Raw genomic sequence first — 57,671 nt, 5'->3', positions numbered from 1 at the left:
AGTTCTCGCACGCAAGTGGCGTCCGAAGGATTTCGCTTCGCTCGTCGGCCAGGAGCACGTTGTCAGGGCGCTCACGCACGCGCTCGACGGCGGGCGTTTGCATCACGCCTATCTGTTTACGGGCACGCGCGGCGTCGGCAAGACCACGTTGTCCCGGATCTTCGCCAAGGCGCTCAATTGCGAGACCGGCGTTACCTCGCAGCCGTGCGGCGTGTGCCGCGCCTGCCGTGAGATCGACGAGGGCCGTTTCGTCGACTATGTCGAGATGGACGCGGCGAGCAATCGCGGCGTCGACGAAATGGCCGCGCTGCTCGAGCGCGCCGTCTACGCGCCCGTCGATGCGCGCTTCAAGGTCTACATGATCGACGAAGTCCACATGCTGACGAACCACGCGTTCAACGCGATGTTGAAGACGCTGGAAGAGCCGCCGCCGCACGTCAAGTTCATTCTCGCCACCACCGATCCGCAAAAGATTCCCGTCACCGTCCTGTCGCGCTGCCTGCAGTTCAACCTGAAGCAGATGCCGGCCGGCCATATCGTGATGCATCTCGAGCGCATCCTCGGCGAGGAACAGGTCGCGTTCGAACCGCAGGCGCTGCGGCTGCTCGCGCGCGCCGCGCAGGGCAGCATGCGCGACGCGCTGTCGCTGACCGACCAGGCGATCGCCTATTCGGCCAACGAGGTGACCGAGGCGGCCGTGTCGGGCATGCTCGGCGCGCTCGACCAGACCTACATGGTCCGGCTGCTCGACGCGATCGCGTCGTCCGACGGCCCCGAGATCCTCGCGATCGCCGACGAGATGGCCTTGCGCAGCCTGTCGTTCTCGACCGCGCTGCAGGACCTGGCCGGCCTGCTGCACCGCATCGCCTGGGCGCAGTTCGCGCCGGCCTCGGTGCTCGACGAGTGGCCGGAGGCGGCCGACCTGCGCCGCTTCGCCGAGGCGCTGAGCCCGGAGCAGGTGCAGCTCTATTACCAGATCGCGACGGTCGGCCGGGGCGAACTCGGTCTCGCGCCCGACGAATACGCCGGCTTCACGATGACGCTGCTGCGGATGCTTGCGTTTGCGCCGGCGGCGGGCGGTGGCGCGCCGGTGCCGGGCGCGTCGCCCGCCGTGGCCTCGAGTGGCCGTCGTGCCGCCGCGCCGGTGGAAGCGGCGGGCGCCGCCACGCGCGCGAGCGGTGCGGTTGCTCGTGCGATGCCGGCGGCTGCCGCGCCTTCGAAGCCGGCGCCTGCTCCGGCGGTGCAGGCTGTGGTTGAGCCGGCGCCCGAGCCCGCTGCCGCGCAGCCGGCGGCGGAGCCGGTCGCGTCTCATGATGTCGTTGCATCGAACGTGTCGGCCGAAGCGCCGGCGCAGGTCGATGAAGCGAAGCCTGCCGAGTCGGTAGAGGCGCCCGTTGAGGTCGCCGCTGAACAACCGTCGAGCGAATCGGCACCGATCGTGGCGGACGAGCCTGTCGAGTCGCCGAGTGGATCACCCGACGTCGCGCCGGCAGCCGAGCCGACGCCGGTCGTCGAACCGGTGGTCGAGCCCGAGCCGGCGTCGCTCGCCGAAACGCCGCGCGCCATCGAAGCGGCCGACACGATGCTCGCCGACGAGGCAGCGCGGTCTCCGGCGATGGAATTGCCCGAAGCGGCACCGACGCCGCCCGAGCCGGCACCGGTCGTCGCGGCGCCGCGCCTGGAACCGGTCGAGCCCGCCGCGGCGCAGCCGGCTTTGGCCGAACCCGTTGCAGAACCTACCGAGCGCCCCGCCCCGGTACGCGGCGGGGGCGCCGCCGCCGCGCTCGACGTATTGCGCAACGCCGGCATGCGAGTCTCGTCCGATCGCGGCCGCGCCGCGCCGTCCGCGAAGCCGGCACCGGCGGCCAAGGCCGCCGCGCCGCGCGTGAACGTGCCGACGCCGCGCCCGCGCGCGGCGCAGTCGTCCCGTCCCGCCGCCGCGTCCGATCCGTCGGCGCCGCCGCCGTGGGACGACATGCCGCCCGACGATTACCTGCCGATCTCGGCCGACGACAACTACGGGCCGCCGCCCGACGACGGCTACGTTCCCGTCTTCGACAGCGGTCCCGACGACGTGCGCGTCGCGCCGCAGCCGGCGCCCGCGCCGGTCGATACGCGCCCGCTGCCGCCCGCCATCGCGCTCGACGCGATCGGCTACGCCGGCGAGTGGCCGCAACTGGCCGCGAGCCTGCCGCTCAAGGGCGTCGCGTACCAGCTCGCGTTCAACAGCGAACTGACCTCCGCCGAGGGCGGCGTGCTGAAGCTGGCCGTGCCGGTGCCGCAGTACGCGGACGCGGCCCAGGTCGTCAAGCTGAAGGCGGCGCTTGCCGAGGCGCTCGGCAAGCCGGTCGAGGTGACCGTCGAAGTCGGTCCCGCGCGCCGCACGGCGGCCGCGCTCGACGCGGTCGAGCGCGCGAAGCGCCAGCGCGAGGCCGAGCAGGAGATCGGCGCCGATCCGTTCGTCCAGCAACTGATTCGCGATTTCGGCGCGCGCATCGTCGAGGGCTCGGTGCGGCCCATCGCCAGCGACGCCGCAGCGGCCGGGCAGGGCGGCGCGCCGACGCTGCATTGAGCGCGCGCCGCGCGCATCCCATTCCCTAATTCCGGAACCGGCGCTAAGATCGCGCCGGTCTCACACGAACACCAAGGAGCACGTCCATGATGAAAGGCCAACTCGCCGGGCTGATGAAGCAGGCTCAGCAGATGCAGGAAAACATGAAGAAGATGCAGGAGCAGCTCGCCCTCATCGAAGTCGAAGGCCAGTCGGGCGCCGGGCTCGTGAAGGTCACGATGACCTGCAAGAACGAGGTGCGGCGCGTGGCGATCGACCCGAGCCTGCTCGCGGACGACAAGGACATGCTCGAGGACCTGGTCGCGGCGGCGTTCAACGACGCGGTGCGCAAGGCGGAAGCCACCTCGCAGGAAAAGATGAGCGGCATGACCTCCGGGCTGCCGCTGCCCCCTGGCTTCAAGCTGCCGTTCTGACGCGGCACCGAAGCTGATCCACGACTCGCACGCCGGTTCCGCATGAAGCAGCCGTCCGCCCTGTCCGCCCTCGTCGAAGCGCTGCGCGTGCTGCCCGGCGTCGGCCCGAAATCCGCGCAGCGGATGGCGTACCACCTGATGCAGCACGATCGGGAGGGCGCCGAGCGGCTCGGGCAGTCGCTGCTGTTCGCCACCGAGCATCTGCAGCACTGCGAGAAGTGCAACACCTTCACCGAGGCGCAGATCTGCGAGGTCTGCAGCGACGCCGAGCGCGATCCGAGCCTGCTCTGCGTGGTCGAGACGCCGGCCGACCAGATCATGCTCGAACAGACGCTGACCTACCGCGGCCTCTATTTCGTGCTGATGGGGCGGCTCAGCCCGCTCGACGGCATCGGTCCGAAGGAAATCCATTTCGACCGGCTCGTGCGGCGCGCCTCGGACGGCATCGTGAAGGAGGTCGTGCTCGCGACCAACTTCACGAACGAGGGCGAGGCGACCGCCCATTACCTCGGCCAGACCCTGAAGGCGCGCGGCCTGTCGGTCACGCGGCTCGCGCGCGGCGTGCCGGTGGGCGGCGAACTCGAATACGTCGACGCGGGCACCATCGCGCGCGCGATGCTCGACCGCCGCACCATGTGATCGCAACGCGGCCGCGTTCGCGAGCCGCTCCGGAGATACCCAGCAGATGAGCGCAAAACCGGGCCCGCTCGCGGGCGTCAAGGTGCTCGAATTCGGCACGCTGATCGCGGGGCCGTTCGCGGCGCGCCTGTTCGCCGAGTTCGGCGCCGAAGTGATCAAGATCGAGGACCCGAACGGCGGCGATCCGCTGCGCAAGTGGCGCAAGCTCTATCCGGAGGCGGGCGGCACTTCGCTCTGGTGGTCGGTACAGGCGCGCAACAAGAAGTCGGTCACGCTGAACCTGAAGACCGGCGAGGGCCGGCGCATCGCGCAGCAGCTCGCCGCCGGGGCCGACATCGTGATCGAGAATTTCCGGCCCGGCCTGCTCGAGAAGCTCGGCCTCGGCTACGACGTGCTATCGGCCGGCAATCCCGGTCTCATAATGGTGCGGCTGTCCGGCTACGGCCAGAGCGGCCCGTACCGCGACCGGCCCGGCTTCGGTGCGATCGCCGAGTCGATGGGCGGGCTGCGCCACATCACCGGCTATCCGGAACTGCCGCCGCCGCGCATCGGCATCTCGATCGGCGATTCGATCGCGGCGCTGCACGGCGTGATCGGCGCGATGATGGCGCTGCACCATCGCAACATGAACGGCGGCAAGGGGCAGGTGGTCGACGTCGCGCTCTACGAGGCCGTGTTCAACATGATGGAGAGCGTGGTGCCCGAGTACGGCGTGTACGGCATGGTGCGCGAGCGCACCGGCGCGTCGCTGCCCGGCATCGTGCCGTCGAACACCTACGCCTGCGTGGACGGCAGCATCGTGATCGGCGGCAACAGCGATCCGATCTTCAAGCGCCTGATGCAGGCGATCGAGCGGCCGGACCTGGCCGACGATCCCGCGCTCGCCCACAACGACGGCCGCGTGCCGCGCACCGCCGAGATCGACGCGGCGATCGCCGCCTGGCTCGCGCCGCGTACCATCGAGGCCGCGCTCGCGGTGCTGAACGCGGCCGACGTGCCGGCCGGACGCATCTACAGCGTGGCCGACATGTTCACCGATCCGCAGTTCGTGGCGCGCCAGATGATCGGGCGGTTCCGGCTGCCCGACGGGCAGGAGATCGCGCTGCCCGCGGTCACGCCGAAACTGTCGGACACGCCGGGCGATACGCGCTGGCTCGGCCCCGAACTCGGCGAGCATACCGACCAGGTGCTGGGTGCGCTCGGCTACGACGCGCAGGCGATCACGGCGCTGCGCGACAGGCGCGTGATCTGAGCCCCGGCGGCGGCGCCGAAGGCGCCCGGACTGTCGTTCGCGCCATCTTTCCTCGGTTACAATCGCCGGATGCGAATCCTACTCAGCAACGACGACGGTTATCTGGCGCCCGGCCTCGCCGCGCTCTACGAAGCGCTGCGGCCGTTTGCCGACGTGACCGTGATGGCGCCCGAGCAGAACTGCAGCGGGGCATCGAATTCCCTGACGCTCTCGCGGCCGCTGTCGCTGCACCGCTCGGCGGCGAGCGGCTTCCACTACGTGAACGGCACGCCGACCGATTCGGTCCACCTCGCGCTGACGGGCATGCTCGACGAGCGGCCCGACCTCGTCGTGTCGGGAATCAACAACGGCCAGAACATGGGCGACGACACGCTCTATTCCGGCACCGTCGCCGCCGCCACCGAAGGCATCATGTTCGGCATCCCGGCGATCGCGTTTTCGCTCGTCGACAAGGACTGGGTCGAACTCGAATCGGCCGCGCGCGTGGCCGCCGACATCGTCCGGCATTGCCTCGCGCAGCCGATGCCGGGCCAGCCGTTCCTGAACGTCAACATCCCGAACCTGCCCTACGCTTCGCTCAAGGGCTGGCAGGTCACGCGGCTCGGCAAGCGCCACCCGTCGCAACCGGTGATCCGCCAGACCAATCCGCGCGGCGAGCCGATCTACTGGATCGGCGCGTCGGGCGCCGCGCTCGACGCGAGCGACGGCACCGATTTCCATGCCACGGCGAACGGCTACGTGTCGATCACGCCGCTGCAGCTCGATCTCACCGATACGCAGAAACTGGCGGTAACGCGCGACTGGGCGCGTGCGCGGAGCGACGCTTCATGAGCGGCGAGCGCGCCAAGCGGTTCCCGCTTGCGCTCGAGGACCTGAAGCGCGCGCCGCGCAAGACCGCCGCCCGCGCCACCGAGCGCCATCCGGCTTCGCCCGCGCGGCCGACGCTCGGCGCCTCGGTCGCGGGCTCGCCGGCGCGGCCGGCGGGGTTCGCCCGCGCGGCCGCGCACGGCCCGGCCGGTGCCGCGAATCCCGCGGGCAAACCCGCACTGGCCGGCGCGCTCGCGCTGACGTCGGAACGGGTTCGCGAGCGCATGGTCGAACGCCTGCGTGCGAACGGTGTGACCGATACGCGCGTGCTCGGCGCGATGGCGGCCGTGCCGCGCCACCTGTTCGTCGATCCCGGGCTCGCCGCCCAGGCCTACGAGGACGCGGCGCTGCCGATCGGCCATCAGCAGACCATTTCGAAGCCGTCGGTGGTGGCGCGCATGATCGAACTCGCGCTGGCGGGCCGCTCGCCCGAGCGCGTGCTCGAGATCGGCACCGGCTGCGGCTATCAGGCGGCCGTGCTGAGCCATGTCGCGCGCGACGTCTATTCGATCGAGCGCGTCAAGCCATTGTTCGAGCGTGCGAAACGCAACCTCCGGCCGTTGCGCGTTCCGAACATCCGGCTGCATTACGGCGACGGCCGCCTCGGCCTGCCGTCGGCCGCGCCGTTCGATGCGATCGTGATCGCCGCGGCGGGGCTCGACGTGCCGCAGGCGCTCGTCGAGCAACTGGCCGTGGGTGGCCGCCTGATCGCGCCGGTCGGCGCGCAGAGCGGCGACTCGCAGGTGCTGACGCTCGTCGAGCGGGTCGGGCCGACGCAATGGCGGGAGTCCCGGCTTGATCGCGTTTTCTTTGTCCCTTTAAAATCCGGAGTGATTTGACACAGATGATTATGTTGCGCGCGATGCAAAACAATCGATCGACTATTCCGCTGACGTCCGGCCAGCGAATCGGCCAGCGCGCGATTTGTGCAGCCGCACTCCTGCTCGTCGCCGCCTGCGCGTCGCGACTCGACCAGGCGCCCGTCGTGGACCGCTCCGGCACGCTCGGCACCACCGCGTCGGGGCCCGCCGCGCCGGTGGCGCCGCCGGTACCGCTCGGCCCGCCGCCGCCCGGCTACTACCGCGTGAAACCGGGCGACACGCTGTATCGCATCGCCCTGGAGAACGGCCAGAACTACCGCGACATCGCCGCGTGGAACAATCTCGCGAACCCGAACCAGATCGAGGTCGATCAGCTGCTGCGCGTGGCGCCGCCGAACGGCGCGGTCGCCGCGGTGCCGCCGGGCGCCGTGCCGCCGTCGGGCAGCGCGGCCGTGCCGCCGCTGTCGAGCGGCCCCGCGATGCCGCCGATCTACGGCGCCAATGGCGCCAGCACCGGTGCGGCCACGGCGCCGCCCGCCGCGGTTCCGGCGCCGGGACCGGCCGCGGGCGACAACGCCGCCGGCCCGAGCAGCGTGACGTTCGCATGGCCGGTGCGCGGCCCGATCCTCAATTCGTTCGACGATTCGAAGAACAAGGGGCTCAATATCGGCGGAGCCGCCGGCACGCCCGTGAAGGCCGCCGCCGATGGTCGCGTGGTCTACGCCGGCAACGGTCTGCGCGGTTACGGCAACCTCATTATCGTCAAGCATGACGCAACCTATCTCACGGCGTATGCACACAACCGCGCTTTGATGGTAAAAGAGGGAGATTCCGTCACGAAAGGCCAGAAGATCGCCGAGATGGGCAATAGCGATTCCGACCGCGTGATGTTGCATTTCGAGGTCCGCCGGCAGGGTAAACCTGTCGATCCGCTGAAGTATCTGCCGCCTCAATAGACGAGACGACCATGCCGAAATCGAAGCGCCACGAGCCGCAAGCCGAGTCTGAGAAGATCAGTCGTGCCACGCAAGCATCGATGGGGCGCACTGGCGCTTCGAAGGACGACGATGACGATACCGCCGGGAACGAGCGCGAGTACGAAGCGCGCGAATCCGAGGCGGAGGAGTCCGATGGCGAGCGGGAAGGGCGCGGCGGCGGCGAGAGCGCGCCCGAGCCCGACGATTTCCGCGCGATGATGCAGGCGGAGCTGACCGCCGACACGATCCAGCACTACCTGAACCGCATCAGCGTCAAGCCGCTCCTGACCGTCGAGGAGGAGCAGCGTTATTCGCGGCTCGCGAAGGCGGGCGAGTTCGAGGCGCGGCAGGTGATGATCGAGCGCAATCTGCGGCTCGTGGTCAGTATCGCGAAGGGTTACCTGAACCGCGGCGTGCCGCTGCTCGACCTGATCGAGGAAGGCAACCTCGGCCTGATGCATGCGATCGAGAAGTTCGATCCCACGCGCGGCTTCCGTTTTTCGACTTACGCGACCTGGTGGATCCGCCAGAGCATCGAGCGCGCGATCATGAACCAGGCGCGCACCGTGCGGCTGCCGGTCCACGTGATCCGCGAACTGAACCAGGTGCTGCGCGCCAAGCGCCATCTGGAGAAGAACTCGATGTCGACGGGCGAGGCGGCCGAGCGCCGCGAAGCCGGCATCGACGACATCGCCTATCTCACCGGCAAGACGGCCGAGGAGGTCACCGACATCCTCGCGCTGAACGAGCACACGGCCTCGCTCGACGCGCCGCTCGACCTCGATCCGGCGAGCAGCCTGCTCGACCTGCTGCCCGACGACCAGAGCCAGTCGCCCGACGCCGAGGTTCAGCACCGCGAGCTCGAGACGCTGACGCGCGCCTGGCTGTCGCGTCTGTCCGACAAGCACCGCCACGTGATCGAGCGGCGCTTCGGGCTCAACAACATCGAACCCGCGACGCTCGAGGAACTGGCCGACGAGATGGGCCTGACCCGCGAGCGCGTCCGGCAGATCCAGCAGGAAGCGCTGGTCCGCCTGAAGCGGTTCTTCGCCTCCAATGGCGTTCGCAAGGACGCCGTTCTGTAACCGATTGATGACTCCGATTCTGGTATTTGACATCGAGACGATTCCCGATGTCGACGGCATTCGCCGTCTCGAAGATCTGCCGTCCGACCTGTCGGACGCGGAAGTGGCCGAACATGCGTTCGAAGCGCGTCGCGAGAAGACCGGCGGCGATTTCCTGCCGCACCATCTGCAGCGCGTGGCCGCGATATCCTGCGTGTTCCGCGACAAGAGCGGGTTCCGTGTGCGCTCGCTCGGCACCGCGCAGGACGGCGAGGCCGCGCTGATCCAGTCGTTCTACCGCACCATCGAGAAATACACGCCGCAGCTCGTGTCGTGGAACGGTGGTGGCTTCGACCTGCCGGTGCTCCACTATCGCGCGCTGGTGCATGGCATCGCGGCGCCGCGCTACTGGGACATGGGCGAGGACGACCGCGAGTTCAAGTGGAACAACTACCTGTCGCGCTATCACAGCCGGCATACCGACCTGATGGACCTGCTCGCGCTGTACCAGCCGCGCGCGAGCGCGCCGCTCGACGCGCTGGCCAAGCTGTGCGGCTTCCCGGGCAAGCTCGGGATGGACGGCGGTCAGGTCTGGGAGGCCTATCGCGACGGCCAGATCGACGACATCCGCCATTACTGCGAGACCGACGTCGTCAACACCTACCTGCTGTACTGCCGCTTCCAGATGATGCGCGGCGGGCTCACGCCGCCCGAGTACGCGGACGAGATACGGCTCGTGAAGGAAGCGCTCGCTGCCGAGCCGGCGCCGCACTGGGCCGAGTACCTGGCGGCGTTTCCGAAGCAGGCATGAAGCGCGTGTAGCCGGGCCGCCTGGCTCGCGCATTTGCTCACGCTTCGGCCACGTTTCGACCACGTTTCGACCGCGCCGGGGCGGCCTGGTCAGTCGCGCAGTTCGAGCAGGATCGGCTGGTGGTCGGAGGCGCGCGTCGCGCCGTCGATCTCGCAGCGCACGATCCGCTCGGCGAGCGAGTCGGTCACGAACACGAAATCACAGGTCATCGCGCCGTCCGTCCATTGCACCGTGTCGTAGACGCCCGCCGTGGGCGGCGGCGTCGTGCCCGGATGCGCATGCGTCCAGGCGTCGACGAAGGCCGGTGTGCCGTCGATCGGGGCCGTGATCCGGCGATAGGCGTCGTCGCGATACGCGCTGTTGAAGTCGCCGCAGACGATCGCGTCGAGCGCGCGCGCCGACCCCGCGAACGGCCCGTCCGGCGTTTCCGCCGGCGCCGGGCGGCGCGCGTGGCCAGCCGCCTCGCGATGCTGCTCGCGCAGCGCATCGACCTGCGCGAGGCGCTGCGCGGCCGAGTAGAACTCCAGATGCGTCGTGACGATCCGCAGCGGCCCGCCCGCGCCGGACAGGTTGACCTCGAGCGCGATGCGCGGCATCGACGGCGTGCCGGCTTCGGCCGGCCACGGCAGCGTATGCCGCAGCACGCGCCCGACCGGCAGCCGCGTCGCGATCGCGTTGCCGAACTGGCGTCGCGCGGTGCCGCCGGCGGCGGGCGGCAGGTCCGCCGCGATCGCCTCGATCACCGTGTAGTCCGGCAGCAGCGCGGCCAGTTCGGCGAACTGGTCCGGCCCGGGGCCGCCGGGCAGCGCTTCGAAGCCGCGCGTGAGTTCCTGCACGCAGAACACGTCGAAATCGGCGAGGGCGCGCGCCTCGGCGACCGTGCGCGACAGGTCGACCCGACCGTTCGCGTCCCGACCCCATTGAATGTTCCAGTCGATCAAGCGCATATCAATCTCCGATGACGAACGTCCATTCGTCTACAATCTCGCCTTCCCCCAAACGATCGTCAGGAAAAGCTGGTGTCCGAAGCCGTCCCCACTCCCGCGCGTAAATCCCGCAACGCGCCCGTCGCGCACGTCAGTGCGCCCATCGAGATCGAATCGCTCGACATGGATGCACGCGGCGTCGGCCGCCTCGTGAACGAGGACGGCGAGTCCGGCAAGGTGATCTTCGTCGAGGGCGCGCTGCCTGGCGAACGCGTCACCTATTCGAGCTATCGCCGCAAGCCCAGCTACGAGCAGGCCACCGTGGTCGACATCCTGCGCCCGAGCGTGATGCGCGCGCGGCCGAAGTGCGAATTCTTCGGCACCTGCGGCGGCTGCTCGATGCAGCATCTCGACGTGCGCGCCCAGGTGGCGATCAAGCAGCGCGTGCTCGAGGACAATCTATGGCATTTGTCGAAGCTGCGCGCGGAAACGATGTTCTCGCCGATCCACGGCCCGGCCTGGGGCTACCGCTACCGCGCGCGGCTGACCGTGCGCAACGTCGCGAAGAAGGGCGGCGTGCTGGTGGGGTTCCACGAGAAGAAGAGCAGCTACGTGGCCGACATGACGAGCTGCGAGGTGCTGCCGCCGCACGTTTCAGCCATGCTCGTGCCGCTGCGCGGGCTCGTCGAGGGGCTGTCGATCCGGGATCGGATGCCGCAGATCGAGCTGGCGGTCGGTTCGAGCGTGACGGCGCTCGTGCTGCGCGTGCTCGAACCGATCAACGCCGATGACGAAGCGCTGCTGCGCGCGTTCGCCGACACGCACCAGGTGCAGTTCTGGCTGCAGCCGAAGGGGCCGGACACGGTCTTCCCGTTCTATCCGCTCGATCAGTCGCTCGACTACACGCTGCCGGAATTCAATATCCGCATGCCGTTCAAGCCGACCGACTTCACCCAGGTCAATCACCAGATCAACCGCGTGCTGGTGGGCCGCGCGCTGCGCCTGCTCGCGCCGCAGCGCGGCGACCGCGTGCTCGACCTGTTCTGCGGGATCGGCAACTTCACGCTGCCGCTCGCGCGGCTGTCGCGCGAAGTGGTCGGTATCGAGGGCAGCGAGGCGCTGACCACGCGGGCGCTCGAGAACGCGAAGGAAAACGGCGTCGACGCGCACACCTCGTTCGCCTGCCGCAACCTGTTCGAGGTCACGGCCGACGACCTGCGCACGCTCGGCGCATTCGACAAGTTCCTCGTCGATCCGCCGCGCGAAGGCGCGCTCGCGGTGTCGAAGGCGCTCGCGGAGATCGCGCAGAGCGGCGACGGCCCGCTGCCGAAGCGGATCGTCTACGTTTCGTGCAATCCGGCCACGCTCGCGCGCGACGCCGGCCTGCTGGTCCATGAGGCCGGCTACCGGCTGCGCGGCGCGGGCGTGGTGAACATGTTCCCGAATACGTCGCACGTCGAATCGATTGCAGTGTTCGAGCGCGATTGAGCGGCCGGACCGCGACGCGCCGGTGCATCGACCGCGCATAAAAAAACCGGCCCGATGATCGGGCCGGTTTTTCGTGGCGAGTCCGGACGATGCCGCTGTCCGGACCGTCGCGTTCAGTTGCGGTTGCCGCCGAAGATGCCGAGCAGCGCGAGCAGGTTCGTGAACACGTTGTACAGATCGAGATAGATCGCGAGCGTGGCGGTGATGTAGTTCGTCTCGCCGCCGTTCACGACGCGCTGCACGTCGAACAGCATGTAGGCCGAGAAGATCACGATGGCGAGCACCGACACCGTCAGCATCAGCGCCGGCAGGTGCAGGAACATGTTCGCGACCATCGCCAGCAGCAGCACGATCACGCCGACGAACAGCCATTTGCCGAGGCCCGAGAAATCGCGCTTGCTGACCGTGGCGATGGTGGCCATTGCCGCGAAGATCACGCCGGTGCCGCCGAACGCGAGCATGATCAGCGACGGGCCGTTCGAGAAGCCGAGGATGAAGCTCAGCAGCCGCGACAGCATCAGGCCCATGAAGAACGTGAAGCCCAGTAGCACGAACACGCCGGCGCTGCTGTTCTTGGTGCGCTCGATCGCGAACATGAAGCCGAACGCGATCGCGAAGAACGCGAGCAGGCTCATCATCGGGCTCGTCGCCGCGAACAGCGAGAAACCGGTCGCGACCCCGACCCACGCACCGAGCACGGTCGGGATCATCGAGAGCGCGAGCAGCCAGTAGGTGTTCCGCAGCACGCGGTTGCGGGTTTCGGCCGTCAGCGTGCCGCCGCGGCCGAAGTTGTACGGATAGTCGTTCATGGTTTCTCCTGACATGGAACGTAACAGCGATCGGAAACCGGACGCATCGCGATGCGCTGCAGCAATCCGGACGCCGCACTGCATCAGATCGGTTTGCCGCCCCAAGGTTTCAAGAGGGGCCGACAATCGATCGACGGGCCGATGCAGGCACGACGCGCAATCGTCAGCATACCCGGTTTCCACCTTTCTGAGATGTAAGGGTTCAATCGCAATGATACACGGGAACGTGCTACAATAGCGGATTCATTTGAAAACGTAACTTCTTAATTTCTTGGAGTTTTTATGGCAATCGAGCGCACCCTGTCGATCATCAAGCCGGATGCAGTGGCAAAGAACGTGATCGGTCAGATCTACAGCCGTTTCGAAGGCGCTGGCCTGAAGGTCGTCGCGGCTCGTATGGCGCACCTGTCGCGCGGTGAAGCGGAGCAGTTCTACGCGGTTCACGCAGCGCGTCCGTTCTTCAAGGATCTGGTCGACTTCATGATCTCGGGCCCGGTGATGATCCAGGTTCTGGAAGGCGAGAACGCGATCCTGAAGAACCGCGACCTGATGGGCGCGACGGATCCGAAGAAGGCGGAAGCCGGCACGATTCGCGCCGACTTCGCCGACAGCATCGATGCCAACGCGGTTCACGGTTCGGACGCGCCGGAAACGGCAGCCGTCGAAATCGGTTTCTTCTTCGCAGGCCTGAACGTCTACTCGCGCTAAGCGGGTAGCGGGTCCGGCGCATGCGGCAAGGCAGGGCACCATGACGAGCGACACCACCGTCAATCTCCTCGACTTCGACGCCGAAGGCCTCGTCGCGTATTGCGGCAGCCTCGGCGAGAAGCCGTTTCGCGCCAAGCAGCTGCAGCGCTGGATCCATCAATACAATGCCGCCGATTTCGACGGCATGACCGATCTCGCCAAGTCGTTGCGGGAAAAGTTGAAGGGGCGTGCCGTGATCGGCATGCCCGAGATCGCGAGCGACCATGTCTCGTCGGACGGCACGCGCAAGTGGCTGATCGACGTCGGCAACGGCAACGCGGTCGAGACCGTCTTCATTCCGGAAGAGACGCGCGGCACGCTGTGCGTGTCGTCGCAGGCCGGATGCGCGGTCAACTGTCGATTCTGTTCGACCGGCAAGCAGGGTTTCTCGCGCAATCTGTCCACGGCTGAAATCATCGGACAGTTGCGGATGGCCGAATTCGCGTTGCGCGAATCGCTCGGGCGCGCGCCCGGGCCGAACGGCAAGGCCGAGCGCGTCGTCACGAACGTCGTGATGATGGGCATGGGCGAGCCGCTCCTCAATTACAACGCGGTGGTGCCGGCCATGCGGCTGATGCTCGACGACAACGCCTACGGGCTGTCGCGGCGCCGCGTGACGCTGTCGACCTCCGGCGTCGTGCCGATGATGGACCGCCTCGGCGCGGAACTGCCGGTTGCGCTGGCGGTGTCGCTGCACGCACCGAACGATGCGCTGCGCGACATGCTCGTGCCGCTCAACAAGAAGTACCCGCTGCGGGAGCTGATGGCCGCGTGCCAGCGCTATCTGACCGTCGCGCCGCGGGATTTCATTACATTCGAATACTGCATGCTCGACGGCGTCAACGACACCGACGCGCATGCGCGCGAACTGCTCGCGGTGACGCGCGACGTGCCGTGCAAGTTCAATTTGATTCCGTTCAATCCGTTCCCGGAGTCGGGACTGCTGCGCTCGAAGAACGAGCGCATCAAGCAGTTCTCGCAGATCCTGATCGAGGCCGGTGTCGTGACGACCGTGCGCAAGACGCGCGGCGACGACATCGATGCGGCCTGCGGTCAGCTCGCGGGCGCCGTGAAGGACCGCACGCGCCTCCAGCAGCGGACGGGAAGCGGGAAAATCATCGAAGTCCGGGCCGTCTGACGGGGAGGTCCGGGCTTGTGGCGGGTAGACGCGACAAGCGATCCGGGGCGGGTCGGGCCGCCCCTGTTTAACGGTTGCGCTGCGGCGCCGGGCCCTGTTCCGGCGCCGTTGCACAAGTGAAGAAGAATCGACGCGAGGATTAGGATGAGCGAGCCGCAACCGCCAAGAGGCGTAGAGACGAATGCCGAGCAAAAGCCGGCATCGGCGGGGTTGGAGTCGTTGGTGGCCGTGGGCGCGCGCCTCGCGCAGCTTCGGGAAGCGAAGGGTTGGTCGGTGGCCGACGTGTCGGCGCGCCTGAAGGTGGCGGCGCCGAAACTGCGCGCGCTGGAAGCCGGCGACATCAGCCAGATGCCGGGCTCGACGTTCGCGGTCGGCGTGGTGCGCAGCTACGCGAAGATGCTCGGCGTCGATCCGGAGCCGTTCGCGCAGGCGCTGCGGCGCGAGAAGGGCGTCCCCGAGGTCGATCTGTCGATGCCGGCCTCGTCCGGCACCGACCTGCCGCGCGGCCGCGTGTCGATCCCGCTCGGCGCGCCGACGCACCGCCGCTCGTGGCTGTGGGGCGTGCTGGCCGTGGTGGTGGCGGTGATCGCGGCCGCCATGTGGCATTCCGGCGGCGATTCGGCGAACTGGCTCGCGAAATTCAAGTCGAACGCCGGCATGGCGGGATCGGCTTCGCAGCCGGCCTCGAGCGCTGATTCGGCCGCCGCTTCCGATGGCGCGGCGATCGCGGTCGGCGGGTCGACCGTGACGGGCGACGTCGCCTCCGATGCGGCCACGAGTGCGGCGAGCGAGGCCGGTGCGTCGCCGGCGGCAACCACGGCGCCGGCTCAGCCGGCCCAGCCGGCATCGGTTGCCCCGGCGGCAACGGTACCGGTAGCGCCGGCGAGCGTCGTCGCGCCGGCCACGGCCTCGTCGGCCGACGGCGCGAGTGTGGTCGCGGCCGCCGGCCAGTCGGTGCTCGGCATCACGGTCAAGTCGGACTGCTGGGTCAGCGTCCGCGACAAGAGCGGCAAGGAACTCGTGTCGGCGCTCGTGAAGGCGGGCGAGACGCGCCAGATCGCGGGCGAGACGCCGTTGCGCGTGACGATCGGCAATCGGGCCGGGCTCGATTCGGTCACGTTCGACGGAAAAACCGTGGATCCGGCAAAATATTCGGCAGGTCGGGGTAACGTCGCGCGCTTCGCGCTGCCCTGACGGCAAGCGCCGTGGCTGACCGGGCACGGCGCTTTTTCAATTCGTGTGCCGCCCGCGGGCGGCGCTTCCGGCGCAAATGGATCCAACGATGCAATCCGAAGCTCAATCCCCACGCAGCAGTCAGATTTGTTCAACCGAACCGGTGTTCGGCGGCTCCCTGCCGCGCCGCCGTTCGCACGCGGTGGATGTCCGGTGGGGCGGGAACCTGGTGACGATCGGCGGCGACGCGCCCGTGCGCGTGCAGTCGATGACGAATACTGACACCGCCGATGCGATCGGCACCGCGATCCAGATCAAGGATCTGGCGAACGCGGGCTCCGAATTGGTGCGTATTACGGTTAATACTCCGGAGGCAGCCGCAGCGGTTCCCGCGATCCGCGAGCAGCTCGACCGGATGGGTGTCGCGGTGCCGCTCGTCGGCGATTTCCATTACAACGGCCATCTGCTGCTGCGCGATTACCCCGGTTGCGCGGAATCGTTGTCGAAGTACCGGATCAATCCGGGCAACGTCGGCCAGGGCGCGAAGCGCGACACGCAGTTCGCGCAGATGATCGAACTGGCCGCGAAGTACGACAAGCCGGTGCGGATCGGCGTGAACTGGGGCAGTCTCGACCAGGATCTGCTCGCGCGCATGATGGACGAGAACGCCGCGCGCAGTACGCCGTGGGAAGCGCAGAGCGTGATGTACGAGGCGCTGATCCAGTCGGCAATCGGCTCGGCCGAGCGTGCGGTGGACGTCGGCCTCGGGCGCGACCGCATCATCCTGTCGTGCAAGGTCAGCGGCGTGCAGGACCTGATCGCCGTCTACCGCGAGCTCGCACGCCGTTGCGGGTTCGCGCTGCACCTCGGCCTGACCGAGGCGGGCATGGGCTCGAAGGGCATCGTCGCCTCGACGGCGGCGCTCGGCGTGCTGCTGCAGGAAGGCATCGGCGACACGATCCGCATCTCGCTGACGCCGGAGCCGGGCGCGCCGCGCACCGGCGAGGTCGTGGTCGGCCAGGAAATCCTGCAGACGATGGGCCTGCGCTCGTTCGCGCCGATGGTGATCGCCTGCCCGGGCTGCGGGCGGACGACGAGCACGCTGTTCCAGGAGCTCGCGATGCAGATCCAGACCTATCTGCGCGAGCAGATGCCGCAATGGCGCAAGACTTACCCCGGCGTCGAGAAGATGAACGTCGCCGTGATGGGCTGCATCGTCAACGGCCCGGGCGAGTCGAAGCACGCGAACATCGGCATCAGCCTGCCGGGCTCGGGTGAAAACCCGGCCGCGCCGGTCTTCATCGACGGCGAGAAGGTCAGGACGCTGCGCGGCGAACGCATCGCCGAGGAATTCCAGCAGATCGTGAGCGACTACGTCGCCCGTAACTACGGCCAGGCAACGGCCGAGCAATAAATCAACCGAAATCCGATGACCGAAACCAAGCGAAAGCTCGAAAAGCTGACAGGCGTGAAGGGCATGAACGACATCCTCCCGCAGGATGCCGCACTGTGGGAATTCTTCGAGGCGACCGCCAAGTCGCTGCTGCGCGCCTACGGTTACCAGAACATCCGCACGCCGATCGTCGAGCATACGCAGCTGTTTACGCGCGGCATCGGTGAAGTGACCGACATCGTCGAGAAGGAGATGTACAGCTTCACCGACTCGCTGAACGGCGAGAACCTGACGATGCGCCCGGAGAACACCGCGGCCGTGGTGCGGGCGTCGATCGAGCACAACCTGCTGTACGACGGCCCGAAGCGGCTGTGGTACATCGGCCCGATGTTCCGTCACGAGCGTCCGCAGCGCGGCCGCTATCGCCAGTTCCACCAGGTCGGCGTCGAGGCGCTCGGTTTCGCCGGTCCCGACACGGACGCGGAAATCATCATGATGTGCCAGCGGCTGTGGGACGACCTCGGCCTGACCGGCATCAAGCTCGAGATCAACTCGCTCGGCCTCGCCGAGGAGCGCGCCGCGCACCGCGTCGAGCTGATCAAGTACCTCGAGCAGTTCGCCGACCAGCTCGACGAGGACGCGAAGCGCCGCCTGTATACGAACCCGCTGCGCGTGCTTGACACCAAGAACCCGGCGCTGCAGGAGATCGCCCAGAACGCGCCGAAGCTGATCGACTTCCTCGGCGAGACGTCGCGCGCGCACTTCGAGGGCCTGCAGCGCCTGCTGAAGGCCAACAACGTGCCGTTCACGATCAATCCGCGGCTCGTGCGCGGCCTCGATTACTACAACCTGACCGTGTTCGAATGGGTGACCGACAAGCTCGGCGCGCAGGGCACCGTGGCGGCCGGCGGCCGCTACGATCCGCTGATCGAGCAGCTCGGCGGCAAGCCGACGGCGGCCTGCGGCTGGGCGATGGGCATCGAGCGGATTCTCGAACTGCTGAAGGAAGAGCAGCTCGTGCCGGAGCAGGATGGCGTCGACGTCTACATCGTCCACCAGGGCGACGCGGCGCGCGAGCAGGCGTTCATCATCGGCGAACGTCTGCGCGACACCGGTCTCGACGTGATCTTCCACTGCAGCGCGAACGGCGCGACCGCCAGCTTCAAGTCGCAGATGAAGCGCGCGGACGCGAGCGGCGCCGCTTACGCCGTGATCCTCGGCGAGGACGAAGTGGCGAACGGCACGGTCGGCGTGAAGGCGCTGCGCGGTGCGGGTGCCGACGGCGAAAAGAGCGAGCAGCAGACCGTAACGGTCGAGAACTTGACCGAATTTCTAATCAATGCGATGGTTGCATCCGCCGAAGACGGCGACGACTGATTGCGGCGCCCGGCGCTCGACAACAAGCTGGACAGTAAGGAATCGCTAGCCGATGAGCTACCACGACGAACAAGAATCGATTGAAAGCGTAAAAGCATGGTGGGCCCGCTGGGGTGACCTGACGACCTGGATCCTGACCGCCGTGCTCGTCGTGGCAGCCGCCTGGAACGGCTGGAACTACTGGCAGCGCCATCAGGCGGCCCAGGCCTCGGGCCTGTACGAGGCCGTGCAGCAGGCCGTCAGCTCCGGCGACAAGGCGAAGATCGCCCGCGCCGCGTCGGACATGGAGGACAAGTACGGCCGCACCGCGTATGCGCAGATGACCGCGCTCGCGGCCGCGAAGGGGCTGTACATGGCCGGCGACACGGCCGGCGCGAAGGCGCAGCTGCAGTGGACGATCGACCACGCGCAGGACGACGCCTACAAGCAGATCGCGAAGCTGCGCCTGGCCTCGCTGCTGCTCGACGAGAAAGCCTACGACGCGGGCCTGGCGCTGCTGAACGGCACGCCGGACGACGGCTTCAAGGGCCTCGTCGCCGATCGCCGCGGCGACCTGCTCGCCGCGCAGGGCAAGCGCGGCGACGCGCGCACCGCCTACCAGCTCGCGCTCGATTCGCTGCCGAAGCAAGACGCGTCCGCGCGCCAGCTCGTGCAGTTCAAGCTCGACGCGCTCGGCAGCTGAGCCGCCACGCTTCCGTTCCCCAACCTTATTAGCTTCGCTCACCGATGAATTTGCTGAAACGTAACGCTGCTCCGATTGCCTGCGCGGTTGCCGTCCTCGCGCTGACGGCGTGCTCGTCCACCAAGGACGCGCGCCGCGTGCCGACGCCGCTCACCGAAATCAAGCCAGTGCTGAATGTGCAGCAGATGTGGAAGACGAGCGTCGGCAAGGGCGGTCGCTACTCGTTCTCGCCAGTCGCGGTCGGCGACGCGGTGTTCGTCGCCGCGGCGAACGGCTCGGTCGAGAAGATCGACGCGAAGACGGGCCAGACGATCTGGCATACGAAGCTGCATTCGGACCTGTCGGCCGGCGTCGGCAGCGACGGCAACCTGACCGCGGTCGGCGCGCTCAAGGGCGGCGTGTTCGTGCTCGGCGCCGACGGCAAGCAGCTCTGGAAGACCACGGTGCAGGGCGAGGTCTTCTCGCCGCCGCTGGTCGGCAACGGTCTCGTGATCGTGCGCACGATCGACGGCCAGGTGATCGCGTTCGCCGCGCAGACGGGCGAGCAGAAGTGGGTCTATCGCAGCCGCGCGGTGCCGCTGAACCTGCGCGTGTCGGCCGGCATGACGTTCGCCGGCGACGCTGCGGTGCTGGCCGGTTTCCCGGGCGGTGGCCTGGTCGCGATCAATCTTCAGACGGGTGAGCCGTACTGGCAGACGCCGGTGTCCTATCCGAAGGGCGTGACCGAAGTCGAGCGGATCAACGACGTGAGCGGGCCGCCGACGCTGGTCGGCGCGGAAACCTGCGCGGTCACGTTCCAGGGCCAGATCGGCTGCTTCGACGCGAACTCGGGCCGTCCGGTCTGGGAGAAGGCATTCTCGAGCCGCAGCGGCGTGGCGCAGGACGACACCGTGGTGGCGGGCGGCGACGACTGGTCGGTGGTCACGGCCTACGACGTCGCGAACGGCAACCAGCTCTGGCGCAACGACAAGCTGAAGAGCCGCGACGTCGGCGTGCCCTATCTGCTCGGCCACGCGGTCGTGATGGGCGACTACAAGGGTTTCGTCCACTTCCTGTCGCGCGATGACGGCTCGTTCGTCGCGCGCATGAAGACGGACGGCAGCGCGATCACGGCCGCGCCGGTGCTGGCCGGCGACACGCTCGTCGTGCAGACGCACGACGGCGAAGTGTACGGCTTCCGCCCGCGCTGACCGATCGGCAGGAATGGCGCGGCCCGGCACCGGTGGTGCGGGCCGCGCGTGTTTTTTTATGCGGCGCTTGCCGCCGGCGCCCCCGAGCGGGCGGGTCCGGCGCGCTGCCTTAGCGGAATGCCGCATTCACGAGGCGCGCGATGCGTGCGCCAGGCGCCCGTCGCGGCGCGGAATTCGTGCTAATTTTCATTCAACGCAGCCGCCCGTCGCAGCGAGATTTCGCGCGGCAGGCCTCCCGCTCCTGCGTAATACCGTAGACGACATCAGATGAAACCGGTCATTGCCCTCGTCGGGCGCCCCAATGTGGGGAAATCCACGCTGTTCAACCGGCTTACGCGCTCGCGCGACGCGCTGGTCGCGGACCTGCCGGGCTTGACCCGCGATCGCCACTATGGCGAGGGGCGCACCGGCGCGCGTCCGTACCTTGTCGTCGACACGGGCGGCTTCGAGCCGGTCGCGAAGGACGGCATCCTGCACGAGATGGCGCGCCAGACGCGCCAGGCCGTGGAAGAGGCCGACGTCGTGGTGTTCATCGTCGACGGCCGCAACGGCCTCGCGCCGCAGGACAAGTCGATCGCCGACTATCTGCGCAAGACCGGCCGGCCGATCTTCCTCGTCGTCAACAAGGCCGAGGGGATGAAGTACACGGCGGTCGCATCCGACTTCTACGAACTCGGCCTCGGCGATCCGCGCGCGATCTCGGCCGCGCACGGCGACGGCGTGACCGACATGATCAACGAGGCGCTCGAAGTCGCCTACGCGGGCCAGCCGGAGGAGACCGAGGACGCGGCGCAGTCGCGCGGCGTGAAGATCGCGATCGTCGGGCGTCCGAACGTCGGCAAGTCGACGCTCGTCAATACGCTGATCGGCGAGGACCGCGTGATCGCGTTCGACATGCCGGGCACCACGCGCGATTCGATCTACGTCGATTTCGAGCGCAACGGCAAGCCCTACACGTTGATCGACACGGCTGGCCTGCGCCGGCGCGGCAAGGTGTTCGAGGCGATCGAGAAATTCTCGGTGGTGAAGACGCTGCAGTCGATCTCGGACGCGAACGTGGTGATCCTGCTGCTCGACGCGCAGCAGGACATCTCCGACCAGGACGCGCACATCGCCGGCTTCGTGGTGGAGCAGGGCCGCGCGCTGGTGGTGGGCGTAAACAAGTGGGACGGGCTCGACTCGCACGCGCGCGAGCGCACCAAGGCCGACCTGACGCGCAAGCTCAAATTCCTCGAGTTCGCCAAGTTCCACTTCATCTCGGCCGCCGAGAAGACCGGTATCGGCCCGCTGCTGCGCTCGGTCGACGACGCCTACGCGGCCGCGATGAAGAAGCTGCCGACGCCGAAGCTCACGCGCGCGCTGATCGAGGCCGTCGAATTCCAGCAGCCGCGCCGCCGCGGCCCGGTGCGTCCGAAGCTGCGCTACGCGCACCAGGGCGGCCAGAATCCGCCGATTATCGTGATTCACGGCAATGCGCTCGACGCCGTGACGGAAACCTATAAACGCTACCTCGAGAACCGCTTCCGGGAAACTTTCGCGTTGACCGGCACTCCATTGCGAATAGAGTTCCGGTCCACGACGAATCCTTATACGGACAAGGGTCGCGGGGAATAAGCCGAACGGCCGGTCCCCGAAGCGGGGTGGCAAAATCGGCTATAGTGTAGCGATTGACGGCGGATCTCTTTTTCTTCGCCGACAATCTAGTTCAACCTGCAAAAAAAGATGGAGTACGCCATGAGCAACAAAGGGCAATTGTTACAAGACCCGTTTTTGAACGCACTGCGTAAGGAGCATGTGCCGGTGTCGATCTACCTCGTCAACGGCATCAAGCTGCAAGGGAACATCGAATCGTTCGACCAGTACGTCGTGTTGCTCCGTAACACGGTTACCCAGATGGTCTACAAGCACGCCATCTCGACGGTCGTGCCGGCCCGCCCGGTGAATTTCCACCCGGATGCGGAAGGCGCGTCCGCCTAACCCGATTGCCGCGGCTGGCGTCCGTCGCCGCCGGCGATCCACGCCAGCCGCCTTATCTTGACACCCGCCAATTTGACCAACGCCGCATTAGTCGGCATCGATTTCGGCAAGACCGATTTCGAAGCCAGCCTCGAAGAACTGAGCCTGCTTGCTTCCAGCGCGGGCGCCCATCCCGCAGTCACCCTCACCGGACGACGCTCGAGCCCCGACGCCGCGATGTTCATCGGCAGCGGCAAGGCCGAGGAGCTGCGTCTCGCGTGCGATGCGAACGACATCGACATCGTCATCTTCAATCATCCGCTCGCGCCAGCGCAGCAGCGCAATCTCGAGCGCACGCTGAACCGGCGCGTGGTCGATCGCACCAGCCTGATCCTCGACATCTTCGCGCAGCGTGCGCGCAGCCACGAAGGCAAGCTGCAGGTCGAGCTCGCGCAGCTGCAGTACCTGTCGACGCGGCTGATCCGCGCCTGGACCCACCTCGAGCGCCAGAAGGGCGGTATCGGCCTGCGCGGCCCCGGTGAAACGCAGCTCGAAACCGACCGCCGGCTGATCGGCGAGCGCATCAAGATGCTGAAGTCGCGGCTCGACAAGCTGCGCCGCCAGCACAATACGCAGCGTCGCCAGCGCGAACGCAACCGCACGATGTCGGTGTCGCTGGTGGGCTATACGAACGCGGGCAAATCGACGCTGTTCAACGCGCTGACGAAGGCGCAGGCCTATGCGGCCGACCAGCTGTTCGCGACGCTCGACACGACCTCGCGGCGCGTCTATCTCGGCGACGAGGTGGGCCAGATCGTGGTGTCCGACACGGTCGGCTTCATCCGCGAACTGCCTCACCAGTTGGTCGCCGCGTTCCGCGCGACGCTGGAGGAGACGATCCACGCGGATCTGTTGCTGCACGTGGTCGATGCGTCGAGCGCGGTGCGGCTCGAGCAGATCGAACAGGTCAACGACGTGTTGCACGAGATCGGCGCGGACGCGATCCGGCAGGTGCTCGTCTTCAACAAGATCGATGCGGTGCCCGAGCTCGCGGCCCGCGGCGACGCGGTCGAGCGTGACGAATATGGTAATATTTCGCGCGTCTTTTTGAGCGCGCGCAGCGGCCAGGGGCTCGACGCGCTGCGCGGCGCCATTGCCGAAATCGCGACCAGCGACCAGCCGCTCTCCGGCTCGATGTTGCTGCCCGAGCCGACGCGCGACGGCGGGCTGGCCGAACCGCACGACGACCACACGGTTTCCGAACACGGGCACTAGCCGGCCGCTGGCCGGACAGTCGACGCCCAATCTGGTGAACAAACTCAGGTGAACGATTACAACGAGCGGAGTACCTGGCTGCGCAAGCGCCCGATGCTGTCGATCAACGATCCTCGCTGGGGTCGCGGCGGCGGCAATGGCGACAAGCCCCGCGGCAACGAGCCGAAGCGCCCGCAGTCCGACGGTGACGGTCCGCCCGATCTCGATGAAATGTGGCGCAACTTCAACCGCCGTCTGTCCGGCCTGTTCGGCGGCAAGGGCGGTGGCGGCGGCAATCGCGGCATGCGCCCCGACAACGGGCGCGCGGCGCGGATCGGCGTGGGCATCGTCATCGGCGTGCTGGTCGCGGTGTACGCGGGTAGCGGCATCTTCATCGTGCCCGACGGCCAGACCGGCGTCGTGCTGCAGTTCGGCGAGTATCGCGGAACGGTGGATCAGGGCGTGCATTGGCGCCTGCCGTATCCGTTCGAATCGCACGAAGTGGTCGACACCTCGCAGCTGCACGCCACCGAGATCGGTCGCAACAACGTAGTGCGCGCGGCGAACGTGAAGGACGCCTCGATGCTCACGCGCGACGGCGACATCGTCGACGTGCGCTTCATCGTCCAGTACCGGATTCGTTCCGCCACCGACTATCTGTTCCGCACCGTCGATCCCGAACTCACCGTGCGTCAGTCCGCGCAGGCTGCGATTCGCCGCATCGTCGGCGCGCAGCCGGCGAGCGACGTGATCGGCTCGGACCGCGACGCGCTGCGCGACACGCTGGTGCAGGCGATCCAGCATGATCTCGACCGCGACCAGACCGGCCTCGTGGTGACGAGCGTCGTGATCCAGTCCGCGCAGCTGCCCGAGCAGGTGCAGGCCGCCACCGACGAAGTGGCGAAGGCGCGCCAGCAGGGCGAGGCCGCGAAGAACGCCGCACAGGCCTACGCCGACGATTTGCTGCCGCGCGCGCGCGGCGACGCGGCCAAGCTGATCGACGACGCGAAGGCCTACGCGGACCGCGTCGTCACCCAGGCGCAGGGCGACGCGGATCGCTACAAGCAGATCTACGCGCAATACGAGAAGGCGCCCGCCGTCGTGCGCGAGCGCATGTATCTCGACACCATGCAGGAAATCTATTCGAAGGCGACCAAGGTCTACGTCGGTAACAAGGCAGGCAACAGCCTCGTCTACCTGCCGCTCGACAAGATCGTCGAGCAGCAGCGCCAGCGCGCGGCCGATGCCGCCGCCGCGAGTTCGGCCGCACCGGCCGGCGCGGCGCCGGCGAACGGCGCCGACACGAACGGCGCGGCCGGCACGGCCGGCGGCAATGTACAGGCGTCCGGCGCGAATCCGGCCGCCGCGCCGGCGGGTCCGTCGGCCGCAGCGGCCGCGAGCCCGGCCAGCGCCGCCAGCGATGCGCCGGGCCGCGAGGCGCTGCGCTCGCGCGACGCGCTGCGCAGCCGGTCGCGCGAAGACGATCTGCAGTAACGGGGAACGCCAGACATGAATCGAATCGTTGCGCTCGTCATTGCGCTCGTCATCGTCGCGTTCGTCGCGTCGTCCACCGTGTTCGTCGTCGATCCGAGCCATGCCGCGATCGTCTCCGCGCGCGGCGACGGCGAGCCGACCGTGTTCGGTCCCGGCCTGCACGCCAAGCTGCCGCCGCCGCTGCAGACGGCCGTACTGGTCGATACGCGGATCCAGACGCTCGACTGGGCCGATCCGCAGAGCTGCACGACCTCCGACAAGCAGGACGTGCTGGTCAGCCCGACCGTGCGCTACCGGATCGCGGATCCGCTGAAGTACTACGGCAAGACCGACGGCGGTGTGCGTGACGCCGTCGATCCGCTGCTGACCTCGCTGAAGGGCGCGCTCGCGCAGTCGTTCGCGAGCCGCACGCTGGCCGCGGCGATCGGCGCGCAGCAGGCCATCGCCGACGACGCGAAGCGCACGCTTCAGGCAGCGGCCACGCCGTATGGCGTCGAGATCGTCGACGTCGCGCTGCTGCGCATCGACCTGCCGGCCGCCGCGACCGAGGCCGCCTATCGCCGCATGACGGTGGCCGAGCGCGAACGCGCCGACACCGAACGCGCCGAGGGCGCGGCCGCGGCCGAGCGCATCAAGGCCGAGGCGGCGCGCCAGCAGCAGCAGATTCTCGCGGACGCCTACCAGTCGGCGCAGTCGATCAAGGGCGAGGGCGATGCCAAGGCCGCGCAGATCGCCGGCGACGCGTTCGGCCGCGATCCGCAGTTCTACCAGTTCTACGCGAGCCTGCAGGCGTACCGGAACACGTTCCATGCCAACGACGTGATCGTCGTCGATCCGGACAGCGAGTTCTTCCGCTTCATGCGCGGCCCGACGGGCGGCACGGCCGCCGCGCCGGCGCCCGCTCCCCGCAAACACTGACGTACAAGGGGCGCCGCCGCGCGCGGCGCCGTCGATACCGCATGGATCTGGCCGGTTCGCTGTTGCTCGCTCTCGCGCTGATGCTGATCGTCGAAGGGGCGTTCCCGTTCGTGTTTCCGGTCGCCTGGCGCGACACGTTTCGTAGAATAGCGGAGCGGCCGCCGCATCATATCCGGATCGGCGGCCTGATCGTGATGGTGCTCGGCCTCGTGCTGCTCGTCTTCGCGACCTGATGCCGGCCGCCGATCCGGCCCGCGATCCGCGCCGGTCGGCTCCGTTTTATCTCGATTTGCCCGTGCCGGCACCTGCGTGGTGCCGGATGCCGTGCGGGTGTCCGAACCATCCGATTCCAATCCGGCGTGCGCCCCGCGCGCCGCTGTTTTCTGTCGTAGGACCGTAACGATGTCGACCTGGTTACTTCCCGAGAATATCGCCGACGTGCTGCCGTCGGAAGCGCGCAAGATCGAGGAGCTGCGCCGCAGGCTGCTCGACCGCTTCCGTTCGTATGGCTATGAGATGGTGATGCCGCCGCTGCTCGAGTATCTCGAGTCGCTGCTGACGAGCGGCGGCAACGACCTGCGCCTGCGCACCTTCAACCTCGTCGACCAGCTGTCGGGCCGCACGCTCGGCCTGCGCGCCGACATCACGCCGCAGGTGGCGCGCATCGACGCGCATCTGCTGAACCGCCAGGGCGTGACGCGGCTCTGCTACGCCGGCAACGTGCTGCACACGCGTCCGCGCGGCCTGCATGCGACGCGCGAGCAGATCCAGATCGGCGCCGAACTCTATGGCCACGCGGGCCTCGAGGCCGACCTCGAGGTGCAGCAGCTGATGCTCGACGCGCTGCGGCTCGCGGGGCTCGGCAAGGTGCGCCTCGATCTGTGCCACGCCGGCGTGCTCGGCGCGCTGTTCGCGCGCGACGCGGTGGCCGCCGCGCGCGGCGAGGCGCTCTACGACGCGCTCGCCAGCAAGGACGTGCCGCTGCTGAACGAATTGACCGACGACCTGGGGCCGGATACGCGCGCCGCGCTGCGCGCGCTGCCGCATCTGTACGGCGATGCCGCCGTGCTCGGCGAGGCGCGCCGCGTGCTGCCGGCGCTGCCCGAGATCACGCGCGCGCTCGACGATCTCGCGCAGCTCGCCGCGCATGCGCAGGGCGCCGACGTGTCGATCGACCTGGCGGATCTGCGCGGTTACGCCTATCACAGCGGCGCGATGTTCTCGGCCTACGTCGACGGCGTGCCGAACGCGGTCGCCAACGGCGGCCGCTACGATCACGTGGGCCAGGCCTACGGCCGCGCGCGGCCGGCCACCGGCTTCTCGCTCGACCTGCGCGAGATCGCGCGGATCTCGCCGGTCGAGGCGCGCGGCACCGCGATCCTCGCGCCTTGGCGCCGGGACGATGCGCTGCGCGTGGCGGTGGCGGCGCTGCGCGACGCGGGCGAGGTGGTGATCCAGGCGCTGCCGGGGCACGACCATGTGCTCGACGAATTCGCCTGCGATCGCGCGCTCGTCGAACAGGGCGGCGCATGGGTGGTCGAGACGCGCTGAAGCGCGTCGGCCGCGGGGCGGCGCGGATGCTTAGGGTGCCATATCGTTGACGCGAAACCGTTGACGCGAAACGGAAAAATTCGGAACCCGCGCCGAACCTATGTAGAATACGTTTTTAACCAGCTAACGAATCAACATGTCTGCCAGCGCAGTGAATGTGACTCCCGGGCGCAACGTCGTCGTCGTGGGAACCCAGTGGGGAGATGAAGGCAAGGGCAAGATCGTCGACTGGCTGACGGACCACGCGCAAGGCGTCGTTCGTTTCCAAGGCGGTCACAACGCCGGGCACACGCTCATCATCGGCGGCAAGAAAACCATCTTGCGCCTCATTCCTTCCGGCATCATGCGTGCAGGCGTGGCCTGCTACATCGGCAACGGCGTCGTGCTGTCGCCCGAAGCGCTGTTCAAGGAAATCGGCGAACTCGAAGACGCCGGGCTCGACGTCCAGTCGCGGCTGTTCATTTCCGAAGCCACCACGCTGATCCTCCCGTATCACGTCGCGATCGACCAGGCGCGCGAAGCCCGCCGCGGCGCCGGCAAGATCGGCACGACCGGTCGCGGCATCGGCCCGGCCTACGAGGACAAGGTCGGCCGCCGCGCGCTGCGCGTGCAGGACCTGTTCGACGCGAAGACCTTCGCCGACCGCCTGCGCGACAACCTCGATTTCCACAACTTCGTGCTGACCCAGTATCTCGGCGGCGCGGCCGTCGATTTCCAGGCTACGCTCGACACCATGCTCGGCTACGTCGACCGTCTCAAGCCGATGGTCACCGACGTCTCGCGGCGCCTGTACGACGCGAACAACGCCGGCCAGAACCTGCTGTTCGAAGGCGCGCAGGGCACGCTGCTCGACATCGACCACGGCACCTATCCGTTCGTCACGTCGAGCAACTGCGTGGCCGGCGCGGCCGCGGCCGGCGCCGGCGTCGGTCCGCAGAAGCTCAACTACATCCTCGGCATCACCAAGGCCTACTGCACGCGCGTCGGCGCGGGCCCGTTCCCGAGCGAACTGTACGACGCGGACAATCCCGCGCGGCAGAGCCCGGTCGGCGTCACGCTCGCCAACGTCGGCAAGGAATTCGGTTCCGTCACGGGCCGCCCGCGCCGCACCGGCTGGCTCGACGCCGCCGCGCTGCGCCGCTCGATCCAGATCAACGGCGTGTCGGGCCTCTGCATGACGAAGCTCGACGTGCTCGACGGCCTCGACGAAGTGCGGCTCTGCGTCGGCTACAAGATCGACGGCAAGGACGTGGACCTGCTGCCGCGCGGCGCGGCCGACGTCGCACGCTGCGAGCCCGTCTACGAAACGTTCGGCGGCTGGAAGGAAAGCACGGTCGGCATCAATACCTGGGACGCGCTGCCCGCCAACGCGCAGGCCTACCTGACGCGCGTGCAGGAAGTGGCCGGCGTGCCGATCGACATGGTCTCGACCGGCCCCGATCGCGACGAGACGATCCTGCTGCGCCATCCGTTCAAGGTCTGATCGCACGATGACGCAAGCCAATCACGGCGCGCCGATCGCGATGGCCGATCCGCGCAACGACGAACGAAACCTCTGGGTCGGCTGGGACGAGTATCACCGGCTCGTCGAACTGCTCGCGCTCGCGGTGCATGAATCGGGCTGGAAGTTCGACCAGATCCTGTGCCTCGCGCGCGGCGGCCTGCGCGTGGGCGATCAGCTGTCGCGGATCTACGATCTGCCGCTCGCGATCCTCGCGACGAGTTCGTACCGCGAGGCGGCCGGCACGGAGCAGGGCGACCTCGACATCGCGCAGTACATCACGATGACGCGCGGCAACCTCTCGGGCAACGTGTTGCTGGTCGACGACCTGGTCGATTCGGGCGTCACGCTCGCACGCGTGCAGCAGCACCTGAAGGAACGTTATCCGGCCGTCACGGCGGTGCGCTCGGCCGTGCTCTGGTACAAGGCGTGTTCGAAGGTGAAGCCCGACTACCACGTCCAGTATCTGGCGACGAACCCGTGGATCCATCAGCCGTTCGAGGAATGGGACACGCTGCGGCCGCACAACCTGACTGCCTGGACCAAGCGCGGTCACGCCCAGCGTAACGACGACTCGGCGCAGTAAGGCCGCCCGAGGCGATACGCAAGCGAAGACATCGGCGCCCGCGGGCGCCGATTGCATTTCTGGCCGGCGCGCGCAAGCGGCTGGCCTAAACGGGGCCGCATGCTACACTGGCCGCGCCGCGTGGCATGACGGCAACACTGCCGGATGGCATGATCACGGGGCCAGTTAGAATAGCGCTCGTTTTTCCGACCCCAGAACGGAACGTTACGCTTCCATGACCGACACGAACCACTCGAGCACACGCCACACCTCCTTGCAGGTTCTCGCCGTCGCGGCGATCGGTGTGGTGTTCGGCGACATCGGCACCAGTCCGCTGTATTCGCTGAAAGAGGCGTTCAGTCCCGCCCACGGCATTCCGCTCACGCAGAGTTCGATCCTCGGCGTGATCTCGCTGCTGTTCTGGGCGATCATGCTGGTGGTCGGCGTCAAATACCTGATGTTCGTGATGCGCGCCGACAATAACGGCGAGGGCGGCGTGCTCGCGCTGATGGCGCTGTCGCTGCGCTCGGTGGAGTCGCGCCGGCATCTGACGCGAATCCTGATGGCGCTCGGCATCTTCGGTGCCTGCATGTTCTACGGCGACGCGGTGATCACGCCGGCCATCTCGGTGATGTCGGCCGTCGAGGGCCTCGAGATCGCGACGCCGCAGCTCACGCACCTGGTGCTGCCGATCACGGTGGTGATCCTGATCGCGCTGTTCTGGATCCAGCGCCACGGCACCTCGATGGTCGGCAAGCTGTTCGGCCCGATCATGGTGATCTGGTTCCTGACGCTGGCCGCGCTCGGCATCTACCACATCGCGCGCGTGCCGCTCGTGATCGCGGCGATCAATCCGTATTACGCGTTCTCGTTCATGGCCGACCACGTGCTGCAGGCCTACGTGGTGCTCGGCTCGGTGGTGCTGGTGCTGACGGGCGCGGAAGCGCTGTACGCCGACATGGGCCACTTCGGCGCGCGCCCGATCCGGCTCGCCGGCTACGCGCTCGTGATCCCGTCGCTGGTGCTGAACTACTTCGGCCAGGGCGCGCTGCTGATGCAGAACCCGAAGGCGATCGAGAACCCGTTCTTCCTGCTGGCGCCCGAGTGGGCGCTGCTGCCGCTCGTGATCCTGTCGACGGTGGCCACCGTGATCGCCTCGCAGGCGGTGATCTCGGGCGCGTATTCGCTGACGAGCCAGGCGATCCAGCTCGGCTACGTGCCGCGCATGAAGGTGCTGCACACCTCCGATCTCGCGATCGGGCAGATCTACGTGCCGGTGGTCAACTGGCTGCTGCTGTTCGTGATCCTCTGCATCGTGATCGGTTTCCGCTCGTCCGACAATCTGGCGGCCGCCTACGGCATCGCCGTGACGGCGACGATGGTGATCACCACGGTGCTGGCCTGCGTCGTGATGATCAACGTCTGGAAGTGGAACCGGCTGCTGGTCGGGCTCATCATCGGCGTGTTCCTGATCATCGATCTCGGCTTCTTCGGCGCGAACCTGCTGAAGGTCGCGCAGGGCGGCTGGCTGCCGCTCGGCATCGGCGCGCTGCTGTTCTTCCTGCTGACCACCTGGTTCAAGGGCCGCCATATCGTGAAGGAGCGCACGGCGGCCGACGGCATCCCGCTGATGCCGTTCCTGCAGGGGCTGCTCGCGCATCCGCCGCATCGCGTGTCGGGCACCGCGATCTACCTGACCGGCAACGACCGGCTGGTGCCGGTCGGCCTGCTGCACAACCTCAAGCACAACAAGGTGCTGCATGAGCGCACGCTGTTCCTGACCTTCGTCACGCGCGACATTCCCTATGTACGCGACGACGAGCGCGTGAGCGTGCGCGAGGCGGGCGGCGGCCTCTACATCGTGCGGGCCGAGTACGGTTTCAACGAGACGCCCGACGTGAAGGCCGTGCTCGAGGACATCGGCCGCAAGCACGACATGTCGTTCGAGCTGATGGACACCTCGTTCTTCCTCGCGCGCGAGACGGTGGTGCCGACCCATCTGCCCGGCATGTCGATCTGGCGCGAGCGCGTGTTTGCGTGGATGCACCAGAACGCCGCGAAGCCGACCGACTTCTTCGCGATTCCGGCGAACCGCGTGGTCGAGCTGGGCACCAAGATCGAGATCTGAGGCCGGGGCCGCGGTTCGCCGCGGGCCGGTCCCGGCACCAGGAAAAGCCGCGCGTCGCGCGGCTTTTTTCATGGGCGGGCGCCGGTCGTTCGGCCATGCACTGCACGGCGAGCGGCATGAAAAAAGCCCGCATCGACGATCGATGCGGGCCCGGGGGCTCAGCCGCTGCGGCGTGCCTGCGTCAGCGCTTGAGCTTGGCGAACGCGGCGGCCATCGCGCCGGCGGGTTCCGGGTCGCGCGAACGCTGCGGACGGCCGGCGCCGCCGCGCGGCGCGCCGCGATCGGTGCCGGAACCCGCGCCGCGGCCGGTGCCGGCGGCGCTCGCGTCGTCGGCGAGGCGCATCGTCAGCGCGATCCGCTGGCGCTTGACGTCGACCTCGATCACCTTGACCTTGACGACCTGGCCGGCCTTCACGACCTCGTGCGGATCCTTGATGAACTTGGTCGACATCGCCGAGACGTGGACCAGCCCGTCCTGATGGACGCCGATGTCGACGAACGCGCCGAACGCGGCCACGTTCGTCACGACGCCTTCGAGCACCATCCCCGGCAGCAGGTCGGAGACCTTCTCGACGCCGTCGCGGAACGTCGCGGTCTTGAATTCGGGACGCGGATCGCGGCCCGGCTTCTCGAGTTCGGCGAGGATGTCGCGCACGGTCGGCAGGCCGAAGCGGTCATCGACGAATTCGGTCGGCGAGAGGCCGGACAGCGCGTCGCGGTTGCCGAGCACGTCGTCGATGCGCTTGCTGATCTTCGCGAGCATCCGCTCGACGACCGGATACGCTTCCGGGTGGACCGACGAGCGGTCGAGCGGATTCTCGCCGCCGTTGATGCGCAGGAAGCCGGCCGCCTGCTCGAAGGTCTTGTCGCCGAGGCGCGGCACGCGGCGCAGGTGCTCGCGCGACGGGAACGGGCCGTTCGCGTCGCGGTAGTCGACGATATTGCGCGCGAGCGTGGCGTTGAGGCCCGACACGCGCGCGAGCAGCGGCGCCGAGGCGGTGTTCGCGTCCACCCCGACCGCGTTCACGCAGTCCTCGACCACCGCGTCGAGCGAACGCGCGAGTTCGCGCTGGTTCACGTCGTGCTGGTACTGGCCGACGCCGATCGCTTTCGGCTCGATCTTGACGAGCTCGGCGAGGGGATCCTGCAGGCGCCGCGCGATCGACACCGCGCCGCGCAGCGTCACGTCGAGCTCGGGGAATTCCTTCGCGGCCAGTTCCGAGGCCGAATAGACCGACGCGCCGGCTTCCGACACGACGATCTTCTGCAGCTTCAGCTCGGGGTGCTTGGCGATCAGCTCGCTCGCCAGCTTGTCGGTCTCGCGCGAGCCCGTGCCGTTGCCGATGCTGATCAGCTCGGCCTGCGTCTGCGCGGCGATGCGCGCGAGCCTGGCGAGCGAGCCGTCCCAGTCGCGGCGCGGTTCGTGCGGATAGATCGTGTCGGTGGCGAGCACCTTGCCGGTGCGATCGACCACCGCGACCTTCACGCCGGTGCGCAGGCCCGGGTCGAGGCCGATCACGGCCTTCGGGCCGGCCGGCGCGGCCAGCAGCAGGTCCTTCAGGTTGCGCGCGAACACGCGGATCGCCTCGCTCTCGGCGTCCTCGCGCAACTGCGTGAGCAGCTCGGTTTCCAGATGCGGCTGCACCTTCACGCGCCAGCACCAGCGGCAGACGTCGGACAGCCATTTGTCGGCCGGGCGGCTCTGGTTCGCGATGCCGAAATGGCGCGCGATCATCGCCTCGCCCGGGTGCGGAACCTGCGCGTCGAGTTCCTCACCGAGGCCGAGCTTGACCGTCAGCACGCCGGCGTTGCGGCCGCGGAACAGCGCGAGCGCGCGGTGCGAGGGCACCGTCTTCAGTGTTTCCGAGTAGTCGTAGTAGTCGCGGAACTTCTCGCCTTCCTCGCTTTCCTTGCCCTCGACCACGGCCGACGACACGACGCCCTGGCCGTGCAGATAGTCGCGCAGCTTGCCGAGCAGCTCGGCCGTCTCGCCGAACTGCTCGGAGAGGATGTCGCGCGCGCCGTCGAGCGCGGCCTTCACGTCGGCCACGCCTTTCTCGGCGTCCACGTAGGCGGCGGCCTCGGACTGCGGATCGAGCAGCGGGTTCGCGAGCAGCGCCTGCGCGAGCGGCTCGAGGCCGGCCTCGCGGGCGATCTGGGCGCGCGTGCGGCGCTTCGGCTTGTACGGCAGGTACAGATCCTCGAGGACCTGTTTGCTGTCGGCGGCCTCGATGGCCGCGCGCAATTCGTCGGTCAGCTTGCCCTGTTCCTCGATGCTGGCGAGGATCGTCGCGCGGCGATCCTCGAGTTCGCGCAGATACAGCAGGCGCTCTTCGAGCTGGCGCAGTTGCGTGTCGTCCAGGTTGCCCGTCACTTCCTTGCGGTAGCGGGCGATGAACGGAACGGTGGAGCCTTCGTCGAGAAGTTGCACGGCTGCCGCGACCTGGCGCGGCTGGACCGCGAGTTCGGTGGCGATGCGCTGAACGATCTTGAGTGCTACGGTTTCCGTCATGGGATGTAAGTGCGTCTACGGCCTGCTGGAACGCCCGTGGCCGGCGAACCGGGCCGGGCGGGTGAATGGAGCGGGGCATTTTGCCATAAATGCGCGGGGCCCCCGCCGCGACGGCCGCCACGCGGTGTTAGAATTCGCCCCATGTCCCGCTGCTTTCCTATGACGTTGCCAATCTCCCGTTCAACCGTTGCCGCGCTGGCCCTCGTGCTCGGCGCCGCGTCGTCCGTGGCCGCCGCGCAGGCGTCCGCGCCCGATTCGGCGGCCGCTGCCGACGCCGCCGAATCGGCGCAGGATCACGATTTCGATGCCCGCCAAAAAGTGCTCAATCAACGCACGGCGGAAAACAATTATCGTTATGCCGTGGCCGAACATGATTGTTACAGCCGGTTCTTCGTCAATGCCTGCCTGACCAAGGCGCGCGACGCGATGCGGGAGGAGCGTTCGGGCATCAGCCAGCAGCAGCTCGCGCTCGACGACGAGCAGCGCGCCGTGCGCGCCAAGCGCCGCGACGAGCAGATCGCGCTGAAGGCGGCCCGGCAGCAGGCCGAGGCGCCGCAGCGCGCGGCGACCGACGCCGCGAACGCGGCCGCCTATGAGGACAAGCAGCGCCAGAACGCGCTGAAGCAGGCGCAGCGCGGGGCCGAGGGGCCGCAGCACGCGGCGAACCAGCAGGCCTACGACCAGAAGCAGGCCGATTTCCAGCGCAAGCTCGACGACGCGCATGCGCAGGCGGCCGAAAAGGCGCAGGAGCGCGCGCAGAACGTCACGCGCTACGAGGACAAGCAGCGCGAGGCCGCGCAGCACCAGGCCGACGTCGCCGAGCGCCAGCGCCAGGCGGCCCAGAAGGCCAAGGAAAAGCAGCAACAACAGCAGTAGGGCGTGCCGCGCACGTCGTCACGCCAGACGCGAGGGGGGATTTCGTTCCAACAGCAATCCCGGCAAATCGTGAACGGTAATGCAGGCCGTTGCGTCGCGCCGGTTCTTTTGAAGGAGGCGAGCATGCAAACCCGTCAAGCGGACCTGAGGCAGGACCTGCGCAACCGGCTGGTGTCGTTGCAGGAGCAGCACAGTCAATTGGCCCGCGAGATCGAGCAGAAGGAAGGCCGATCCGATATCGACGACCTGGCGCTCCATCGGCTGAAGAAGGAAAAGCTGCTGGCCAAGGACAAAATCATCATGCTGCAGTCGCAGCTCGAACCGGATCAGCACGCCTGATCGCGGGCCTGGCAAGCGCCGGGGCCGGGTCGGGCACCGGACATAGGAACCGCTTGCCTTGAATTCTCCGTTAGAAGCCACCGCCGACGCGCGGCGCGACGAACCGTCCGCCGCGCCGTCGCGCACGTCCACGCCGAACGGCCTGGCGATGCCGAGCCGCAAGCGCGTGACCGAACTCGACGCGATCTTCGGTGAAGGTGGCCTGTTCTCGCGCGCGCTTGACGGCTACCGTCCGCGCGCCTCCCAGATCGACATGGCGCGCGCCGTCGCCGCCGCGATGGAGGCGTCCGCTCGCAAGCTGCCCGAGCCCGAGATCTTCGACAACCGCAAGCGCCCGGCACGCAAGCTGCAGGGCGACGGCGCGGCCGGCGAGGACGCGCGCGGCACGGCGGCGGCCGAAGCCGATGACGGCGCCGACAACACGCTGATCGTCGAGGCCGGCACCGGCACCGGCAAGACCTACGCCTACCTGGTGCCGGCCATGCTGTGGGGCGGCAAGGTGATCGTCTCGACCGGCACCAAGCATCTGCAGGACCAGCTGTTCCAGCGCGACGTGCCGACCGTGCGCGACGCGCTCGCGGTGCCCGTCACGGTCGCGATGCTGAAGGGCCGCGCCAACTACCTCTGTCATTACTACCTGCAGCGCACGGCCGACAACGGCCGCCTGCCGACGCGGCAGGACACCGCCTACCTGCAGGAGATCGTGCGCTTCGCGAAGATCACGCGCAGCGGCGACAAGGCCGAGCTGGCAAGCGTGCCGGAGACCTCGCCAGTCTGGTCGATGGTCACCTCGACGCGCGACAACTGCCTCGGCCAGGAGTGCCCGCACTACAAGGAATGCTTCGTGATGCAGGCGCGCCGCGAGGCGCAGCAGGCCGACGTGGTGGTGGTCAACCACCACCTGTTCTTCGCCGACATCATGCTGCGCGACACCGGCATGGCCGAGCTGCTGCCGAGCGCGAACACCATCATCTTCGACGAGGCGCACCAACTGCCGGAGACGGCCACGCTGTTCTTCGGCGAGACGCTCTCGACCACGCAGATCCTCGAACTCGCGCGCGACGCCGTGGTGGAAGGGCTCGCGCACGCGCGCGACGCGGTGGAATGGGTCAAGCTCGGCGGCGCGCTCGAGCGCGCGGCACGCGACGTGCGGCTCGCGTTCGCGGACAGCGGCATCGTGCGGATGTCGCTCGCGCAGCTCGGCGACGATCATCCGCTGTTCGGCGCGCTTGACGACGTCGACGCGGCGCTCGACGCGCTCGCCACGGCGCTGGCCAGCCAGTCGGAGCGGGCCGAGTCGATCGGCGCCTGCCTGCGCCGCGCGCGCGAGCTGCAGGGCATCCTGGCCGGCTGGGTCGCGCCGGAAGCGGCCGCGGCGCAGGTGGCCAGGGACGTGAAAGCGGCGGCGGCGAAGGCGCCCGAGGGCGAGGCCGCCGCGAAGCCGCAGGACGACCCGGGCGAGAAGGTGCGCTGGGTCGAGGTGTTCTCGCAGACCGTGCAACTGCACGAGACGCCGCTGTCGGTCGCGCCGATCTTCGCGAAGCAGCGCGCCGGCGTGCCGCGCGCGTGGATCTTCACGTCGGCGACGCTGTCGGTGCGCGGCGACTTCACGCATTACGCGGCGCAGATGGGCCTCAGCTCGCGCCGCTCGATGACGCTGCCGAGCCCGTTCGACTATCCCGAGCAGGGGCTGCTCTACGTGCCGCGCGACCTGCCGCAGCCGTCGTCGCCGGCTTTCACCGACGCGGTGTTCGAGGCGGCGCTGCCGGCCATCGAGGCCTCGGGCGGCGGCGTGTTCATGCTCTGCACGACGCTGCGCGCGGTCGACCGGATCGCCGCGAAGCTGCGCGAGACGATCGAAGCGCGCGGCTGGAACCTGCCGCTGCTGGTGCAGGGCGACGCGAGCCGCACCGAGCTGCTCGACCGCTTCCGTGCCTACGGCAACGCAATCCTGGTCGGCAGCCAGAGCTTCTGGGAAGGTGTCGACGTGCGCGGCGACGCGCTGTCGCTGGTCGTGATCGACAAGCTGCCGTTCGCGCCGCCCGACGATCCGGTGCTGGCCGCGCGGCTCGACGCGCTGACCAAGAAGGGCTTGAGCCCGTTCGCGGTCCACCAGCTGCCGCAGGCGGTGATTACGCTGAAGCAGGGCGCGGGCCGGCTGATCCGCGCCGAGACCGATCGCGGCGTGCTGATGATCTGCGACACGCGGCTCGTGGACAAGCCGTATGGGCGCCGCATCTGGCAGAGTCTGCCGCCGTTCAAGCGCACGCGCGAGATCGAGGTGGTGCGAGAGTTCTTCGAGGAAGGCGGCCGCGGCATCCGTGCTTGACGGTGCCGGTGGTCGATCACCGGCACGCTCGATAAAAAACCCGGCCGAGGCCGGGTTTTTTCATGCGCCCGATGTATCGGGCAAGGCGCGTGGCGACCTCAGAATTGCCACCAGGCCCGCTTCTGCGCACCCGGACGGGCATGGCCCGTGATGTACGGGCTGTCCGGGAACGTGCCGGCCAGCACGCGCTTGGTGTCGTCGGCGAGCTGCGGCTCGTTCAGGCGCGTGTACGACAGCATCATGATGTGCAGCGCGTCCTCGATCGCCGGCGCGTTCTTGTACTGCGTGATCGCGAGCTGCGCGCGGTTGATGGCGGCCACGTAGGCGCCGCGGCGGTAGTAGTAGTCGGCCGCGTGGACCTCGTGCGAGGCGAGCGCGTTGACGATGTAGCGCATCCGCGCAGCCGCGTCCGGCGCGTACTTGCTCTTCGGATAACGCTCCACCACGATCTTGAACGCGTCATACGATTCGCGCAGCGCCTGCGGATCGCGCTCGCTCATGTCCTGGCCGGAGAAGCGACCGAACAGGCCGAGATCGTCGTTGAAGTGGATCATCCCCTTCAGGTAGTACGCATAGGCGATGTCGGGGTGGTCCGGATGCAGCTGGATGAAGCGGTCGACGGCCTGATCGGCCGCCGTCAGTTCGTTGTCCTTCCAGTTGCAATACGCGACGTTGATCTGCGCCTGCTGGGCAAAATGGCCGAACGGGTCGCGGCCTTGCAGCGCTTCGAAATACTTCGCGCACTTGCCCCAATCGCGGCCGGTCAGGGCATCCTGAGCCTCTGAGTATAATTTGTTGTTCGACCAGGTCGCCGTTTCATCGGTTTTCTGCGGCAAGCCGTGGCAACCGGCGATCAGTGCGGCGGCTGCAGCCAGCGTAGCCCACGCGGCTAGCGGTTTTGCCACACGTTTGGTCGAATTCATCATGGTGAATAGGGCTCGCATGTCCTAGCTTTCAGTCTCGGTGACCCAGTCTAAATGACCCGTTCAAGTTCATCCCGTGCCCGGTCGGGCACGGCAAATAGCGCAGATTATAGCCCAAGCTCCACCCCGTCCGACGCTTCGGGGACCGATTCGCTCGACGACGACCTGTCCGGCGACGCGCTTGCCGCGCCGGTCTCCGGTGCCGCCGCCGACGAAGCGCCGCGCGTCGTCGCCGTGCCGCCCGCGCTGGCCGGCGAGCGGCTCGACAAGGCGCTCGCGCAACTGTTTCCAGAATTCTCGCGCAGCCGGCTGCAAAGCTGGATCGAGGCGCAGCGCGTGCGCGTGGACGGCGAACCCGCCAAGGTTCGCCAGCCCGTGCCGCTCGGCGCGACGATCGAGCTGGTGCCCGACCTGCTGCCCGAGCAGCTCGCGTTCACGCCCGAGCCGGTGCCGCTGTCGATCGTCTACGAGGACGACGCGCTGGTCGTGATCGACAAGCCGGCCGGCCTCGTCGTGCATCCGGCCGCCGGCAACTGGAGCGGCACGCTGCTCAACGGCCTGCTGCATCGCTACGGCGAGGCGGCCGCCGGCCTGCCGCGCGCCGGCATCGTGCATCGGCTCGACAAGGAAACCTCGGGGCTGATGGTGGTGGCGCGCACGCTCGCCGCGCAGACCGACCTGGTGCGGCAGCTGCAGGCACGCACCGTGAAGCGCCGCTACTTCGCGCTGGTGTGGGGGCGCATGCCGGCCGACGGCACGATCGACGCGCCGATCGGCCGCGATCCGCGCGAGCGCACGCGCATGGCCGTCGTGACGGGCGCCTCCGGCAAGCCGGCGCGCACGCACTTCCGTACCGTCGATTCGGTGCTGTGGCAGAACCAGCCCGTCTCGGCGATCCAGTGCGATCTCGAGACCGGCCGCACGCATCAGATCCGCGTGCATTGCGCGCACATCGGCCATCCGCTGCTCGGCGACCCGGTCTACGGCCGGGCGCGCGGCAAGCGCTCGGTGGCCGCGCTGCCGGGCGAGTTCTCGCGCCAGGCGCTGCACGCGTGGCGGCTCGGACTCGTGCATCCGGTCACGGGCCGCACCATGCAGTGGCGTTGCGCGGTGCCCGACGACATCGCCGCGCTCGCGGCCGCGCTCGGCTTCGGCGCCGAGGAGGCCGGCTTCGATGACGACGATGATGACGACGATGACGACTACGACGGCGAGATCTTCTACGATGAGATGCCGCACGACGAGCAAGACGATCACGACGAGGACTGAATGGCGAGCCCCCTGCTGCCCGAGCTGAGCTGGAACGATTGCCTGCGGCCCGACTGGCGCGTGGCGCCGCGCGTGCGCGCGCTGGTGTCGACGCGCAACGGCGGCGTGAGCGTCGCGCCCTATGGCCGCTGGTCGGCGGCCGGCGGCGATGCGCCGGGCGGCCTGAACCTCGGCCGTCACACCGGTGACGAGCCGGCCGCCGTCGAGGCCAACCGCGCGCGCCTGCTCGCGTTGACGGGCCAGCCGCGCGCGGCCTGGCTCGAACAGGTCCACGGCACCGCGGTCGTGCGCGCCGACGCGGTGCTGGCCCGGGCGGCCGAATTGACCGCCGACCCGACCGCCGACCCGACCGCCGATGCGGCTACCGACGCGGCCGCGGCCGTGGTGCGCGCCGACGCGAGCGTGACCGACGTGCCCGGCGCGGTCTGCGTGGTGATGGTGGCCGACTGCATGCCGGTGCTGTTCTGCGATCCGGACGGCCGTGCGGTCGGGGCCGCGCATGCGGGCTGGCGCGGGCTCGTGGCCGGCATCGTCGAGGACACGGCGCGGCAGGTGGCGGCGCTGGCCGGCGTCGAGGCAAGCCGGCTGCGGGTGTACCTGGGGCCGGCGATCGGGCCGACCGCGTTCGAGGTCGGCGCCGACGTGGCGGCCGCGTTCGCCGAGGCCGCCATGCCCGCCGAGCGCGAGGCGAGCGCGCGTGCGTTCGTCGCCATCGACGGCTCGCCCGGCAAATACCACGCCGATCTCTACGCGCTCGCGCGGCTGCGCGCGGCGCGGCTCGGCATCACGGAGGTGGCGGGCGGCGGCGCCTGCACGGTCACCGAGCGCGAACGGTATTACTCGTATCGCCGCGATCGCGTGACGGGCCGGATGGCCGCGATGATCTGGCTCGACGCGTGAGGTGAAACGCGCGACGCGCCGGCGCCGTTTCGGATCGCTGGATGTCGGTGCGGTTCGTTGCAGGGCATGACCCGAATCGAGGCACGCCGGGGGCGAATCGTGCACGGCGAGGCGGGTATTTCTTGCCTGTCCAAGCAGAAATGCGAGGGTATATTTGCTGCGGCGCGTGACATCATTCCTGCCACGGAACCCGACGGGTCCGAACGCGCTCCAATTGGTTCGAGCGTCGTGTCCTGCCAAGGGAGACGGCGCAAGTAGCGACCGATTGCCGCATGGTCGTGGACGCGAGCGTTTTCGCCTGCCGCTTCACATGGGGAAAACGATAATGATAAAACTACTGCACTGCGGCAGAATCTGGAAGCAGCCCTCTAGCGCGTGATGCGAAGCGTGTCGCGCGGTCTCGACGGATGTTGACGCAGGATGTCCAGATGCTCCGCCAGGAATCACCGGTAACGCAGGTATGACAGCACCGAAAAATTCGTCGACTTCCTCACAAACGGACTTCACCCCGGGGCGCCAGGCGGCCGATGCGTCCCAGCCGATGCAGCAGATGGTCGGCGCGTGGCTCGATGCCTGGAGCCGCTTCGCCGAGCCGCTGCGCGCGGCCGCGCAGCAGGCGCAGCCCGGTCCGGACGCGTCCGCGGCGTTTCCCTTTCCCTTCACGATGCCGGCGCTGCCCGAGTGGCCGGCCGCGGCCGGCGCGGGCATGCCGTTCGCGGGCCTGTTCGGCCAGGGCGGCGCGGCGCCGCTCGCCGGCATGGCGCTGCCGGTCGCGTCGGTGCCGCCGGCCCGGCTCCAGCAACTGCAGGCCGACTACGCGCGCGAGAGCGCGGAGCTGTTCCGGCAGGCCACCTCGGCGCAGCTCGTCGCCCCCGAACTGAAGGACCGCCGGTTCAGCGCCGATGCCTGGAAGGCCTCGCCCGCGCATGCGTTCACGGCGGCCTGGTACCTGCTCAACGCGCGCTATCTGCATGCGCTCGCCGACGCGGTCGAGACCGACCCGAAAACGCGCGAACGGATTCGTTTCGCGGTGCAGCAATGGACCGCCGCGACCGCGCCGAGCAACTTCCTCGCGCTCAATCCGGAAGCGCAGAAGAACCTGCTCGAGACGCAGGGCGAGAGCCTGCGGCAGGGCATCAGCAACCTGTTCGCCGACCTGCAGCGCGGCAAGATCTCGCAAACCGACGAATCGCAGTTCGTGGTCGGCAGGAATCTCGCGAACACCGAGGGCGCGGTGGTGTTCGAGAACGCGCTGATCCAGCTGATCCAGTACCAGCCCGTCACGCCGAGCGTCTACGAGCGGCCGCTGCTGATCGTGCCGCCCTGCATCAACAAGTTCTACATCCTCGACCTGCAGCCCGAGAGTTCGCTCGTCGCGCACGCGCTCGCGAGCGGCCACCAGGTGTACCTGGTGTCGTGGCGCAACGCGGACGCGTCGATCGCCGGCGCGACCTGGGACGACTACATGAACGACGGCGTGCTGGCCGCGCTCGACGTCGTGCAGCAGATCAGCGCGCGCGAGCAGGTCAACGCGCTCGGCTTCTGCGTCGGCGGCACCATGCTCGCCACCGCGCTCGCGGTGCTGGCCGCGCGCGGCCAGCACCCGGTCGCCTCGATGACGCTGCTCACGGCGATGCTCGACTTCAGCGACACCGGCGTGCTCGACGTGTTCGTCGACGAGGCGCACGTGCAGATGCGCGAGCAGACCATCGGCGGCAGGAACGGCGGCACGCCCGGGCTCATGCACGGCGTCGAGTTCGCGAACACGTTCTCGTTCCTGCGGCCGAACGATCTGTTCTGGAACTACGTGGTCGACAACTACCTGAAGGGCCGCACGCCGGCGCCGTTCGACCTGCTGTACTGGAACAGCGATTCGACCAACCTGCCCGGGCCGATGTATGCGTGGTACCTGCGCCATACCTATCTCGAGAACCAGCTGCGCGAGCCCGATGCGCTGACGGTCTGCGGCGAGCCGGTGGACCTCACGCGGATCGACGTGCCGACCTTCATCTACGGCTCGCGCGACGATCACATCGTGCCGTGGCAGACCGCCTACGCGTCCACCTCGCTGCTGACCGGGCCGCTGCGCTTCGTGCTCGGCGCCTCGGGCCACATCGCCGGGGTGATCAACCCGCCCGCCAAGAACAAGCGTAGCTACTGGACGTTCGACGCGCCCGACGCGAAGGAACTGCCCGAGCACGCGCAGGACTGGCTCGAGGCGGCCACCGAGCATCCGGGCAGCTGGTGGCCCGAATGGATCGACTGGCTCGACCAGTACGGCGGCCGCAAGACGAAGCCGCGCGCCACGCTCGGTTCGGCGCAGTTTCCGGTGATCGAGCCGGCGCCGGGCCGCTACGTGCTGGAACGCAATTGAAGCGGCGCGAAGAACATTGACGGATTGCGGCAGGCGGCGCACGCTCGCCGACTGCCCTCGGGATTTTTTCAACTTGAGCGGGTCGCGCTTGCCGGCCTGGAGGACAAGGACATGACTGACGTAGTGATCGTATCGGCCGCGCGTACCGCGGTCGGCAAGTTCGGTGGTTCGCTGGCGAAGATCGCGGCGCCGGAACTCGGCGCGACCGTGATCCGCGCCGTGCTCGAGCGCGGCGGCGTGGCGCCGGACCAGATCAGCGAAGTGATCCTCGGGCAGGTGCTCGCGGCCGGCTCGGGCCAGAACCCGGCGCGCCAGTCGGTGATCAAGGCGGGGCTGCCGACGGCCGTGCCCGGCATGACCATCAACAAGGTCTGCGGCTCGGGCCTGAAGGCCGTGATGCTGGCCGCCAACGCGATCATCGCCGGCGACGCCGAGATCGTGATCGCGGGCGGCCAGGAAAACATGAGCGCGGCGCCGCACGTGCTGCCGGGTTCGCGCGACGGCTTCCGGATGGGCGACGCGAAGCTGGTCGACACGATGATCGTGGACGGCCTGTGGGACGTCTACAACCAGTACCACATGGGCATCACGGCCGAGAACGTCGCCAAGGAATACGGCATCACGCGCGAGGCGCAGGACGCGTTCGCCGCGCAGTCGCAGAACAAGGCCGAGGCCGCGCAGAAGTCGGGCCGTTTCGACGACGAGATCGTGCCGATCGAGATCCCGCAGCGCAAGGGCGAGCCGCTGCGCTTCGCCGCCGACGAGTTCGTGCGCCACGGCGTGACGGCCGAGTCGCTGGCGGGCCTGAAGCCGGCCTTCACGAAGGAGGGCACGGTGACGGCCGCCAACGCGTCGGGCCTCAACGACGGCGCGGCCGCGGTGCTGGTGATGTCGGCGAAGAAGGCCGAGGCGCTCGGCCTCACGCCGCTCGCGCGCATCAAGGCCTACGCGAACGCCGGTGTCGATCCGAAGGTGATGGGCATGGGCCCGGTGCCGGCCTCGCGCCGCTGTCTGGAGCGCGCGGGCTGGTCGGTCGGCGATCTCGACCTGATGGAGATCAACGAGGCATTCGCGGCGCAGGCGCTGGCCGTGCATCAGCAGATGGGCTGGGACACCTCGAAGGTGAACGTCAACGGCGGCGCGATCGCGATCGGCCATCCGATCGGCGCGTCCGGCTGCCGGATCCTCGTCACGCTGCTGCACGAGATGCAGAAGCGCGATGCGAAGCGTGGCCTCGCGTCGCTCTGCATCGGCGGCGGGATGGGTGTCGCGCTGGCGGTCGAGCGCCCCTGATACGCCGCGCGGCGCGGTGGGAGCGCGCCGTGCAACGAGGCGAAAAGAGACGAACGAAGCGCCGTCCGGCGCTTCGACAACGATAAATGGAGTGTTCTGTATGACTCAGCGAATTGCTTACGTGACGGGCGGCATGGGCGGCATCGGCACGAGCATCTGCCAGCGCCTGCACAAGGCGGGCTTCAAGGTGGTGGCCGGCTGCGGGCCGAATTCGCCGCGCCGCGTGAAGTGGCTCGAGGATCAGAAGGCGCTGGGTTTCGATTTCTATGCCTCCGAGGGCAACGTCGGCGACTGGGAGTCGACCAAGCAGGCATTCGACAAGGTCAAGGCCGAGGTCGGCGAGATCGAGGTGCTCGTCAACAACGCCGGCATCACGCGCGACGTGGTGTTCCGCAAGATGACGCTGGAAGACTGGCAGGCCGTGATCGACACGAACCTGACGAGCCTGTTCAACGTCACCAAGCAGGTGATCGACGGCATGGTCGAGCGCGGCTGGGGCCGTATCATCAACATCTCGTCGGTGAACGGCCAGAAGGGGCAGTTCGGCCAGACCAACTATTCGACCGCGAAGGCCGGCCTGCACGGCTTCACGATGTCGCTGGCGCAGGAAGTGGCCACCAAGGGCGTGACCGTCAACACCATCTCGCCGGGCTACATCGGCACCGACATGGTCAAGGCGATCCGCCCCGACGTGCTCGAGAAGATCGTCGCGACGATCCCGGTGCGCCGCCTCGGCTCGCCGGACGAGATCGCCTCGATCGTGTCGTGGCTCGCGTCGGAAGAATCGGGCTTCGCGACGGGCGCCGACTTCTCGCTGAACGGCGGCCTGCACATGGGCTGAGGGGCCGGGCCCGCGCGCGCGGCCGGCCGTGTGGGGCCGCCGCGCGAACGGGCCCGACGATTCCGAATGCGCTCCGCCCGGCCGCGCGCCGTCGCGCCGGCGAGCGCCGTCACCGCGCCGTAGCGGCGCTCACAAGGTGTTATATGACTACTACAAAGAAGACTGCCGAACGACTCATCAAGAAATATCCGAATCGCCGGCTGTACGACACCGAAACGAGCACGTACATCACGCTCACCGACGTCAAGCAGCTCGTGCTCGAGCAGGAGGATTTCAAGGTCGTCGACGCCAAGAGCAGCGAGGACCTCACGCGCAGCATCCTGCTGCAGATCATTCTCGAGGAGGAGAGCGGCGGCGTGCCGATGTTCTCGTCGTCGATGCTCTCGCAGATCATCCGCTTCTACGGCCATGCGATGCAGGGCATGATGGGCACCTACCTGGAGAAGAACATCCAGGCGTTCATCGACATCCAGAACAAGCTCACCGATCAGTCGAAGAATCTCTACGACACCAACACCGCGATGAACCCCGAGGTCTGGTCGCAGTTCATGAACATGCAGGCGCCGATGATGCAGGGCATGATGACGAGCTACATCGAGCAGTCGAAGAACATGTTCGTGCAGATGCAGGAGCAGATGCAGAGCCAGGCGAAATCGATGTTCAGCACGTTCCCGTTCAAGCAGCCGACGCCGTCCGACGATCCGGACAAGAAGTAAGGCGCGACGGCGGTGAACGGCATGACGCGGCCGCTCCGGACGGGGCGGCCGCGTCGTCGTTTCGGAGCCGGGCTGGCGGGCGCCGCCTGGTCAGTGACGCCGGCGAATGGGTGCGCGCGGTTCAATTCCGGACCCGAAACCCGGCCCGCACCCGGGCCCGGATTCACGCTCAGGCGAGATCCTCGCTGTAGTCGGCGAGCGCTTCGATCTCGTGATGGCGGCGGGGGCCGCCCTGGCGCTTCAGCGCGCGCAGCTCGAGCGTGGCTTCGCAGAACGCGTCGCGCAGCCGGCGGATCTGCTCCTCGAAATCCTGTCGTTCCTTCAGCAGGTTCGCGACGTAGCGATCGACGGGCCGCGTGCCGTCGTGGAGCATCGCGGTGCCCGCCTCGTCGGCCGGCGTGGCCGGCGGCGCGAGCGTGCCGCGGGCGGCGGGCGCGCCGGGCGTGTCGAAGCGCGGCGTCGCGGCGATCAGTTCGATCGGCGTCGCGTTCGTTTCGACCACCGGCGGCACGAACGCGGGTTCGATGTCGGCGATGTCGGCGATGTGGGCGGCGGTGGCCGGCGTCTCGGCCGGCCGGTCGATCAGGCAGCGATAGCCGTAGCCGTAGAGCGACAGGATTTCGCAGCCGTGCGAGCCGTCGAGCCGCAGCTTCTTGCGAATCCGGCTGACGTGGGTGGCCACCGTGCGCGTATCGATATCGCTCTGCAATTTCCAGATCCGGCCGAGCAGCGTTTCATGCGAAATCAGCTGATCGGGATGCCGGAAAAAATACGCGGCCAGTTCGAATTCCTTGCGGGTCAGATTGACGGGCTGGCCGTTCAAAATGATTTTCGTGCTTTTGGTATCGATCGAATAATCGCCTATCTCGATGACGTCGCCGGGCTCCGGCGCATGCCGCAGCGTGACCGTATTGATGCGCGACTGGATTTCGGCTTCACGGATCGGCCTGACCAGATAATCGTCGGCGCCGGCTTTCAGCGCGTCGGCGGCCAGGTGCCAGGCATCGCGCGCCGTCATTGCGATGACCGGCACATGCCATTCGAAATGATGGCGCGCCCAGGCGATCAGGTCGATGCCGGACAGATCGGGCAGGGCGACGTCGACCATCAGTAGATCGAAACCGTTGCGCCGTAGCGCACTGAAAAAGGCATTGCCGGTCTTGAAGAATTCTGGCTGATGTCCGCCGCTCATCAACCACAGTTCGAGCTGCTTCGTTTGATTCGCCGGACCGCCGAGAATGGCGATTTTCATCGGGTCTCGCCTCGTGGTGGATGCTGACTCGGTGACAGAGGATTGCTGTTTCACGCAGTATCCCGTCTCGGTAAATCGGCTCCCATCGTAATTTGTAACAAAAATATACATCGTGTTTCATCCATCGCGCTCTGAAAGAATTCGCAAAAAACTCCGGGATAACGCCAATCCCGATGCGCCGGGCCCAATCATGCGCGGGGCTCGCGCGAGGCGGCCGCAGGCAGGTACGCGGGTTGCGGTGACGGCGCGGGAGCGCGGCGCGCGCGAAAATGGATTGGTGCCTTTGTAACGAATCGTTGCAGTCTCGCGGCGCTGACTCCGGAGGCGTGCGGCGCTGGCGAGACAGGCGGGCGGGTAGTGGCGGATCGAGACGCGATGCGTCAGCCGTCGAGCATCAGTTGCCCGGCATCAGTCGTCCATCGTGGCGCGGCCGTCATTCAGATGCACGCGCGCCTCGTTGTCGCGAACCAGTTCGCCGAGCAGGCTCGAACGCGCCTGCGGCGTGGCCTGACGGATCCGCTCGGCGGTGGCCTGGACGTTGTCGAGCGCGACCCAGCCGACGATCGCCGAATCGACGATGTGAGTCGCGTTGACTTCGGCGCCGGTCGGATCGTCGTGGCCGTCGCGGTCCTGCCCGGCCGGCAGGTGACCGGCTTCGACGAGGGTGCGGGTGAGGTCGTAGGCCTGGTCGGACGCGTCGAGGTTGCGCGTGTCGATCACGCAGACGTAGGCGCGATCGGCGCCGGCCGACGCAGCGGCCAATGCGGCCACGCGCGCCAGCGCGCCCGACGCGACCTTCGAGGTCGAGATGCCGGCGTCGCCCGTCGCGCCTTTCGGGTCCGCGAGGCCCTGCGCTTCGAGCAGGTTCGCGTCGACGTCGAGCGGCTTGCCGCTGAAGAGGCCACCCGCCGCGCGGATGTCACGCGGCGGGTCGGTGGTGCCGAGATAGACGAGGCCATGATAGCCGTACAGCATCTCGTGGTTCGGCGACACGGTGGAATGGCCGAGTTCGACGGAGACGCCGGCGCGGCCCGTTTCCATGATGAAGTGCTTCAGATCGTCGGCGCTGCGGATCTCGCCGGGTTCGCGCAGCGCGTCGCCGCCGGCCGCGTCGGCGCCGATGCGCGAGCCGGGCGGCGCGGTCGGGCGTGCTGCCGTCTCGCCGAGCCGGTGCGCGGCCGAGTTGGGCAGCAGCGCATCGACGCCGGCCGGCATGTGGACCGTGCCCGAGGCGCCGAGCAGGTCCTTCGAGAACGCGTTGAATTCGAATTCGGACGGCTGCCATTCCGAGCCGCGATCCTCGTCGTCGTCGGAGGGAATGTCATTCGGATCGTGGCGCCGCCGCCGCGTGCGCAGCGGCATTCGCATGGTGACGGCGGCGAGCGGCGCGAGCAGGCGCGCGTTCGGCGAGCCGTGCGCATGGCGGCCCTCCGCGTGGACGGATTCGCCGTCGCTGTCGGCCTGCGCCGGATCGCCGGTGCCGGACGCATCGGCGAGACGGGACGTGGCGCCGGGCCTGGCCTGCGTCGCGGCGAGCCTGCCGGCGCTCGAGGGGAGTGTCTGGAGGGCGGCCTGCGCTGACGCCTGAGCCGTTGCCTGAGTCGTTGCCTGAGCCGCGGATTGCACGGCTGGCCCGGAACCGCCCACCCGGTCGGGCAGGGCGCCGGCGGTCGCGCTGCCGCGATGCTTCGCGGTCAGCGACGCGTGGCCGCCGTGCCGCGTCAGATGCGCCAGCGCCGTGAGCGGGCCACCGGCATGCCGGATCGAGGTCGGCGCCACCGCGGCGTTGCGCGGATGCTCCGTCGCGGAAGGCGTCGTGCCGGTCGACTCACGCGTGACCGTCGACGGCGGGGGCGTCGGCAGGCGGTTCACGGGCGGCATCCGGACTCCTTCTGAAAGCGTCGGGTCTCTCGAGCGCGCCGGCATGCGAGGGCCGGCGGCGGTTCCGGCTAGAGTGAATCACGCCCGACGCCATGTCATGTCGATGACAGGAAGCGATGTCGCGTCATGCGAAGCGCGGCGCGGCGAGGAACCGGCCCCTCAGGGTAGATCGGGACGGCGGGCGCATGGGCGGCGGCGCCATGCCTCGCCTCGTGATGCGCGGCTCAGGCCGGAATGACCCGCTCCGCCTTCAGGCGATCGAACAGCGCGTAGAACGCGTCGACGGTGCTCTGGTAATCGAGGAAGCCGGCCTTGCGGCTCTTGCTCATGTCGGTCAGCACTTCCATCGGGCGCCCGAGATCGGCGTCGGTATGCCACCACGAGACCAGCCGCTCGACGTCGGGCTCGACCAGCCCCGCGCGCGCGGCGATCTCGCGCCATTGCGCGCCGGCCTGCTGCATCCGGCCTTCCAGCGGGCGCGTCTGGCCGTCGAACGGCGCGGCCTCGATGCCGAAATAGTCGGCGATGCGCTGCCACATCCACTTCCAGCGGAACACGTCGCCGTTGACGACGTTGAACGCCTCGTCGCGCGCGGCCGGCGCGGTCGCCGCCCATTCGAGATGCCGGGCCAGCAGGCGCGCGTCGGTCATGTCGGTCAGGCTCTCCCACTGCGCGGGCGAGCCGGGGAACACGAACGGCGCGCCGCTCGCCTTGCAGAGCGTCGCGTAGACGGCGAGCGTCACGCCCATGTTCATCGCATTGCCGAGCGCGAAGCCGATGATCGTGTGCGGACGATGCACGCTCCAGCCGAAGCCGTGGCGCCGCGCCGCCTCGAACAGGCGATCCTCCTGCTCGTAGTAGAAGTTGTCGACCGGCTGGCGGCCCTGCTCCTCGCGAAACGGCGTGAGCGGCACGGCGCCCTGCGCGTAGGCCTCGAACGGCCCGAGATAGTGCTTCAGGCCGGTGACGAGCGCCGCGTGCTCGAGCTTGCCGCCCGGGCCGAGCGCATTGAGCACGTTGCGCACCATCGCGCCGTTGACGCGGATGTTCTCGGCTTCGGTCGGCTGGCGCGCCCAGGCGGTGAAGAACACGTGGCTGAACGCGCGCTCGCGCAGGGCGCCGGCCACGGCGTCGGGCGCGGTCAGGTCGGCCGTCAGCGCCTCGACGCGCGCCGGCACGGGCGTGCGGCCGCGCGACAGGCCGGTGACCTGCCAGTCGCCGAGCCCGACGAGATGGTCCGCGAGATTGCGGCCGACGATGCCGGTCGCGCCGATGATCAATGCTCGTTTGGTCATGGAATCGAATGCCTGGAAAAGGGAGCGGGAGGCGCTGCGCCGGGCGCGGCGCGGCGCACGACGCAGTGCGCCGATTGTAGCAACGGCTCCCTGCGCATGCCGGCCGGGCAGGCGTGGGCGCGGGACGGGCCGGTGACGACGCGATCGCAGCGAGGAGGCCGCGCCGCGCGATCAGGCCGGGTCGGGAAGATTGCAGATCGCGCGCAGCGCCTCGACGGCCTCCCGCACACAGTCGACGCAGCCGGCGGCGGCATCGCTCGCGGCGGCCCAGGTCCAGTTGCAGCCGTCGTGGTCCGGCGCCTGCGGCCGGACCGGAGCAATTTCGACGCCCACGCAGTCGGGGCAGCCGTCCGCGGCGAGGCGGATCAGGTCGTCGAGCGTCGCCTTCGGCAGCACCTTGCGGCCGTGCCGGTCCGAGGGGCTCGTGTCGAACAGGTGCAGGTTGAGCTCGGCTTCCTCGCGAGTCGGAAAGCCGACCGGCGAATAGGTGGCGCGGGTGCCGCGCGGGCCGCCCGCGGCGCCTTCGGCGGCCTGCAGTTCCCAATACCAGCGGCCGTTCTCTTCCTCGAATATCTCGTATCGCGGTGTGTCCATGGCGTGCCTCGATTCGGTGTCGAGGCATCCTAGCATGGGCGACGGCGCCGCCGCAGGGGCGCGGCCGGGCGCCGGACGATCGCGACGCGGCGATCGTCGCGGCCCGGCGCGCCCCCGTGCCGGGCGTTACGTCGTTCGTGCCCGGCACGCCGCCATCACGGATAGCTGACGAGATTCACCGGAATCGTCGACGTGCCGGCCGCCTGCGCGCCCGTGTTGTTGACGATATGGGTGATCGTGCCCACGCCGCCGAGCGACACGGTGAGCGTGTCGTGCAGCGTCACGCCGGCCGTCTGCGGCACCTCGAAGCCGTGCAGCGCGTTGACCGACGGGTTGACGTTGAAGAAGCAGTAGCTGCCCATGCCCCAGGTCTGATGGCTCGTCACGCCGTCGGCCACCTTGTAGGCCGCGTAGCCGTTGCCGGCCGGGCTGAGCCACGATGCCTGGTTCGGCACGTCGTACGGCAGTTCGTTCTGGAAGAAGATCGTCTTGCCGTTCTGGCCGTTCCACAGCACGTTGTACTTCTGGTAGTGCTCGACGAACAGGCCGGTGGCGAGCACGTTCGCGCCGTTGACGACGAGGCCGGTGTCGGCCGTGTTGACGGTCCAGCCGGTGGGCGCCGAGCCGTGGTCGGCGCGCCATGCCCAGATGTGGTCGATCAGCGTGTCGTTGGCGTTCACCACCAGGCTGTCGGTGGCCTTGCCGGCCTGCGCGCCGCCGATGCGGAAGTACACGTCCTGCACGCTGACCGGGTCGCTCGCGTGGCTGGCCGACGAGCCGGCCGTGCCCACCGTCAGCAGCGCGCCGCTGTTGACCGTGCCGGCGTCGAACAGCAGGCCGGCGATCTTCACGCCGTTCACGTCGGATACCGTCATCGCGTTGGTGCCGTTGTCGGGCGTCAGCGTCGGGAAGCCGATGCCGAGCACGACCGTATCGGCGCGTGTGATCGCGATGGCCTGGCTCAGGTGGTAGGTGCCGGGCGTGAAGAACAGGTTCAGGCCTTGCTGCAGCGCGGCGTTCAGCGTGGCCGCCGTGTCGGTGGGCTGCGCGACGTAGAACTGGCTCATCGGGATCGAGGTGCCCGGCGTCGAGCCCGAACCCCAGGTGATCGCGCTCGAGCTGGTGCGCAGCGACGGCACGAACACGTTGTAGTTGCCCGCGCTGTCGATGTAGAGATACGGCTTCTCGCGCGAGATCGGCGTGGTGGCGAGCGTGGTGTAGGGCGGCGCGGCGTTCCAGGTGGCCGGGAACGATTGCGCCGGCGCGCCGCTCACGCCCGAGAACACCATGTTCCAGACGCCGTTGGTCCAGCCGCCGATGGTGCTGTCGCGCGTGTACCACTGCTGCTGCGAGCCCGACGACACGGTGCCGTCGATCTTGCTGTCGGCGATGAAGCCGCCGCTCGAATAGCCCTGGCCGTCGCCCTGGTTCGACGGGCCGAGCGTCAGGTTGCCCCGGATATGGACGCGGCGCATCGGCGCGGCCTGCGAGACCGCCCAGCGATCGGTGCCGCCGTTCGGCGTGACCGCGAGGTTTTCCACCGAGCGCCAGAAGTTCTGCGTGGCGTTCGACTGATCGCCGTAGTTCCAGCCGCTGTCCACGTTGATGCTGCCGGTGATGCCGGTGTCGTCCGGATTGCGCCCGAGGCCGGCGATCGACGTGTAGAAGCCGACGTTCGCGTTGATGTTGCTGTAGCTGCCCGGCTTGAACAGGAACGCGTAGCGCTGCGAGCCGAATTGCGCGGTGGGGCTGAGCAGCTGCGAATTGAAGGCGTTGTCGAGCTGCGACTGGATCGACGCGCTCGACATGCCCGGATCGAACACCACCACGTTCGGGCCGAAGTTCGGCGTGTTCGAGGTGGCGAACCGGCTGGCGGCGGTGGTTTGCTTGAAGACGCCGGCGGCGGCCGAGCCGCCGTCACCGTCGCCGCATGCGCTCAGCGCGGCCGCCAGCGAGGCGAGCGCGATGGCGGAGAGCGTCGGGCGGCGATTGCGAAACATTGACATATGAACTCCTGGGTGTTTGAAAACGCGGATATTCCAGCGCTTTTTTTCACGTCAGTATTCCGGGCTTTCAGCGAGCCCGGACCGGGTGCGAGTCATAGCAAGGAAGGCGGTGAATCTCGTATTTTTATTGTGTGATCAGCGGCGCATTGGGCCGGCTTTGCCGCGCACCGGGATTCGCCGGATTCGTTTCGACCCGGCCGGCGCGCGGTGTGGGCAGCGTAGCATGTCTCTTTAAAAGATATGAGGATTATTTTTTATTGGGATTTTGATGAATCAATAATCCATTCTGATATGTCGGTAATGGCCGGGATTGTTCCGGTCGGCGTGAATGCCTGTCGAAAGAATCAATGTTGCTGGCAGCGCTATCCGCCCGAATGCTGATTGGTCCGCGATCCGGTGTCCGGCCGGCCGATGACATGCTGGGCACGCATGCTAGACTCGCCCGCAGGAGATGGCATCGCTGCCCGACCCCGCCCGCCGGCCACGCCCGGCTCCGTCGGTCCGGCTTGCCGAGCGAGCGATCCCTGTTCCGTCCTTCACGCGAGGCGACGTGCATGCCGCCCGGTTCCGCGAGGTGACGGCGTTCGGCCCAGCCTGGAGATACGCATGAACGGAAGCCAGCTCACCCTGTATGCCGCGAACCAGAGCCATCGGGTCAAGCATTTGACCGTCGTCGAATGGCTGCTCGAGGAGGCCGCCGGCGCCGGTATCGTCGGGGCCACGGTTGCCGACATTTCGGAAGCGGTCGATTCCCGTGGGAGACTGCATGCCGCGCGTTTCTTCGAACTCGTGGACCAGCCCGTGGCCGTGACGCTGATCGCCGACGACGCGAAGATCGATGCGCTGCTGGCCCGGCTGAAGGGCGAGGGCGTGCATCTGTTCTTCACGCGGATGCCGATCGAATACGGTTCGCTGGGTGCCGACGGCGGCGCGTGACGAAAGCGGATTGATTCGCCGTCGGCCCGCGTGAAAAGGACGGCGCCGATTCAACCCGGATTAATATGAGCCGGGTCGGAATATCGGCGAGCGAGGTCGCTCGGGTGATTATCGATATGCCTCGTCGAAATACCCCCGTCGAAATACCCCGGCCATGGGTATTGCATCGTGATGTCGGTTTCATGCGGCCACTTTTGAAAAGCTACGCGGCCGCGTCGTTGTGCTCGCCAATCGACTTTACTGGAGTTGTGATCGCGCGTTCACGGGGAAAGTAAAAACCACATACGGGCTGATGGCAATTCGCCTTCATTGTTTCGTTTGAAACGATGGCGGCGCAAACCCTCTGGCGCGGTCAACCCTGGTCGGCGGAACCGGATGAATCCGGCACCGATAATCGGTCGTTTGATGACCTGCCGGACTTCGTGAATTCCCTGGGTATCCGATGTTTTAGTCAGGAGTGCGAAGCCGGGGCGCCCGGCGCCGCCGGCCTGGCTCCGCATCGCCCGGCAGTCCGATGAGTATCGCACCGGCATGGCCCACGCCCGGCACGCATGGCTTCCCGGCACTGACAACGAACGACGAGCGACCACGACATGACCACCTGTGCCGAACAGGAACTCGACGCGCATTATCGCAAAGCTTCGGCTACGTCGCCGGCTATCTTCCCCGGACCGCAATGCGCTGATCGCATGGCAGCTCGACCTGCAGGCGCGCGCGGCGGCGCGCGTCGCCGAACGCGGAGCGGCGGGCCGCCATCCGTCCGGGCAGGCGATGGCCGACCTGATCAACGCCGCCAGCATCGTCCGGATGTACGTGATCGAGGCGATCGAGCAGAGCGCCGCGTTCAAGAAGAGCGTGCTCGACATCGACGACATGCTGGCGCAGCTGGACCTGATCTGCACCACCACGCCCGAATACAACGCCGATCCGGATGCCGGCGTCGAGTTGCAGGTCTACGGCGCGGCCGTCAACAACCGCGCGCTGGTGTCGATCGAGGCCGACGATGCCCGGCTCGGTTCGGTGTGCGTGATGCCGATCGGGATCACCGGAATCCCGTTGCTGACCCTGGTGGTGAAGGATGGCCAGCGCGTGAAGAAAGGCGAGCAACTCGGCACTTCGACTACGGCGGCTCGACGCCGTACGTCGTGTTCGAGAAGACGGTGCCGCTCGATTTCGGCACGCTGGCGGTGGGGAACACGATCAAGGTCAATGCGAAGCTGGCGACCGTGAAATGGCCGGATAGCGGCGCAGCGAGGGTTGCCCGGAGGTATCCGGGCATCGCGTAGCGGGGCGCCCGGCGGCGTCGCTCCGGTGGCGGCGCCCGCCGGCATCCGGTTTCGGCCCGGACGGATGGCAAGGGAGGCGTCGTCCGGACCCCCACGGACACGTCGCCGTGGAGCCGCGCCGCACGCGGCGGGAGCGCTTGAAGTATCATGCGCGCTTCATGGCGCGAAGCATGACCTCGCGCCGACACGCCCTCGCTGTATCGTCCGGAGGGGTCATGAACCACTTCTTTGTCGCCCGCCGCAGTGCCATCGCGATGGTGATCGCGGAACTCAACACCCTGACCGCCGATGATGCGGCACTGTCGTCCGGGGAGCAGGCCCGGGTCTCCGAATGCCAGCGTCTGCTCATCGCGCTTCGCGCCGGTCGCGTCGACTCGTTTGTCCTGCCTGCCGAAACGCCCATCCAAGTGACCGTCCTCGATTGACGTCGCGTCCGCTGCATCGACGCGGCGGGCATCGTTGCCATTTTCGCCAGCGGGCTGTCGAGCCGGATTCGGCCGATGGTCGAAGCGGCTTTCCAATTTAATCAGGATTCCGATGGAAAAGCGGCGCGCCGCGTTTCATGGCGCGACGAAACCCGGGCGCAGGGCAATCGCGGCCGGGTGCGCCGCGCAGCCCGGGTACGCCGGTGCGCCGGTTCCGCGGCCGCCCGCAGCCATTATTCGGCAAATCCCGCTTCTTTATTCGTGGCGAGCCGCTTTTTCGTTTGCGTCGACCTTCCTATAGTGACCGTGTCGGTTACGGACATCGAGACCCGGCGGGTCTCCCATCGAACTAGAGGAATCCATGAGCAAACTCGAAGGAAAGGTCGCGCTCGTCACGGGCGCATCGAAGGGCATCGGCGCGGCGATCGCCAAGGCACTGGCGGCACAGGGCGCGGCCGTGGTGGTCACGTATTCGAGCAGCAAGCAGGGCGCGGAAAGCGTGGTGGCCGAGATCGAAGGCGCCGGTGGCCGGGCGGCGGCGGTCGGCGGCAACGTGGCCGACGCCGATCAGGCGGCCAGCCTCGTGAAGACCGCGCTCGACCGCTTCGGCGGCTTGGACATCGTCGTCAACAACTCCGGCGTGTATGCGTTCTCGCCGATCGAGGCGATCACCACGGAAGAATTCCACCGCCAGTTCGACACCAACGTGCTCGGTCTGCTGCTGGTCACCCAGGCCGCCGTACCGCATCTGAAGGAAGGCGCCAGCATCATCAACATCAGTTCGGCGGTCACGCGCATCACGCCGCCGATGAGCGCGATCTACACGGGCACCAAGGGCGCGGTGGATGCGATCACGAACGTGCTGGCACTGGAGCTGGCGCCGCGCAAGATCCGCGTGAACGCGATCAACCCCGGCTACGTGACGACCGAAGGCACCGTGACGGCCGGCATCACCGGTTCGGACATGGAGAAGGAGTTCGTTTCCAAGACGCCGCTGGGCCGGGCCGGCCGGCCGGAAGACATTGCCGACATCGCGGTGTTCCTCGCCTCCGATGATGCGCGGTGGCTGTCGGGCGAACATCTGCTGGGTGCGGGCGGCGTGCGCTGACAAGCCGGGCCGGTGCCCGCACGTCGGCGGTCGTACCTGACCGGAGCACCGGGCGGCGATGAACGCCGCCCGGCGAACGCGGGCAGGGCGACCGACGATCGCCGTGAAGGGGGAGACGGAAACGCTCCCGCTTCCGGCGCGACGCGCCCTTATTTCGCCGCGCGATAGGCGAACGTTCCGCAGGTCTGGTTGCGGGCGAAGCTGTAACGTTGGAGCGGCATGCGTCCGGTGTTGAAGAACGCGTTCTCGGCCGGCGAGCTGCCCTTCACGTTGGTGCAGTAGGTGGCCTCGGGCGTCCCCGGCTGCTGCGGCGTGCTGGTATTGAACTGATAGTCGAGCGTCGGCGTCTGGCCCGGCGAGGTGAGCGTGATCAGCGTATTGGCCGGGAACGGCTTGCCGTCGAAGCCGGCCTTCTTCTTGCCCGTGGTGCTGGTGCCCGACCGCAGCGGGCAGAACGGCGCGCCCGCCTGATCCCCGCGATAGACCCACAGGTTCATGGTGGGCATGCCGGTGTCCAGCAGCATGGTGCCGCAAAGCATCCCGGACTCGGGCTTGCCCGGTTCCTGTACGCGCAGGCAGCCTTCGGGCGAGATGCCGCCCTTGTGGTCCGGAACCATCGATGCCCAGCTGGTGAATGCCTTCGTCGTTTCGGCGTTGAGGCCGACGACGATGTGACCGTCCGGCTCGAAGATCCAGCCCTGCGTTTCCACGCCGGGAATCTGCTGGAAGACGTTGGTGCGGGTGGCCGGCATGGTGCCGCCGGCGCTGTTGACCTGCAGCGTCGGCGTCGGCTGGAAGCCCACGCCCATC

General features: G+C 68.1%; 50 protein-coding genes (2 of these 50 running past the window's edge). 40 read left to right on the top strand and 10 right to left on the bottom strand.

Annotated elements, in window-relative coordinates:
- The 9 genes from BpN12_RS25925 to BpN12_RS25885 all read left to right on the top strand — a co-directional run.
- Positions 1–2,572, top strand: the 3' portion of a protein-coding gene (locus tag BpN12_RS25925; protein WP_246795094.1) for a DNA polymerase III subunit gamma/tau. 11 nt of this gene lie to the left of the window's left edge; the window shows 2,572 of its 2,583 coding nt (coding positions 12–2,583); its start codon lies off the left edge, out of view; its stop codon occupies positions 2,570–2,572.
- An 86-nt stretch (positions 2,573–2,658) separates the two neighbouring features.
- Positions 2,659–2,985: a YbaB/EbfC family nucleoid-associated protein gene (locus BpN12_RS25920; protein WP_013698260.1), complete on the top strand. Its 327-nt coding sequence runs from the start codon at positions 2,659–2,661 to the stop codon at positions 2,983–2,985.
- 42 nt (positions 2,986–3,027) lie between these two features.
- The gene (gene recR / locus BpN12_RS25915; protein WP_246795093.1) at positions 3,028–3,624 is read left to right on the top strand and encodes a recombination mediator RecR; all 597 of its coding nucleotides are present in this window, start codon (positions 3,028–3,030) and stop codon (positions 3,622–3,624) included.
- Positions 3,625–3,670: 46 nt separating this feature from the next.
- On the top strand, positions 3,671–4,876 hold the full coding sequence (locus BpN12_RS25910) for a CaiB/BaiF CoA transferase family protein (protein ID WP_246795092.1): 1,206 nt from the start codon (positions 3,671–3,673) through the stop codon (positions 4,874–4,876).
- A 69-nt stretch (positions 4,877–4,945) separates the two neighbouring features.
- Positions 4,946–5,707 carry a 5'/3'-nucleotidase SurE gene (gene surE / locus BpN12_RS25905; protein WP_246795091.1) on the top strand — a complete coding sequence of 254 codons (762 nt, stop codon included), beginning with the start codon at positions 4,946–4,948 and terminating at the stop codon, positions 5,705–5,707.
- The gene (locus BpN12_RS25900; RefSeq protein WP_246795090.1) at positions 5,704–6,582 is read left to right on the top strand and encodes a protein-L-isoaspartate(D-aspartate) O-methyltransferase; all 879 of its coding nucleotides are present in this window, start codon (positions 5,704–5,706) and stop codon (positions 6,580–6,582) included. Before surE ends, BpN12_RS25900 begins: the two co-directional genes overlap by 4 nt.
- 11 nt (positions 6,583–6,593) lie before the next feature.
- The gene (locus BpN12_RS25895) at positions 6,594–7,520 is read left to right on the top strand and encodes a peptidoglycan DD-metalloendopeptidase family protein (protein WP_246795089.1); all 927 of its coding nucleotides are present in this window, start codon (positions 6,594–6,596) and stop codon (positions 7,518–7,520) included.
- An 11-nt stretch (positions 7,521–7,531) separates the two neighbouring features.
- Positions 7,532–8,626, top strand: coding sequence for an RNA polymerase sigma factor RpoS (rpoS, locus tag BpN12_RS25890; protein WP_246795088.1), 1,095 nt, complete (start codon positions 7,532–7,534; stop codon positions 8,624–8,626).
- 7 nt (positions 8,627–8,633) lie between these two features.
- Entirely contained in the window at positions 8,634–9,416 is a 783-nt protein-coding gene (locus tag BpN12_RS25885) for a 3'-5' exonuclease (RefSeq protein WP_246795087.1), read from the top strand.
- A gap of 89 nt (positions 9,417–9,505) precedes the next feature.
- On the opposite strand, the gene BpN12_RS25880 is transcribed toward BpN12_RS25885, so the two are convergent.
- Positions 9,506–10,363 (bottom strand): endonuclease/exonuclease/phosphatase family protein, encoded by an 858-nt coding sequence (locus BpN12_RS25880; protein WP_246795086.1) that lies wholly within the window; start codon positions 10,361–10,363, stop codon positions 9,506–9,508.
- Positions 10,364–10,435: 72 nt separating this feature from the next.
- On the opposite strand from BpN12_RS25880, the gene rlmD reads away from it, so the two are divergent.
- Positions 10,436–11,830, top strand: a complete 1,395-nt coding sequence (gene rlmD, locus BpN12_RS25875) for a 23S rRNA (uracil(1939)-C(5))-methyltransferase RlmD (RefSeq protein ID WP_246795085.1) — start codon at positions 10,436–10,438, stop codon at positions 11,828–11,830.
- Between the two features lie 113 nt (positions 11,831–11,943).
- Here rlmD and BpN12_RS25870 read toward each other — a convergent pair whose 3' ends face one another.
- Positions 11,944–12,639: a Bax inhibitor-1/YccA family protein gene (locus BpN12_RS25870; protein WP_042625186.1), complete on the bottom strand. Its 696-nt coding sequence runs from the start codon at positions 12,637–12,639 to the stop codon at positions 11,944–11,946.
- Between the two features lie 282 nt (positions 12,640–12,921).
- Here BpN12_RS25870 and ndk point away from each other — a divergent pair, with 282 nt between their 5' ends.
- From ndk to BpN12_RS25785, 17 genes are all read left to right on the top strand, one after another.
- The gene (gene ndk, locus BpN12_RS25865; RefSeq protein WP_042625185.1) at positions 12,922–13,347 is read left to right on the top strand and encodes a nucleoside-diphosphate kinase; all 426 of its coding nucleotides are present in this window, start codon (positions 12,922–12,924) and stop codon (positions 13,345–13,347) included.
- A 40-nt stretch (positions 13,348–13,387) separates the two neighbouring features.
- Positions 13,388–14,524 (top strand): dual-specificity RNA methyltransferase RlmN, encoded by a 1,137-nt coding sequence (gene rlmN / locus BpN12_RS25860; protein WP_246795084.1) that lies wholly within the window; start codon positions 13,388–13,390, stop codon positions 14,522–14,524.
- Positions 14,525–14,668: 144 nt separating this feature from the next.
- Positions 14,669–15,718 (top strand): helix-turn-helix domain-containing protein, encoded by a 1,050-nt coding sequence (locus BpN12_RS25855; protein WP_246795083.1) that lies wholly within the window; start codon positions 14,669–14,671, stop codon positions 15,716–15,718.
- A gap of 88 nt (positions 15,719–15,806) precedes the next feature.
- Positions 15,807–17,111 carry a flavodoxin-dependent (E)-4-hydroxy-3-methylbut-2-enyl-diphosphate synthase gene (ispG, locus tag BpN12_RS25850; protein WP_198251957.1) on the top strand — a complete coding sequence of 435 codons (1,305 nt, stop codon included), beginning with the start codon at positions 15,807–15,809 and terminating at the stop codon, positions 17,109–17,111.
- A gap of 15 nt (positions 17,112–17,126) precedes the next feature.
- Positions 17,127–18,467: a histidine--tRNA ligase gene (gene hisS / locus BpN12_RS25845; RefSeq protein WP_246795082.1), complete on the top strand. Its 1,341-nt coding sequence runs from the start codon at positions 17,127–17,129 to the stop codon at positions 18,465–18,467.
- 52 nt (positions 18,468–18,519) lie between these two features.
- Positions 18,520–19,149: a tetratricopeptide repeat protein gene (locus BpN12_RS25840; RefSeq protein WP_198251959.1), complete on the top strand. Its 630-nt coding sequence runs from the start codon at positions 18,520–18,522 to the stop codon at positions 19,147–19,149.
- A 44-nt stretch (positions 19,150–19,193) separates the two neighbouring features.
- Positions 19,194–20,339, top strand: a complete 1,146-nt coding sequence (gene bamB, locus BpN12_RS25835) for an outer membrane protein assembly factor BamB (RefSeq protein ID WP_246795081.1) — start codon at positions 19,194–19,196, stop codon at positions 20,337–20,339.
- Positions 20,340–20,606: 267 nt separating this feature from the next.
- A complete protein-coding gene (der, locus tag BpN12_RS25830; RefSeq protein WP_042625179.1) occupies positions 20,607–21,953 on the top strand; it encodes a ribosome biogenesis GTPase Der in 1,347 nt (448 codons plus the stop codon).
- Between the two features lie 120 nt (positions 21,954–22,073).
- Positions 22,074–22,316, top strand: coding sequence for an RNA chaperone Hfq (hfq, locus tag BpN12_RS25825; RefSeq protein WP_246795080.1), 243 nt, complete (start codon positions 22,074–22,076; stop codon positions 22,314–22,316).
- Positions 22,317–22,388: 72 nt separating this feature from the next.
- On the top strand, positions 22,389–23,570 hold the full coding sequence (gene hflX, locus BpN12_RS25820) for a GTPase HflX (RefSeq protein ID WP_246798010.1): 1,182 nt from the start codon (positions 22,389–22,391) through the stop codon (positions 23,568–23,570).
- Between the two features lie 48 nt (positions 23,571–23,618).
- Positions 23,619–25,043: an FtsH protease activity modulator HflK gene (gene hflK / locus BpN12_RS25815; RefSeq protein WP_246795079.1), complete on the top strand. Its 1,425-nt coding sequence runs from the start codon at positions 23,619–23,621 to the stop codon at positions 25,041–25,043.
- Positions 25,044–25,058: 15 nt separating this feature from the next.
- Complete coding sequence (gene hflC, locus BpN12_RS25810; protein WP_246795078.1) at positions 25,059–25,961, top strand: protease modulator HflC; 903 nt, start codon at positions 25,059–25,061, stop codon at positions 25,959–25,961.
- A 41-nt stretch (positions 25,962–26,002) separates the two neighbouring features.
- Complete coding sequence (locus BpN12_RS25805) at positions 26,003–26,194, top strand: DUF2065 domain-containing protein (protein WP_042625175.1); 192 nt, start codon at positions 26,003–26,005, stop codon at positions 26,192–26,194.
- Between the two features lie 169 nt (positions 26,195–26,363).
- Positions 26,364–27,512, top strand: a complete 1,149-nt coding sequence (locus BpN12_RS25800) for an ATP phosphoribosyltransferase regulatory subunit (protein WP_246795077.1) — start codon at positions 26,364–26,366, stop codon at positions 27,510–27,512.
- A gap of 136 nt (positions 27,513–27,648) precedes the next feature.
- Entirely contained in the window at positions 27,649–28,995 is a 1,347-nt protein-coding gene (locus tag BpN12_RS25795) for an adenylosuccinate synthase (protein ID WP_246795076.1), read from the top strand.
- 7 nt (positions 28,996–29,002) lie between these two features.
- A complete protein-coding gene (locus BpN12_RS25790) occupies positions 29,003–29,599 on the top strand; it encodes a phosphoribosyltransferase (RefSeq protein WP_246795075.1) in 597 nt (198 codons plus the stop codon).
- Positions 29,600–29,813: 214 nt separating this feature from the next.
- Positions 29,814–31,706, top strand: coding sequence for a potassium transporter Kup (locus BpN12_RS25785; RefSeq protein WP_246795074.1), 1,893 nt, complete (start codon positions 29,814–29,816; stop codon positions 31,704–31,706).
- 181 nt (positions 31,707–31,887) lie between these two features.
- Here the strand turns inward: BpN12_RS25785 and BpN12_RS25780 are convergent, their stop codons facing one another.
- Positions 31,888–34,218 (bottom strand): Tex family protein, encoded by a 2,331-nt coding sequence (locus tag BpN12_RS25780; protein ID WP_246795073.1) that lies wholly within the window; start codon positions 34,216–34,218, stop codon positions 31,888–31,890.
- 141 nt (positions 34,219–34,359) lie between these two features.
- On the opposite strand from BpN12_RS25780, the gene BpN12_RS25775 reads away from it, so the two are divergent.
- From BpN12_RS25775 to yoaA, 3 genes are all read left to right on the top strand, one after another.
- Positions 34,360–35,094, top strand: coding sequence for a colicin transporter (locus BpN12_RS25775; protein ID WP_246798009.1), 735 nt, complete (start codon positions 34,360–34,362; stop codon positions 35,092–35,094).
- A 123-nt stretch (positions 35,095–35,217) separates the two neighbouring features.
- The gene (locus tag BpN12_RS25770) at positions 35,218–35,433 is read left to right on the top strand and encodes an HP1242/YdcH family protein (RefSeq protein WP_015875506.1); all 216 of its coding nucleotides are present in this window, start codon (positions 35,218–35,220) and stop codon (positions 35,431–35,433) included.
- 58 nt (positions 35,434–35,491) lie between these two features.
- Positions 35,492–37,762: a DNA repair helicase YoaA gene (yoaA, locus tag BpN12_RS25765; RefSeq protein ID WP_246795072.1), complete on the top strand. Its 2,271-nt coding sequence runs from the start codon at positions 35,492–35,494 to the stop codon at positions 37,760–37,762.
- 98 nt (positions 37,763–37,860) lie between these two features.
- Here yoaA and BpN12_RS25760 read toward each other — a convergent pair whose 3' ends face one another.
- The gene (locus tag BpN12_RS25760) at positions 37,861–38,688 is read right to left on the bottom strand and encodes an outer membrane protein assembly factor BamD (RefSeq protein WP_246798008.1); all 828 of its coding nucleotides are present in this window, start codon (positions 38,686–38,688) and stop codon (positions 37,861–37,863) included.
- Positions 38,689–38,739: 51 nt separating this feature from the next.
- Between BpN12_RS25760 and BpN12_RS25755 the strand changes: the two genes are divergently transcribed.
- The 6 genes from BpN12_RS25755 (at position 38,740) to phaR (ending at position 46,078) form a co-directional block, all read left to right on the top strand.
- Complete coding sequence (locus tag BpN12_RS25755; RefSeq protein ID WP_246795071.1) at positions 38,740–39,954, top strand: RluA family pseudouridine synthase; 1,215 nt, start codon at positions 38,740–38,742, stop codon at positions 39,952–39,954.
- Complete coding sequence (gene pgeF / locus BpN12_RS25750) at positions 39,955–40,854, top strand: peptidoglycan editing factor PgeF (RefSeq protein WP_246795070.1); 900 nt, start codon at positions 39,955–39,957, stop codon at positions 40,852–40,854.
- Positions 40,855–41,314: 460 nt separating this feature from the next.
- On the top strand, positions 41,315–43,228 hold the full coding sequence (phaC, locus tag BpN12_RS25745) for a class I poly(R)-hydroxyalkanoic acid synthase (protein ID WP_246795069.1): 1,914 nt from the start codon (positions 41,315–41,317) through the stop codon (positions 43,226–43,228).
- Positions 43,229–43,339: 111 nt separating this feature from the next.
- A complete protein-coding gene (locus tag BpN12_RS25740) occupies positions 43,340–44,521 on the top strand; it encodes an acetyl-CoA C-acetyltransferase (RefSeq protein ID WP_246795068.1) in 1,182 nt (393 codons plus the stop codon).
- Between the two features lie 100 nt (positions 44,522–44,621).
- Positions 44,622–45,362, top strand: a complete 741-nt coding sequence (locus BpN12_RS25735) for a 3-ketoacyl-ACP reductase (RefSeq protein ID WP_246795067.1) — start codon at positions 44,622–44,624, stop codon at positions 45,360–45,362.
- A 143-nt stretch (positions 45,363–45,505) separates the two neighbouring features.
- Positions 45,506–46,078 carry a polyhydroxyalkanoate synthesis repressor PhaR gene (phaR, locus tag BpN12_RS25730; RefSeq protein ID WP_042625161.1) on the top strand — a complete coding sequence of 191 codons (573 nt, stop codon included), beginning with the start codon at positions 45,506–45,508 and terminating at the stop codon, positions 46,076–46,078.
- A 169-nt stretch (positions 46,079–46,247) separates the two neighbouring features.
- Here the strand turns inward: phaR and BpN12_RS25725 are convergent, their stop codons facing one another.
- From BpN12_RS25725 to BpN12_RS25705, 5 genes are all read right to left on the bottom strand, one after another.
- On the bottom strand, positions 46,248–47,330 hold the full coding sequence (locus BpN12_RS25725; protein ID WP_246795066.1) for a response regulator transcription factor: 1,083 nt from the start codon (positions 47,328–47,330) through the stop codon (positions 46,248–46,250).
- A gap of 408 nt (positions 47,331–47,738) precedes the next feature.
- Positions 47,739–49,211 (bottom strand): hypothetical protein, encoded by a 1,473-nt coding sequence (locus tag BpN12_RS25720; RefSeq protein WP_246795065.1) that lies wholly within the window; start codon positions 49,209–49,211, stop codon positions 47,739–47,741.
- Between the two features lie 224 nt (positions 49,212–49,435).
- Entirely contained in the window at positions 49,436–50,506 is a 1,071-nt protein-coding gene (locus tag BpN12_RS25715) for an SDR family oxidoreductase (protein ID WP_246795064.1), read from the bottom strand.
- Between the two features lie 171 nt (positions 50,507–50,677).
- Positions 50,678–51,100 carry a YegP family protein gene (locus BpN12_RS25710; protein WP_246795063.1) on the bottom strand — a complete coding sequence of 141 codons (423 nt, stop codon included), beginning with the start codon at positions 51,098–51,100 and terminating at the stop codon, positions 50,678–50,680.
- Between the two features lie 155 nt (positions 51,101–51,255).
- Positions 51,256–53,100 (bottom strand): hypothetical protein, encoded by a 1,845-nt coding sequence (locus BpN12_RS25705; protein WP_246795062.1) that lies wholly within the window; start codon positions 53,098–53,100, stop codon positions 51,256–51,258.
- A 612-nt stretch (positions 53,101–53,712) separates the two neighbouring features.
- Between BpN12_RS25705 and BpN12_RS25700 the strand changes: the two genes are divergently transcribed.
- The 4 genes from BpN12_RS25700 to BpN12_RS25685 all read left to right on the top strand — a co-directional run bounded on the left by BpN12_RS25700 (position 53,713) and on the right by BpN12_RS25685 (position 56,861).
- Positions 53,713–54,042, top strand: coding sequence for a DUF190 domain-containing protein (locus tag BpN12_RS25700; protein ID WP_246795061.1), 330 nt, complete (start codon positions 53,713–53,715; stop codon positions 54,040–54,042).
- Positions 54,043–54,813: 771 nt separating this feature from the next.
- Positions 54,814–55,272: a hypothetical protein gene (locus BpN12_RS25695; protein WP_246795060.1), complete on the top strand. Its 459-nt coding sequence runs from the start codon at positions 54,814–54,816 to the stop codon at positions 55,270–55,272.
- Positions 55,273–55,543: 271 nt separating this feature from the next.
- Complete coding sequence (locus tag BpN12_RS25690) at positions 55,544–55,753, top strand: hypothetical protein (protein WP_246795059.1); 210 nt, start codon at positions 55,544–55,546, stop codon at positions 55,751–55,753.
- Between the two features lie 361 nt (positions 55,754–56,114).
- Positions 56,115–56,861: an SDR family NAD(P)-dependent oxidoreductase gene (locus BpN12_RS25685; RefSeq protein ID WP_246795058.1), complete on the top strand. Its 747-nt coding sequence runs from the start codon at positions 56,115–56,117 to the stop codon at positions 56,859–56,861.
- 149 nt (positions 56,862–57,010) lie between these two features.
- Here the strand turns inward: BpN12_RS25685 and BpN12_RS25680 are convergent, their stop codons facing one another.
- A protein-coding gene (locus BpN12_RS25680) for a hypothetical protein (RefSeq protein WP_246795057.1) crosses the window boundary here: on the bottom strand, positions 57,011–57,671 show its 3' portion. It continues 515 nt past the right edge of the window; only the last 661 of its 1,176 coding nucleotides appear in the window; its start codon lies off the right edge, out of view; the stop codon is at positions 57,011–57,013.

It is taken from the genome of Burkholderia perseverans (assembly GCF_022870505.1).
Taxonomy (GTDB): Bacteria; Pseudomonadota; Gammaproteobacteria; order Burkholderiales; family Burkholderiaceae; genus Burkholderia; species Burkholderia plantarii.
Note: the sequence above shows the minus strand (reverse complement) of the source record. Positions and strands in the feature narration are given on the sequence as shown.

Bases quoted from the DNA above. Each gene is read 5' to 3' on its own strand.
- hisS (WP_246795082.1), top strand. From the start codon at position 17,127: ATGACCGAAACCAAGCGAAAGCTCGAAAAGCTGACAGGCGTGAAGGGC.
- phaR (WP_042625161.1), top strand. From the start codon at position 45,506: ATGACTACTACAAAGAAGACTGCCGAACGACTCATCAAGAAATATCCG.
- BpN12_RS25775 (WP_246798009.1), top strand. From the start codon at position 34,360: ATGTCCCGCTGCTTTCCTATGACGTTGCCAATCTCCCGTTCAACCGTT.
- BpN12_RS25705 (WP_246795062.1), bottom strand. From the start codon at position 53,100: ATGTTTCGCAATCGCCGCCCGACGCTCTCCGCCATCGCGCTCGCCTCG.
- hfq (WP_246795080.1), top strand. From the start codon at position 22,074: ATGAGCAACAAAGGGCAATTGTTACAAGACCCGTTTTTGAACGCACTG.
- BpN12_RS25760 (WP_246798008.1), bottom strand. From the start codon at position 38,688: ATGATGAATTCGACCAAACGTGTGGCAAAACCGCTAGCCGCGTGGGCT.
- BpN12_RS25790 (WP_246795075.1), top strand. From the start codon at position 29,003: ATGACGCAAGCCAATCACGGCGCGCCGATCGCGATGGCCGATCCGCGC.
- BpN12_RS25855 (WP_246795083.1), top strand. From the start codon at position 14,669: ATGAGCGAGCCGCAACCGCCAAGAGGCGTAGAGACGAATGCCGAGCAA.
- phaC (WP_246795069.1), top strand. From the start codon at position 41,315: ATGACAGCACCGAAAAATTCGTCGACTTCCTCACAAACGGACTTCACC.
- BpN12_RS25800 (WP_246795077.1), top strand. From the start codon at position 26,364: ATGTCGACCTGGTTACTTCCCGAGAATATCGCCGACGTGCTGCCGTCG.
- recR (WP_246795093.1), top strand. From the start codon at position 3,028: ATGAAGCAGCCGTCCGCCCTGTCCGCCCTCGTCGAAGCGCTGCGCGTG.
- surE (WP_246795091.1), top strand. From the start codon at position 4,946: ATGCGAATCCTACTCAGCAACGACGACGGTTATCTGGCGCCCGGCCTC.
- BpN12_RS25715 (WP_246795064.1), bottom strand. From the start codon at position 50,506: ATGACCAAACGAGCATTGATCATCGGCGCGACCGGCATCGTCGGCCGC.
- rlmN (WP_246795084.1), top strand. From the start codon at position 13,388: ATGACGAGCGACACCACCGTCAATCTCCTCGACTTCGACGCCGAAGGC.
- ispG (WP_198251957.1), top strand. From the start codon at position 15,807: ATGCAATCCGAAGCTCAATCCCCACGCAGCAGTCAGATTTGTTCAACC.
- BpN12_RS25755 (WP_246795071.1), top strand. From the start codon at position 38,740: ATGACCCGTTCAAGTTCATCCCGTGCCCGGTCGGGCACGGCAAATAGC.
- hflC (WP_246795078.1), top strand. From the start codon at position 25,059: ATGAATCGAATCGTTGCGCTCGTCATTGCGCTCGTCATCGTCGCGTTC.
- der (WP_042625179.1), top strand. From the start codon at position 20,607: ATGAAACCGGTCATTGCCCTCGTCGGGCGCCCCAATGTGGGGAAATCC.
- BpN12_RS25920 (WP_013698260.1), top strand. From the start codon at position 2,659: ATGATGAAAGGCCAACTCGCCGGGCTGATGAAGCAGGCTCAGCAGATG.
- BpN12_RS25840 (WP_198251959.1), top strand. From the start codon at position 18,520: ATGAGCTACCACGACGAACAAGAATCGATTGAAAGCGTAAAAGCATGG.
- BpN12_RS25740 (WP_246795068.1), top strand. From the start codon at position 43,340: ATGACTGACGTAGTGATCGTATCGGCCGCGCGTACCGCGGTCGGCAAG.
- BpN12_RS25785 (WP_246795074.1), top strand. From the start codon at position 29,814: ATGACCGACACGAACCACTCGAGCACACGCCACACCTCCTTGCAGGTT.
- BpN12_RS25735 (WP_246795067.1), top strand. From the start codon at position 44,622: ATGACTCAGCGAATTGCTTACGTGACGGGCGGCATGGGCGGCATCGGC.
- BpN12_RS25885 (WP_246795087.1), top strand. From the start codon at position 8,634: ATGACTCCGATTCTGGTATTTGACATCGAGACGATTCCCGATGTCGAC.
- BpN12_RS25805 (WP_042625175.1), top strand. From the start codon at position 26,003: ATGGATCTGGCCGGTTCGCTGTTGCTCGCTCTCGCGCTGATGCTGATC.
- BpN12_RS25870 (WP_042625186.1), bottom strand. From the start codon at position 12,639: ATGAACGACTATCCGTACAACTTCGGCCGCGGCGGCACGCTGACGGCC.
- BpN12_RS25910 (WP_246795092.1), top strand. From the start codon at position 3,671: ATGAGCGCAAAACCGGGCCCGCTCGCGGGCGTCAAGGTGCTCGAATTC.
- BpN12_RS25900 (WP_246795090.1), top strand. From the start codon at position 5,704: ATGAGCGGCGAGCGCGCCAAGCGGTTCCCGCTTGCGCTCGAGGACCTG.
- BpN12_RS25795 (WP_246795076.1), top strand. From the start codon at position 27,649: ATGTCTGCCAGCGCAGTGAATGTGACTCCCGGGCGCAACGTCGTCGTC.
- BpN12_RS25690 (WP_246795059.1), top strand. From the start codon at position 55,544: ATGAACCACTTCTTTGTCGCCCGCCGCAGTGCCATCGCGATGGTGATC.
- ndk (WP_042625185.1), top strand. From the start codon at position 12,922: ATGGCAATCGAGCGCACCCTGTCGATCATCAAGCCGGATGCAGTGGCA.
- BpN12_RS25695 (WP_246795060.1), top strand. From the start codon at position 54,814: ATGGCCGACCTGATCAACGCCGCCAGCATCGTCCGGATGTACGTGATC.
- pgeF (WP_246795070.1), top strand. From the start codon at position 39,955: ATGGCGAGCCCCCTGCTGCCCGAGCTGAGCTGGAACGATTGCCTGCGG.
- BpN12_RS25895 (WP_246795089.1), top strand. From the start codon at position 6,594: ATGTTGCGCGCGATGCAAAACAATCGATCGACTATTCCGCTGACGTCC.
- BpN12_RS25770 (WP_015875506.1), top strand. From the start codon at position 35,218: ATGCAAACCCGTCAAGCGGACCTGAGGCAGGACCTGCGCAACCGGCTG.
- BpN12_RS25880 (WP_246795086.1), bottom strand. From the start codon at position 10,363: ATGCGCTTGATCGACTGGAACATTCAATGGGGTCGGGACGCGAACGGT.
- BpN12_RS25725 (WP_246795066.1), bottom strand. From the start codon at position 47,330: ATGAAAATCGCCATTCTCGGCGGTCCGGCGAATCAAACGAAGCAGCTC.
- BpN12_RS25700 (WP_246795061.1), top strand. From the start codon at position 53,713: ATGAACGGAAGCCAGCTCACCCTGTATGCCGCGAACCAGAGCCATCGG.
- BpN12_RS25720 (WP_246795065.1), bottom strand. From the start codon at position 49,211: ATGCCGCCCGTGAACCGCCTGCCGACGCCCCCGCCGTCGACGGTCACG.
- bamB (WP_246795081.1), top strand. From the start codon at position 19,194: ATGAATTTGCTGAAACGTAACGCTGCTCCGATTGCCTGCGCGGTTGCC.
- BpN12_RS25780 (WP_246795073.1), bottom strand. From the start codon at position 34,218: ATGACGGAAACCGTAGCACTCAAGATCGTTCAGCGCATCGCCACCGAA.
- BpN12_RS25685 (WP_246795058.1), top strand. From the start codon at position 56,115: ATGAGCAAACTCGAAGGAAAGGTCGCGCTCGTCACGGGCGCATCGAAG.
- rpoS (WP_246795088.1), top strand. From the start codon at position 7,532: ATGCCGAAATCGAAGCGCCACGAGCCGCAAGCCGAGTCTGAGAAGATC.
- BpN12_RS25710 (WP_246795063.1), bottom strand. From the start codon at position 51,100: ATGGACACACCGCGATACGAGATATTCGAGGAAGAGAACGGCCGCTGG.